The 57,671-nt window shown below is 37.0% G+C and carries 62 protein-coding genes and 1 other annotated feature; of the genes, 43 read left to right on the top strand and 19 right to left on the bottom strand.

Translation table 11 applies throughout. From position 1 onward, the window contains the following. Positions 1 to 32 precede the first annotated feature (32 nt). The 3 genes from AC3G7N_RS13830 (at position 33) to AC3G7N_RS13820 (ending at position 2,451) form a co-directional block, all read left to right on the top strand. Positions 33 to 209 carry a YjzC family protein gene (locus AC3G7N_RS13830; RefSeq protein ID WP_489422752.1) on the top strand — a complete coding sequence of 59 codons (177 nt, stop codon included), beginning with the start codon at positions 33 to 35 and terminating at the stop codon, positions 207 to 209. A gap of 507 nt (positions 210 to 716) precedes the next feature. Beyond that, complete coding sequence (locus AC3G7N_RS13825; protein WP_489422772.1) at positions 717 to 1,700, top strand: ABC transporter ATP-binding protein; 984 nt, start codon at positions 717 to 719, stop codon at positions 1,698 to 1,700. Further along, positions 1,678 to 2,451 (top strand): ABC transporter permease, encoded by a 774-nt coding sequence (locus AC3G7N_RS13820; protein ID WP_489422751.1) that lies wholly within the window; start codon positions 1,678 to 1,680, stop codon positions 2,449 to 2,451. Before AC3G7N_RS13825 ends, AC3G7N_RS13820 begins: the two co-directional genes overlap by 23 nt. A gap of 35 nt (positions 2,452 to 2,486) precedes the next feature. Here AC3G7N_RS13820 and AC3G7N_RS13815 read toward each other — a convergent pair whose 3' ends face one another. Next, positions 2,487 to 3,659 carry an MFS transporter gene (locus AC3G7N_RS13815; protein ID WP_489422750.1) on the bottom strand — a complete coding sequence of 391 codons (1,173 nt, stop codon included), beginning with the start codon at positions 3,657 to 3,659 and terminating at the stop codon, positions 2,487 to 2,489. A gap of 221 nt (positions 3,660 to 3,880) precedes the next feature. Between AC3G7N_RS13815 and AC3G7N_RS13810 the strand changes: the two genes are divergently transcribed. Further along, on the top strand, positions 3,881 to 5,068 hold the full coding sequence (locus tag AC3G7N_RS13810) for a DUF418 domain-containing protein (protein WP_489422749.1): 1,188 nt from the start codon (positions 3,881 to 3,883) through the stop codon (positions 5,066 to 5,068). 52 nt (positions 5,069 to 5,120) lie between these two features. On the opposite strand, the gene AC3G7N_RS13805 is transcribed toward AC3G7N_RS13810, so the two are convergent. Then, positions 5,121 to 6,317 (bottom strand): ornithine--oxo-acid transaminase, encoded by a 1,197-nt coding sequence (locus AC3G7N_RS13805; protein WP_489422748.1) that lies wholly within the window; start codon positions 6,315 to 6,317, stop codon positions 5,121 to 5,123. A gap of 155 nt (positions 6,318 to 6,472) precedes the next feature. On the opposite strand from AC3G7N_RS13805, the gene AC3G7N_RS13800 reads away from it, so the two are divergent. Continuing rightward, entirely contained in the window at positions 6,473 to 6,838 is a 366-nt protein-coding gene (locus tag AC3G7N_RS13800; protein WP_489422747.1) for a YisL family protein, read from the top strand. Positions 6,839 to 7,016: 178 nt separating this feature from the next. On the opposite strand, the gene AC3G7N_RS13795 is transcribed toward AC3G7N_RS13800, so the two are convergent. Then, on the bottom strand, positions 7,017 to 7,976 hold the full coding sequence (locus tag AC3G7N_RS13795; protein WP_489422746.1) for an ABC transporter substrate-binding protein: 960 nt from the start codon (positions 7,974 to 7,976) through the stop codon (positions 7,017 to 7,019). A 205-nt stretch (positions 7,977 to 8,181) separates the two neighbouring features. On the opposite strand from AC3G7N_RS13795, the gene AC3G7N_RS13790 reads away from it, so the two are divergent. From AC3G7N_RS13790 to AC3G7N_RS13775, 4 genes are all read left to right on the top strand, one after another. Next, positions 8,182 to 9,195, top strand: coding sequence for a FecCD family ABC transporter permease (locus AC3G7N_RS13790; protein WP_489422745.1), 1,014 nt, complete (start codon positions 8,182 to 8,184; stop codon positions 9,193 to 9,195). After that, positions 9,195 to 10,217, top strand: coding sequence for a FecCD family ABC transporter permease (locus AC3G7N_RS13785; RefSeq protein WP_489422744.1), 1,023 nt, complete (start codon positions 9,195 to 9,197; stop codon positions 10,215 to 10,217). Before AC3G7N_RS13790 ends, AC3G7N_RS13785 begins: the two co-directional genes overlap by 1 nt. A gap of 20 nt (positions 10,218 to 10,237) precedes the next feature. Further along, positions 10,238 to 11,245 carry an NAD(P)/FAD-dependent oxidoreductase gene (locus AC3G7N_RS13780; RefSeq protein WP_489422743.1) on the top strand — a complete coding sequence of 336 codons (1,008 nt, stop codon included), beginning with the start codon at positions 10,238 to 10,240 and terminating at the stop codon, positions 11,243 to 11,245. 96 nt (positions 11,246 to 11,341) lie between these two features. After that, on the top strand, positions 11,342 to 12,832 hold the full coding sequence (locus AC3G7N_RS13775; RefSeq protein WP_489422742.1) for an alpha-amylase family glycosyl hydrolase: 1,491 nt from the start codon (positions 11,342 to 11,344) through the stop codon (positions 12,830 to 12,832). 221 nt (positions 12,833 to 13,053) lie between these two features. Here AC3G7N_RS13775 and AC3G7N_RS13770 read toward each other — a convergent pair whose 3' ends face one another. After that, positions 13,054 to 13,914 carry a DegV family protein gene (locus AC3G7N_RS13770; protein WP_489422741.1) on the bottom strand — a complete coding sequence of 287 codons (861 nt, stop codon included), beginning with the start codon at positions 13,912 to 13,914 and terminating at the stop codon, positions 13,054 to 13,056. Between the two features lie 139 nt (positions 13,915 to 14,053). Between AC3G7N_RS13770 and AC3G7N_RS13765 the strand changes: the two genes are divergently transcribed. Further along, positions 14,054 to 14,902 (top strand): YitT family protein, encoded by an 849-nt coding sequence (locus AC3G7N_RS13765; RefSeq protein WP_489422740.1) that lies wholly within the window; start codon positions 14,054 to 14,056, stop codon positions 14,900 to 14,902. Between the two features lie 123 nt (positions 14,903 to 15,025). On the opposite strand, the gene AC3G7N_RS13760 is transcribed toward AC3G7N_RS13765, so the two are convergent. The 4 genes from AC3G7N_RS13760 to AC3G7N_RS13745 form a co-directional block, all read right to left on the bottom strand. Beyond that, complete coding sequence (locus AC3G7N_RS13760) at positions 15,026 to 15,289, bottom strand: NifU N-terminal domain-containing protein (RefSeq protein ID WP_489422739.1); 264 nt, start codon at positions 15,287 to 15,289, stop codon at positions 15,026 to 15,028. A 163-nt stretch (positions 15,290 to 15,452) separates the two neighbouring features. Next, positions 15,453 to 15,647 carry a DUF3813 family protein gene (locus AC3G7N_RS13755; protein ID WP_489422738.1) on the bottom strand — a complete coding sequence of 65 codons (195 nt, stop codon included), beginning with the start codon at positions 15,645 to 15,647 and terminating at the stop codon, positions 15,453 to 15,455. Then, positions 15,648 to 15,797, bottom strand: coding sequence for a hypothetical protein (locus tag AC3G7N_RS13750; protein WP_489422737.1), 150 nt, complete (start codon positions 15,795 to 15,797; stop codon positions 15,648 to 15,650). A 103-nt stretch (positions 15,798 to 15,900) separates the two neighbouring features. Next, positions 15,901 to 16,734: a Cof-type HAD-IIB family hydrolase gene (locus AC3G7N_RS13745; protein WP_489422736.1), complete on the bottom strand. Its 834-nt coding sequence runs from the start codon at positions 16,732 to 16,734 to the stop codon at positions 15,901 to 15,903. A 333-nt stretch (positions 16,735 to 17,067) separates the two neighbouring features. Here AC3G7N_RS13745 and yjfP point away from each other — a divergent pair, with 333 nt between their 5' ends. The 5 genes from yjfP (at position 17,068) to moaD (ending at position 19,492) form a co-directional block, all read left to right on the top strand. Continuing rightward, complete coding sequence (yjfP, locus tag AC3G7N_RS13740) at positions 17,068 to 17,829, top strand: esterase (protein ID WP_489422735.1); 762 nt, start codon at positions 17,068 to 17,070, stop codon at positions 17,827 to 17,829. 70 nt (positions 17,830 to 17,899) lie between these two features. After that, the gene (locus AC3G7N_RS13735) at positions 17,900 to 18,211 is read left to right on the top strand and encodes a metal-sulfur cluster assembly factor (RefSeq protein WP_089533532.1); all 312 of its coding nucleotides are present in this window, start codon (positions 17,900 to 17,902) and stop codon (positions 18,209 to 18,211) included. Between the two features lie 79 nt (positions 18,212 to 18,290). Beyond that, a complete protein-coding gene (gene mobB / locus AC3G7N_RS13730; RefSeq protein WP_489422734.1) occupies positions 18,291 to 18,782 on the top strand; it encodes a molybdopterin-guanine dinucleotide biosynthesis protein B in 492 nt (163 codons plus the stop codon). Between the two features lie 10 nt (positions 18,783 to 18,792). Beyond that, complete coding sequence (locus AC3G7N_RS13725) at positions 18,793 to 19,266, top strand: molybdenum cofactor biosynthesis protein MoaE (RefSeq protein WP_489422733.1); 474 nt, start codon at positions 18,793 to 18,795, stop codon at positions 19,264 to 19,266. Continuing rightward, entirely contained in the window at positions 19,259 to 19,492 is a 234-nt protein-coding gene (gene moaD, locus AC3G7N_RS13720) for a molybdopterin converting factor subunit 1 (protein WP_489422732.1), read from the top strand. The genes AC3G7N_RS13725 and moaD overlap by 8 nt, the downstream gene beginning before the upstream one ends. A gap of 129 nt (positions 19,493 to 19,621) precedes the next feature. On the opposite strand, the gene AC3G7N_RS13715 is transcribed toward moaD, so the two are convergent. Further along, positions 19,622 to 19,897: a YrhK family protein gene (locus AC3G7N_RS13715; protein ID WP_489422731.1), complete on the bottom strand. Its 276-nt coding sequence runs from the start codon at positions 19,895 to 19,897 to the stop codon at positions 19,622 to 19,624. A gap of 80 nt (positions 19,898 to 19,977) precedes the next feature. Next, positions 19,978 to 20,799 carry an undecaprenyl-diphosphate phosphatase gene (locus AC3G7N_RS13710; protein ID WP_489422730.1) on the bottom strand — a complete coding sequence of 274 codons (822 nt, stop codon included), beginning with the start codon at positions 20,797 to 20,799 and terminating at the stop codon, positions 19,978 to 19,980. A gap of 94 nt (positions 20,800 to 20,893) precedes the next feature. Here AC3G7N_RS13710 and AC3G7N_RS13705 point away from each other — a divergent pair, with 94 nt between their 5' ends. Beyond that, a complete protein-coding gene (locus AC3G7N_RS13705) occupies positions 20,894 to 21,199 on the top strand; it encodes a hypothetical protein (protein ID WP_489422729.1) in 306 nt (101 codons plus the stop codon). Positions 21,200 to 21,567: 368 nt separating this feature from the next. Here AC3G7N_RS13705 and AC3G7N_RS13700 read toward each other — a convergent pair whose 3' ends face one another. Further along, positions 21,568 to 21,747, bottom strand: coding sequence for a DUF2929 family protein (locus AC3G7N_RS13700; RefSeq protein ID WP_489422728.1), 180 nt, complete (start codon positions 21,745 to 21,747; stop codon positions 21,568 to 21,570). Between the two features lie 103 nt (positions 21,748 to 21,850). Here AC3G7N_RS13700 and AC3G7N_RS13695 point away from each other — a divergent pair, with 103 nt between their 5' ends. From AC3G7N_RS13695 to AC3G7N_RS13670, 6 genes are all read left to right on the top strand, one after another. Then, positions 21,851 to 22,462 carry a hypothetical protein gene (locus AC3G7N_RS13695; protein ID WP_489422727.1) on the top strand — a complete coding sequence of 204 codons (612 nt, stop codon included), beginning with the start codon at positions 21,851 to 21,853 and terminating at the stop codon, positions 22,460 to 22,462. Positions 22,463 to 22,564: 102 nt separating this feature from the next. Beyond that, positions 22,565 to 23,524: a BMP family ABC transporter substrate-binding protein gene (locus AC3G7N_RS13690; protein WP_489422726.1), complete on the top strand. Its 960-nt coding sequence runs from the start codon at positions 22,565 to 22,567 to the stop codon at positions 23,522 to 23,524. 165 nt (positions 23,525 to 23,689) lie between these two features. Next, positions 23,690 to 24,628, top strand: a complete 939-nt coding sequence (locus AC3G7N_RS13685) for a beta-ketoacyl-ACP synthase III (protein WP_489422725.1) — start codon at positions 23,690 to 23,692, stop codon at positions 24,626 to 24,628. Between the two features lie 34 nt (positions 24,629 to 24,662). Then, positions 24,663 to 25,901: a beta-ketoacyl-ACP synthase II gene (gene fabF, locus AC3G7N_RS13680; protein ID WP_489422724.1), complete on the top strand. Its 1,239-nt coding sequence runs from the start codon at positions 24,663 to 24,665 to the stop codon at positions 25,899 to 25,901. 158 nt (positions 25,902 to 26,059) lie between these two features. Beyond that, the gene (locus AC3G7N_RS13675; protein WP_489422723.1) at positions 26,060 to 26,263 is read left to right on the top strand and encodes a YuzI family membrane protein; all 204 of its coding nucleotides are present in this window, start codon (positions 26,060 to 26,062) and stop codon (positions 26,261 to 26,263) included. Between the two features lie 86 nt (positions 26,264 to 26,349). Then, positions 26,350 to 27,111, top strand: coding sequence for a YjbA family protein (locus AC3G7N_RS13670; RefSeq protein ID WP_489422722.1), 762 nt, complete (start codon positions 26,350 to 26,352; stop codon positions 27,109 to 27,111). A 127-nt stretch (positions 27,112 to 27,238) separates the two neighbouring features. On the opposite strand, the gene trpS is transcribed toward AC3G7N_RS13670, so the two are convergent. Next, entirely contained in the window at positions 27,239 to 28,231 is a 993-nt protein-coding gene (trpS, locus tag AC3G7N_RS13665; RefSeq protein WP_489422721.1) for a tryptophan--tRNA ligase, read from the bottom strand. A gap of 71 nt (positions 28,232 to 28,302) precedes the next feature. Continuing rightward, positions 28,303 to 28,478 (bottom strand) — a binding site (T-box leader). Between the two features lie 294 nt (positions 28,479 to 28,772). On the opposite strand from trpS, the gene AC3G7N_RS13660 reads away from it, so the two are divergent. From AC3G7N_RS13660 to pepF, 7 genes are all read left to right on the top strand, one after another. Continuing rightward, positions 28,773 to 30,041 carry a PcsB-like coiled-coil domain-containing protein gene (locus AC3G7N_RS13660; RefSeq protein ID WP_489422720.1) on the top strand — a complete coding sequence of 423 codons (1,269 nt, stop codon included), beginning with the start codon at positions 28,773 to 28,775 and terminating at the stop codon, positions 30,039 to 30,041. A gap of 436 nt (positions 30,042 to 30,477) precedes the next feature. After that, positions 30,478 to 31,695 (top strand): putative glycoside hydrolase, encoded by a 1,218-nt coding sequence (locus AC3G7N_RS13655; RefSeq protein WP_489422719.1) that lies wholly within the window; start codon positions 30,478 to 30,480, stop codon positions 31,693 to 31,695. Positions 31,696 to 31,874: 179 nt separating this feature from the next. Further along, positions 31,875 to 32,468, top strand: a complete 594-nt coding sequence (locus AC3G7N_RS13650) for a GNAT family N-acetyltransferase (protein WP_489422718.1) — start codon at positions 31,875 to 31,877, stop codon at positions 32,466 to 32,468. 280 nt (positions 32,469 to 32,748) lie between these two features. Continuing rightward, on the top strand, positions 32,749 to 33,144 hold the full coding sequence (gene spxA, locus AC3G7N_RS13645; RefSeq protein WP_089060076.1) for a transcriptional regulator SpxA: 396 nt from the start codon (positions 32,749 to 32,751) through the stop codon (positions 33,142 to 33,144). Positions 33,145 to 33,583: 439 nt separating this feature from the next. Beyond that, entirely contained in the window at positions 33,584 to 34,279 is a 696-nt protein-coding gene (mecA, locus tag AC3G7N_RS13640; RefSeq protein WP_489422717.1) for an adaptor protein MecA, read from the top strand. Positions 34,280 to 34,381: 102 nt separating this feature from the next. Beyond that, entirely contained in the window at positions 34,382 to 35,554 is a 1,173-nt protein-coding gene (locus AC3G7N_RS13635) for a competence protein CoiA (RefSeq protein WP_489422716.1), read from the top strand. 109 nt (positions 35,555 to 35,663) lie between these two features. Then, a complete protein-coding gene (gene pepF / locus AC3G7N_RS13630) occupies positions 35,664 to 37,478 on the top strand; it encodes an oligoendopeptidase F (RefSeq protein ID WP_489422715.1) in 1,815 nt (604 codons plus the stop codon). An 88-nt stretch (positions 37,479 to 37,566) separates the two neighbouring features. Here the strand turns inward: pepF and AC3G7N_RS13625 are convergent, their stop codons facing one another. The 4 genes from AC3G7N_RS13625 to AC3G7N_RS13610 form a co-directional block, all read right to left on the bottom strand. Further along, a complete protein-coding gene (locus AC3G7N_RS13625) occupies positions 37,567 to 37,707 on the bottom strand; it encodes a hypothetical protein (protein WP_489422771.1) in 141 nt (46 codons plus the stop codon). Positions 37,708 to 38,893: 1,186 nt separating this feature from the next. After that, entirely contained in the window at positions 38,894 to 39,790 is an 897-nt protein-coding gene (locus AC3G7N_RS13620) for a ClpXP adapter SpxH family protein (RefSeq protein ID WP_489422714.1), read from the bottom strand. A gap of 147 nt (positions 39,791 to 39,937) precedes the next feature. Continuing rightward, positions 39,938 to 40,321, bottom strand: coding sequence for a globin domain-containing protein (locus tag AC3G7N_RS13615; RefSeq protein WP_489422713.1), 384 nt, complete (start codon positions 40,319 to 40,321; stop codon positions 39,938 to 39,940). 67 nt (positions 40,322 to 40,388) lie between these two features. Beyond that, complete coding sequence (locus AC3G7N_RS13610) at positions 40,389 to 40,964, bottom strand: CYTH domain-containing protein (protein ID WP_489422712.1); 576 nt, start codon at positions 40,962 to 40,964, stop codon at positions 40,389 to 40,391. Positions 40,965 to 41,109: 145 nt separating this feature from the next. Here AC3G7N_RS13610 and yjbM point away from each other — a divergent pair, with 145 nt between their 5' ends. From yjbM to AC3G7N_RS13595, 3 genes are all read left to right on the top strand, one after another. Then, positions 41,110 to 41,718, top strand: coding sequence for a GTP diphosphokinase (gene yjbM / locus AC3G7N_RS13605; RefSeq protein WP_489422770.1), 609 nt, complete (start codon positions 41,110 to 41,112; stop codon positions 41,716 to 41,718). A 65-nt stretch (positions 41,719 to 41,783) separates the two neighbouring features. Beyond that, entirely contained in the window at positions 41,784 to 42,593 is an 810-nt protein-coding gene (locus tag AC3G7N_RS13600) for an NAD kinase (protein WP_489422711.1), read from the top strand. 14 nt (positions 42,594 to 42,607) lie between these two features. After that, positions 42,608 to 43,489 carry an RluA family pseudouridine synthase gene (locus tag AC3G7N_RS13595; RefSeq protein WP_489422710.1) on the top strand — a complete coding sequence of 294 codons (882 nt, stop codon included), beginning with the start codon at positions 42,608 to 42,610 and terminating at the stop codon, positions 43,487 to 43,489. On the opposite strand, the gene prpE is transcribed toward AC3G7N_RS13595, so the two are convergent. Next, complete coding sequence (gene prpE, locus AC3G7N_RS13590) at positions 43,476 to 44,213, bottom strand: bis(5'-nucleosyl)-tetraphosphatase PrpE (RefSeq protein ID WP_489422709.1); 738 nt, start codon at positions 44,211 to 44,213, stop codon at positions 43,476 to 43,478. The two genes, AC3G7N_RS13595 and prpE, sit on opposite strands and share 14 nt — an antisense overlap. 470 nt (positions 44,214 to 44,683) lie before the next feature. Here prpE and AC3G7N_RS13585 point away from each other — a divergent pair, with 470 nt between their 5' ends. The 8 genes from AC3G7N_RS13585 (at position 44,684) to AC3G7N_RS13550 (ending at position 54,037) form a co-directional block, all read left to right on the top strand. Then, on the top strand, positions 44,684 to 45,856 hold the full coding sequence (locus tag AC3G7N_RS13585) for an FtsW/RodA/SpoVE family cell cycle protein (protein ID WP_489422708.1): 1,173 nt from the start codon (positions 44,684 to 44,686) through the stop codon (positions 45,854 to 45,856). 73 nt (positions 45,857 to 45,929) lie between these two features. Beyond that, positions 45,930 to 47,288 (top strand): magnesium transporter, encoded by a 1,359-nt coding sequence (gene mgtE, locus AC3G7N_RS13580; protein WP_489422707.1) that lies wholly within the window; start codon positions 45,930 to 45,932, stop codon positions 47,286 to 47,288. 210 nt (positions 47,289 to 47,498) lie between these two features. Further along, on the top strand, positions 47,499 to 48,515 hold the full coding sequence (locus tag AC3G7N_RS13575) for an ABC transporter ATP-binding protein (protein ID WP_489422706.1): 1,017 nt from the start codon (positions 47,499 to 47,501) through the stop codon (positions 48,513 to 48,515). Next, positions 48,502 to 49,434, top strand: coding sequence for an ABC transporter ATP-binding protein (locus AC3G7N_RS13570; protein ID WP_489422705.1), 933 nt, complete (start codon positions 48,502 to 48,504; stop codon positions 49,432 to 49,434). Before AC3G7N_RS13575 ends, AC3G7N_RS13570 begins: the two co-directional genes overlap by 14 nt. A 5-nt stretch (positions 49,435 to 49,439) precedes the next feature. After that, a complete protein-coding gene (gene opp4B / locus AC3G7N_RS13565; RefSeq protein ID WP_489422704.1) occupies positions 49,440 to 50,402 on the top strand; it encodes an oligopeptide ABC transporter permease in 963 nt (320 codons plus the stop codon). A gap of 22 nt (positions 50,403 to 50,424) precedes the next feature. Beyond that, positions 50,425 to 51,330, top strand: a complete 906-nt coding sequence (locus tag AC3G7N_RS13560) for an ABC transporter permease (RefSeq protein ID WP_489422703.1) — start codon at positions 50,425 to 50,427, stop codon at positions 51,328 to 51,330. Between the two features lie 160 nt (positions 51,331 to 51,490). Next, positions 51,491 to 53,350: an oligopeptide ABC transporter substrate-binding protein gene (gene opp4A / locus AC3G7N_RS13555; protein ID WP_489422702.1), complete on the top strand. Its 1,860-nt coding sequence runs from the start codon at positions 51,491 to 51,493 to the stop codon at positions 53,348 to 53,350. Between the two features lie 162 nt (positions 53,351 to 53,512). Continuing rightward, complete coding sequence (locus AC3G7N_RS13550) at positions 53,513 to 54,037, top strand: CotO family spore coat protein (RefSeq protein WP_489422701.1); 525 nt, start codon at positions 53,513 to 53,515, stop codon at positions 54,035 to 54,037. Between the two features lie 167 nt (positions 54,038 to 54,204). On the opposite strand, the gene AC3G7N_RS13545 is transcribed toward AC3G7N_RS13550, so the two are convergent. Continuing rightward, positions 54,205 to 54,732, bottom strand: coding sequence for a CotY/CotZ family spore coat protein (locus tag AC3G7N_RS13545; protein WP_489422700.1), 528 nt, complete (start codon positions 54,730 to 54,732; stop codon positions 54,205 to 54,207). Between the two features lie 193 nt (positions 54,733 to 54,925). Between AC3G7N_RS13545 and AC3G7N_RS13540 the strand changes: the two genes are divergently transcribed. From AC3G7N_RS13540 to AC3G7N_RS13530, 3 genes are all read left to right on the top strand, one after another. Continuing rightward, the gene (locus AC3G7N_RS13540; RefSeq protein ID WP_489422699.1) at positions 54,926 to 55,180 is read left to right on the top strand and encodes a hypothetical protein; all 255 of its coding nucleotides are present in this window, start codon (positions 54,926 to 54,928) and stop codon (positions 55,178 to 55,180) included. Positions 55,181 to 55,355: 175 nt separating this feature from the next. Beyond that, entirely contained in the window at positions 55,356 to 55,631 is a 276-nt protein-coding gene (locus AC3G7N_RS13535; RefSeq protein WP_489422698.1) for a hypothetical protein, read from the top strand. A gap of 65 nt (positions 55,632 to 55,696) precedes the next feature. Continuing rightward, positions 55,697 to 56,599 (top strand): MBL fold metallo-hydrolase, encoded by a 903-nt coding sequence (locus AC3G7N_RS13530; RefSeq protein WP_489422697.1) that lies wholly within the window; start codon positions 55,697 to 55,699, stop codon positions 56,597 to 56,599. Positions 56,600 to 57,124: 525 nt separating this feature from the next. On the opposite strand, the gene tlp is transcribed toward AC3G7N_RS13530, so the two are convergent. Continuing rightward, entirely contained in the window at positions 57,125 to 57,355 is a 231-nt protein-coding gene (tlp, locus tag AC3G7N_RS13525; protein ID WP_489422696.1) for a small acid-soluble spore protein Tlp, read from the bottom strand. Between the last annotated feature and the right edge of the window lie 316 nt (positions 57,356 to 57,671).

Here is a 57,671-nt window from a genome sequence, read left to right as displayed (position 1 = left end):
TAGCAAAAAATAACAGGACAAGGAGTGATAACATGGGTGAATACAGTCATTTTCGTTTTGGACAAAAAGCACCGAATAACGGTGTATATATGGAAATTGGTGAAACAGGAAGTATGGTTAATGATCCAAAAATAGTCAAGCTTAAGTCGGGAGATAAATTCCCGCAAAACTCGAACCATGATCGTGTTTGGACATATGATAAGAACTAATTTAAGAGGATGTTCAAAAAGTCACCAAATGATAAACGGCCAATTTCTTCGTTTCGCAGTCTTTTCGGTCCTCACGTATTAAAAGCATGAGGAACTTCTACGAAAACCGTCCACGTCCTGTGGACAACGTAGAAGTCAGCACATCCTGTGCAAGTCCGGTCCTCAAAATCTCGCGCCTTGAACTTCATTTGCCGACTTTTTGAACAAACACTTTTAGAAGACCATCCAAAATCGGATGGTCTTTTAATTATGCTTTTATTTAGTTAGGAAATTATTTCATACTAGCATAATAAAAAAACTGACAGAAAATTTAGATATGTGGTACCATTTAAATATATTATTTCTTTATGCTGTCAGTTAAAACTAGATTTCATCATGAAGATTGAGAAAGTCTCCAACTACAGACTGATAAATGTTCATTCTCTGGAACGTAGCGGGAATGGGGATTACCATATAACATTCAGAGTAGATAAAAAATTTATTGAAAGTGCAGAAGGGATGAAGCGTGTGGATTCAATTGTAGAAGTCAAAAACTTGAAGAAGTCTTACAAAAAAAGGGGGACAAAGGAACTTGTCCATGCTGTAAACGATATTTCTTTTACAGTAAACAAAGGGGAGATCCTTGGTCTTTTGGGACCGAATGGTGCTGGGAAAACAACTACGATTAAAATGATCTGCGGGCTGTTGGTTCCAGAATCTGGAAAGATTACGATTGCTGGTTTGGATAACAAAGCAAAGCGTCTGGATGCGCTACGACATATTAGTGCAGTTTTGGAAGGCAACAGGAATCTTTATTGGCGTCTGACGGTTAAAGAAAATCTGGACTATTTTGCTGGTAATAGAGGTTTTTCACGTAGGGAGGTCGCTGAGAAGGTAGAAGAACTACTTGTAACATTTAACTTGAAAAAGAAAGAAAAAGAATTGGTTAACCGTTTATCACGAGGAATGCAGCAAAAACTTGCCATAGCAGTATCGATGCTTGCAGATAGCGATGTTATTTTGTTGGATGAACCAACTCTTGGATTAGATGTTGAGACAGGATATGAGGTGCGCGAACTATTAAAGGATATTGTGAAAACGTATAATCGCACAATCATTATCAGTTCGCATGATATGGATGTTATTCAAGATTTATGTGATCGAACAGTAATCATTGATAAGGGAAGGATCATTACAAATAATCGAGTAGAAAATCTGCTTCGTTTGTTTGAAGTGAGATCCTACACAATTACGCTCGGAAGTTTGTTAAGTGACCAACAGCATCAACTCCTGCTTCAAAAGTTTCCAAACCTAGTTTATACATCAGATACGATTCATTCAACATTGGAAGTGGACCTTTTTAAAAGTGAAGAAATCTATGATTTATTTAACGTCTTGAAAATGGAAAATACACCTGTGGAGGCAATCGACAGAGCAACTATCAATTTCGAGCAGATTTTCATGAAAATTGTAAAGGGGGAAAAACAGGATGCGTTGGTTCAATCTTCTTAAAGCAAATACACGAAAAGAATATCTCGAACTGATACGATACATGCCAAATACAATTGCCATGATTATTACCTTTTACGCAATATTTCTCGCGATGTTTGCCGGAATTCAACTGATAGGTGACCCGAGTTCTCAGGATATCAATATCCAATACGCCATTGTAAATTATGTATTCTGGTTTTTGGCAATAGCAGTCATGCAAGATGTGGGCTGGCAAATCACCAATGAGGCAATGCGTGGAACACTTGAGCAGCTTTGCATGTCTCCAATGGGATTGTGGAAGATTTTATCAGCCCGTTTAATTTCGTCAACCTTAATTAACTTTATCATAATTTTTGCTTTGCTTTACTTGTCGATGTTTACTTCTGGCCAATGGCTGAATGTTGATGTCATTACGATTTTTCCAATCATGATTTTAACGCTTATTAGTATGTTTGGAGTTGGTTTTATGATTGCTGGGATTTCGATTATTTGGAAACAGGTTCAATCTTTCCTGCAGATTTTACAATTTATCCTAGCGGGCTTGACGTTTATTCCGTTATCTGTTGCACCATTCATGGCTTATTTTCCGTTTGTAAAGGGTGTTGATCTTGTCCGTAATGTCATGATAGACGGCATTACGCTCAGCCAGATCGGAATGGGGGATTTTATGATTCTTAGTTTTAATGCTGTTTTCTATTTTTTCCTTGGCCTTGGTATTTTTCAGATGTGTGAACGTGTAGCAATGAATAAAGGCTTGCTGGCACATTACTAAAAGAGATTGTACAGAGAATTCAGAAGACATGAGCATCACACTCGTGTCTTGTTGTCTTTATGGGAAGCAGGTTGTCCTTCACGCATGGAAAATAAAGCAGTTCCAAGTGCGATAATAACTAACAATCCACCAACAGTTGCGGTCTGTTCAATCGAAACTTGTTCAATGACAATACCGCCAATTAATGAACCGGCTGCGATACCAAGATGTAATGCGGAATTATTCAAGCTTTGCTGAATGTCTGAAGTTTCGGGGGAAGCTTCAATTAGATAGCTTTGCATAGCTGGTGATATCGCCCAACTCATTATCCCCCAAACGATCATTACAACAAGGAATAACGGCAAGAAAAAGGTTGTATATGGAATTGCAAAAATTGCTAACCCAAACGCAATAATAGCTGTTAGAATTGTGCGTTTTGTGCCCATCAGATCTGAAAGCGTACCGCCAAAACCTCCGCCACTTACGGCAGCTATTCCGAAAATCAGATAGATAATACTTATCCAAGTTCCTTCAATCCCCATGGTTTCTTTTACAAAGGGAGTTAAATAAGCGTATAGGGTTGTATGTCCTGCCAAAAATAGAAATGTTGTGCTTTGTGCAAAAAATATTTTTCGTTCTTTTAAGGTTGAAAGCTGTTTTCCTATCGGGACTGATGGCTTTGGTTCAACCTTGTCCATAAATAAATAGATGGCAATGATAGAAAGCACAGTTAAAAAGCTAATCAGCACAAAAGGAGCTCGCCAGCTAAATGCATTACCCAGCATTAAACCGATTGGAATACCTAATACGAGCGAAGCACTTACACCCATGGAAACAATCCCGATTGCTCGGCCGCGATACTTGGGGTCGACTATACTTGGTGCCATTGTTAAACATAGGATGATCAGCAATGAACCACTTGTAGCGGATATGATGCGTCCGATAAATAGTATGCTATATGTTGGACTGAAAACTGTTACAATGTTTCCCAGCAAAAATATGATTAATGAAATTAATGTTAATTGTTTACGTTCTACTTTTGCGGTTAAAATTAATAAAATCGGTGCTGCAATTGCAAATATTAAAGAAAAAATGGTGATTAAAAAACCTGCCTGACCAAGGCTAACGTGTAAATCTGCTGCTATTAAATCCAATATGCCACCAATAATTAATTCGACCATTCCAACAATAAATGAAATGATTGTTAAAAAGTAAACTCGTTTATCCATAGAAAAAGCTTCCTCTCTGTTGTGTACCATTACCATATTAATTTTTAATGGATCAAAAAACAAGCTATAATCCTATTAGGTCATAAATAATCCTGATATTTTTTATGCTTTCCTAAGTGCAAATAAAGTTAAGAAAGACACCTATATAAACAGGAAGATTTGGAGTTTATACAGAATACTATAGATAGTACGTTTATAGACAAAGGGAAGTAGGATGAAAAATGAGCGCAGAGCCAATAAGGGAGAGCAAGCGATTACTTTGGATAGATGCAGCAAGAGGATTTGCGATTTTTGGAATATTTATGGTCAATGTAGGTGCTTTTTCGGCACCGTATTTTATGCATGGTGGAGAAGCAGGAGCATGGCCAGGGTCAGTTGATCATCTCGTGCAAGGTATCATTGATGTCTTTTTCCAAGCCAGCTTTTATACATTATTTTCGTTGCTATTTGGTTTTGGATTTCAGATGATGATTGATAGTCTAGTTGAAAAAGGCAGCCCGGTGTACAGAGTTTTATTCCGTAGAATGCTTATCTTGATGGGCTTTGGCCTGGTACATGCCTTTTTGATTTGGTATGGTGACATTCTGTTATCCTATGCAATTATAGGGTTGTTTTTATTGCTTTTTGTAGAAGTGAAAAATAAAACGTTGTTAATATGGGCAGTTTTATTAATGGGAGCAAGCGTTACATATTATACCATGTACTTATATGAGTTCCGCCAGTATCTTGGTTTTGTTGATCAAGAGGCAATAAAACAAGCCATCGTTAGTTATCAAAGCAATAGTCTTATTGAAATATGGTCTCAGAATTATGTGGACTGGGAGTATGCAAATGGTGGGATCTCCTATCTATTTTTAACGGGTACATTATTACCGCTGTTTTTGGTGGGAATGTTTATTGCACGGAAAAGATGGCTGCATGATTTAGAGCAATTCCAAAAAGTATTGAAATGGGGATGGTTAGTTAGTTTAGTATTTTTCCTTGCATTGAAGTTAGGGCCATATGCATATGGAAACCCTATTTGGTTTTCCTTTATTCAGGATAATATTGGTGGATCAGCATCAGCGCTATTTTATATTTTCTCCATTGGTTTACTAGCAAGAACAGACCTAGGAATGAGAATAATTAAGCCTTTTGTCCATGTTGGACGTATGTCTTTGACCAATTATCTTTCTCAATCTATTATTATGTTCCTCTTATTTTATGGTGTCGGGTTCGCCTTATATGGAACGGTTCGCCCTTTAGAAGGCGTCATAATTGTTGTGATTGTTTATACGTTGCAGGTGTTTGCAAGTAGATGGTGGTTTAAACACTATCAGTTTGGGCCATTGGAATGGATTTGGAGGGGACTCACCTATAATAAGAAGCAAGCCTTTCGGAAAGAAGTAAATAGGGAAGAGTCTGTATGAACTAAAAAAAGCGAAACTAGCTGATTGAAGCTAGTTTCGCTTTTTTTAGTTATTATCCTTTTAAAACTTCTTTAATGTGATTAATTGCCCAATCCAAATCATCTTTTTCGATAACTAGTGGTGGAGCGAAACGAATGACATTTTCATGTGTTTCTTTGCACAGTAATCCTCTTTCTTTTAGTTCGACACAATAGGAACGTGCTGCTTCTGTAAGTTCAACACCTACGAATAATCCTTTACCACGAACTTCTTTTATCAGTGGATTATCAATTTTTCTTAATTCATCCATCATGTAATTACCAAGTTCGAGTGAACGATCGGCTAGTTGCTCTTCTTCGATAACTTCAAGTGAAGCAACAGAAACAGCACAAGCTAATGGATTTCCACCGAAAGTTGAACCATGTGATCCTGGGTTAAATACACCAAGGATATCTTTATTGGCTACTATACATGAAATTGGGAATACTCCGCCACCAAGCGCTTTTCCTAAGATAAGAATGTCAGGTGTTACATCCTCCCAGTCACATGCAAACATTTTACCACTTCGGCCAAGGCCAGCTTGAATTTCATCAGCAATGTACAATACATTGTTTTCTTTACAAACATCTAGTGCTTCTTTTAAAAATCCTTCAGGCGGGATATTGATTCCAGCTTCACCTTGGATTGGTTCAAATAAGAAACCAGCTGTATTTTCATTGATTGCTGCTTTAAGAGCATCAACATCACCATACGGAATTAATTTAATTCCAGGAAGTAATGGGCCAAACCCGCGTTGATTTTCAGGGTCTGATGATAGAGACACAGCTGCCATCGTGCGGCCATGGAAGTTATCTTCACATGCGATGATTTCAGCTTTGTTTTCTGCAACGCCTTTTACGTCATAAGCCCAACGTCTAGCGGTTTTGATAGCAGTTTCAACAGCCTCAGCACCAGTGTTCATTGGCAATACTGCTTCCTTGTTCGTTAGTTTACAAATTTTTTCATACCATGGACCAAGTTGATCATTATGGAATGCGCGAGATGTCAATGTAACAGCATCAGCTTGTTTTTTTAACGCATCAATGATTTTCGGATGACGATGCCCTTGATTAACAGCAGAATATGCACTTAACATATCCATGTAGCGGTTACCTTCAGGATCTTCTACCCATACACCCTCAGCTTTTGATATTACAACAGGAAGGGGATGATAGTTCTTTGCTCCAAATTCCTGCGTTTGATCGATAATTTCTTGACTAGAATGTGACATAATATCCCTCCGATTTAAAAAAAATACAATACTTTATTAGTATAACAGTTTTTTCTAATAATTACTTCATGGTAATGTTCAAAAAGAATTCATATGAATTTCCATATTTAATCTGTTATATTATAGACAAGGAAATAGAAAGGAATGGAAAAAACATGACTACACATTTACATGTAACAGCGTGGGCTCTAGCATTTATCCTCTTTATCGTTGTTGTGGTATTGAACAAATCAGGTAAAGCTAAAGGCGCAAAAATTACACATATGATTCTAAGACTAGATTATTTATTAATTTTATATTCTGGTGGAACATTACTAGCAAACTATTTCGGAGGAAGCCCAATGATGGGTGAGGCAATTTTTAAAGGTTTGGCTGGAATTTGGGCTATCTTTGCAATGGAAATGGTTGCTGTTAAAATGGCAAGACATGAAGCAACAAAAAGCTTTTGGATTCAACTAGTAATTGCAATAGTCCTTACATTGATTCTAGGTTTTGGACGTTTATCAGGTGGATTTGCATAAAAATAGGAGAAAACGCGTATCTGAGGATGCGCGTTCCTGTTTTTATTGTAAGCTGTTAATAGAGATATCAGCTGTCGTTTTGAGAAAGCAACGCTCATTACAAGATTTCAACCAATAAATCAATATATAAATAAAAACCCGAACAAGAACAAACGCCTCATTCGGACTCTCCACCATATTACTTCGCTAACGTATCGACTAATGCATCAATTGTCTTTTGTGAAGCTATCAAACCTTTATTAGTCCAGAAGCTTGGATCGTTCATTATATAAACTTGATCCTTTTCAGCAGCTGGGATACTTTGCCATACAGCGCTTTTTTCTAATGTTTCAAGTCCCTGTTCACCTTCAAGCGCTAAAAGGAAGACATGATCTGCTTTTAATTCAGAAAGCTTTTCCATCGAAATCGGATTCCACGCTACTTCAGATTTGCCTAAGCTTTCAACAAAAGGTGGTATCTTAATACCTAACTCGGAATATACAACATCAGCGCTGTGGCGATCTTTTTCAAATAAATAAAACTGACCTCCGGCAACCCAAATCATTGCAACGGATTCATCACCAATTGAGTTGGATAGTTTTTCCTTAGCTTCAGCAACTTTTTCCTCATAGGATGCCAACACTTCATCTGCCTTATTTTCTTTTTCTAGCATTTTGCCGAAAACTTCAATTTGTTTGCGCCAATCATTACTAACGGCATCAGGCATAACATAGGTTGTTGCGATTTTTTGATAATCTTCATACGAGCCCTCGTAGCTTGCAAGGTCGCTACCTAGAATAATTAAATCTGGATTGTGCTCTAGAACCTGTTCTTGAGGAAGGTTCCACTCAATTCGTGGTACTTCTTTTAGTTGAGGGTCTAAATAATCCTGTATACTTTTACCAATTGACCATTTTGCAACAGGGGTTACACCAAGTGCTAGTAGCGCATCTTCATGGTAGGGAGCAATAATTTTTTTCACATCGGCTGGAATGGTAACTTCTCCTTTTTTACCATCAATCGTTACCTCTGAACCCTTTGTTTCATCAGAATTCTTTGATGATGTATTATCACTTTCATTGCTACAAGCGGTAATTACAAATAGCAAGATGGCGAGTGAGCAAACTAACAATAGGTTTTTTTTAGAAAAAATTCGCATATGTAATTCTCCTTCTGAGTTAATAATATCTAGTGTAAATGATAATCATTTTCAATTAAAAAGTCAATATACGAAATGTGACAAAAGTAAGAACAGCCAAAACATTGCAGACAGTACTAATAACGTCTATACTTTTTATTGATAATGATTCTTAATCGAAATGGAACGATTACTAATTTAAACATGTTGAAGTCGGGGGACCATCATGATAGCCACAATTACGCATTCACGCTTATTAAAAACGATTATAAATATACTTGCCATCGTCGCATTGATTTTTTCAGTCGGAATTTCCGTATCGTATGGAGCAGTTGACATAAATCTATCAACGGTCTGGCAAGCAATCTTTCAGTTTGACTCAAATTTAACAACTCACCAAGTCATTCAGGAATTACGTCTACCTCGGGCATTTGGTGCAGCTTTGGTCGGTGCGTTTTTAGCTGTGTCTGGTGCTGTCATGCAGGGCATGACACGTAACCCATTAGCCTCACCATCGATTATGGGTGTAACAAATGGTGCAGCATTCACACTTGTGATTATGTTGGCGTTTTTCCCAGGTGTATCCAATATTGGCTTAACACTCGCATCATATGCTGGGGCAGGTATCGCAGTTATCCTAGTATTTATGGTTGGATCTTATTCAAAAAGTGGATTAACACCTGTCAAGCTTGCCCTAGCCGGTGTTGCGATTGGGACACTTTTAAGTTCTATCTCGTCTATCATTTCTCTCCATTTTCAACTAGAAAAACAAATGGCTTTTTGGTTTGCCGGTGGATTAGCTGGAACGAATTGGACATCGATTCAAATCCTTCTTATTTCAGGTGGTATTGGATTATTCTTAGCGCTGGTTATCGCTAGATCGATTACCATTCTAAGCTTAGGGGAAGATATTGCTTCTGGTTTAGGGCAAAACAATATGTTAATAAAAATTTTAGGTATTGTAGCTGTATTGGTTTTGACCGGTGCAGCTGTATCTGTTGCAGGTACGGTAGGGTTTATTGGTCTTATTATTCCACATATCACCAGATTTATTATGGGAACAGATTACCGGTGGATCATCCCATCATCGGCGATCTTTGGTGCGCTTTTATTAGTGTTGGCAGACGTTGTAGCACGATTAATTAATGCACCATATGAAACGCCAGTAGGTGCTATTACTTCGTTAATTGGTGTCCCATTCTTTCTTTATTTAGCTCGTGGTAGTGGAGGTGGAAAATAATGACGCCAGAACAAGGGATGAAACGTAGGAAATTTTATGCAATCATAATTGGACTAGGTGTATTAATAATTGGTATGTTTTTTGTGAGTCTAAGCACTGGGGTTATTCAGCTTTCTCCATTTGATGTAAGTAAAACGTTTTTTGGTCAAGGTACAGAGAGACAGGAATTGGTACTGTTCGACTTCCGGCTACCTGGTATTGTACTAGCATTGTTAATTGGTGCGGGCCTTGCAGTTTCAGGTGCTATACTGCAAGGTGTTACACAAAATGATCTTGCCGATCCGGGAATTTTAGGGATTAATACTGGTGCAGGTCTAGCAGTCGTATTATTTATTTTTTTCTTTCAGGATACGCTTTCCATGACAAGTACTATTTCAGCTTTTATTATGCCGTTGTTTGCCCTTATTGGAGCAGTTTTTGCAGCGTTTTTGATTTACTTTTTGGCATGGAAAGAGGGAGTGAATCCAATCCGGCTAATACTAGTGGGGATTGGTGTGAATGCTGGATTTAGTGCGGCATTAATTATCTTCCAATTGAAAATGGATCCTCAGGATTTCCGCCAAGCAACTGTGTGGCTTGCCGGTGATATATGGAGTGCGAATTGGAGTTTTGTATTAGCGCTTTTACCATGGATTCTAGTTCTAATCCCAATCGCATTACATAAGGCAAACAGCTTAAATGTATTGAATTTAGGTGATGATATTGCTGCTGGGTTAGGAACGAATGTAGAAAGGGAGCGACGACTTTTATTACTAATTGCTGTCGCATTAGCGGGCGCTTGTGTGGCTGCTGGTGGTGGTATTGCTTTCCTTGGTCTTGTCGTTCCACATATTGCCCGGAGAATTGTTGGGCCTACACACCAACGAATTATACCGATCTCAACTTTGATTGGAGCTTTGTTGTTGATGGTTTCAGATGCAATCGGGAAAACTATTTTAGCTCCTACAGAGATTCCAGTCGGCATAATCGTTGCTATTTTAAGTACACCCTATTTCGTCTATTTATTAATGAAAACAAAGTAGAAAGCAGGAGGGAGCAACACATGAGAAAACAGTTTGAGTTATTTGATGTGACTATTATTGGCGGTGGCCCGGTAGGTTTATTTTCTGCTTTTTATAGTGGTATGCGTGAAATGAAAACGAAAATTATTGAATATTTACCTTTTTTAGGTGGCAAGGTCCCCTATTTTTATCCAGATAAAGTAATCCGAGATATTGGTGGAATTCACACAGTAACTGGAGATAAATTAACGGAGCAGCTTATTGAACAGGCTAAAACGTTTGATCCAACCGTTATACTAGAAACACAAGTGGAAGGATTAGAACGGCTTTCCAATGGCTACTTTATACTTAGTGATCATAAAGGGAATGAGCATTATACGAAAACGGTAATTATTGCTACCGGATTTGGAACATTAAAATCAGTTGAACTAGACTTACCGAATGCCCCCCAATACAGAGATGGTAATTTACATTATTTTGTTCGGGAGATGGAAAAGTTTCGAGATAAACGCGTAGTAATTTCAGGTGGTGGGAATTCGGCGATAGATTGGGCAAACGAGTTAGAACCGATTGCCCAAAGTGTGACACTCCTGTACCGCAAGAAGGATTTTGTTGGTCATGAGAGCAATATTACCAAAATGAAAAATTCCTCCATTTCCATTCAGACACCTTACGTCATCGATCAATTGAATGGGGACGAGCAACGTATATCATCTGTCCTGGTAAAGCATACAGAGTCTGAGAAGTATCAATCCATCGAAATGGATGATCTAATTGTTAATCACGGATTTGAAATTGATTTAGGAGCGCTATCTACTTGGGGAATGACCATGAAAGATGGAACTATACAAGTCGATGGTAACATGGAAACGAGTATTCCTGGTATTTTTGCGGTAGGTGATATTGCAAACTTCCCTACAAAACTTCCATTAATTGCGGGTGGCTTTAATGAAGGACCGATTGCAATTAATAATGCGAAACGGCACATTGCGCCAAACAAGGAACTGGAAAAACTATTTTCTACAAATATGGATACGTTTGATAAATAGTATGAAGAATTTTTAACAATCCATCCAACTCCATTGACTAGTGAGCAAAAAGCGTAATAATTAATAGTGGTAAATAAATAGCTGGAGGACGTTTTTATGAAAAAGGGATTATTATCTTCTTTTTTTATCATGTTTTTCATGATTGGAGCTTTTCCTGTTAATGCAACGGAAAAGCCTATTAAAGAAGAAGTTATCTATTCAATTGTGGTAGATCGATTCAATAATGGAAATCAAGGAATTGATGATCAGGTCGATTTAAACGATCAGGATGCCTATCATGGTGGGGATATCAAAGGAATAACGGAGAAATTAGATGAAATCAAGGCATATGGGTTTACGACAATCTCTCTGTCGCCGATTATGGCGAATGCACCAGATAAATTTCATGGTTATTGGATAGAAGATTTTTTTAAAGTGGATGAGCAGTTTGGGACATTGAATGATTTGCAGCAATTGGTAAAAGAAGCACATGATCGAAATATGAAAGTTGTGCTAGAGTTTGTAACGAACTATGTTGCGCCAACTCATCCTTTGGTGGATGATCCATCTAAAGCTGATTGGACAAATCAAACCACGGTCAATGATACGCTCTGGTTAGACGATGCGATAACGCTAAACCAAGCTAATCCAGAAGTAAAAGAAATGCTTTTTGATGCCGCTGCTTTTTGGCTGGAAGAAGCTAATATTGATGGATACAAGCTCCATGCGATGGATCAATCATCACCAGCGTTTTTAACTGATTTTGTTAATCATGTTAAATCCGTAAAACCCGACATCTTTTTGCTGGGCGATGTTTTAAGTGAAACACCGTTAAATGAAGAATACCTGGATCTAGGTATACCATTGATTGAGTATGCACCAATTCAGGAATCTATTGTAAATGTCTTTACGAATGTTGGTACGCCTGTAACGGACATTTATGATACGTGGAAAGAAACGGGAAAACGCGAGGGCCTTGTATATGTGGACAATGCGTATACAGAGAGATTCACACGAAAAATTGTGGAAGGAAATTTAAATCCACAAACTACATGGAAACTTGCTTTAGCTTATCTGTATACAAGTCCTGGTGTACCAATTATTTTCCAAGGGTCTGAAGTTCCAATGGATGGAAATACGACAGAAGAAGTTTTAGAGATGGTTCAATTTAATAGTGGGGATGAGAAGATAAGGGATTTCCTAGAAAAAATTTCAGCAATCCGCACACAATTCCCAGTGCTCTCATATGGAGATTTTAGCCTAGTAGATACGAATGGCGCGCTAAGTGTGTTTAAACGTACGTATAAAGATGAAACGATGTTTATTGCATTTAATAATGATACAGAAACGAAGACAGTTTCTGTAAAAGATGTACCAGAAGGCATGCAATTAAGTGGACTTCTTGGTGATAATATCGTTCGTGAAAATGAGCAGGATGAATATAAAATTGCTTTGGATCGTGAAACAGTTGAAATTTATATTTTAGAGGATAATCAGGGACTCAACTGGCTATTTATTGGTATGGTAGTTGGTATATTTGTGATTTTCGTAACCGCAATCATGATCTTAAGCTATAGGCAACGAAAAAGAGAGAGGGAGAGCCGGTAACTGGGCTACTTCTCTCTCTTCTTTTGTAGTGTGACCGGGGTTGAACGTTGATAAATCAGAACAAGTGTTGATATCTGGGGTTGAGCGTTGATAAATTAGAACGAGTGTTGATATCTGGGGTTGAGCGTTGATAAATCAGAACAAGTGTTGATATCCCTAGAGCAAACGTTGATAAATCATTTAAAAAAGCTGGAACATCACAGATGATCCAGCTTTACAACCTATTTTGTTTTATTATTTAAAAAGAATACGGCGATTGTTCCAGGTCCGGCATGAGCGCCTATTGCTGAACCAACCATTTCAATTTGAATATCTTTTGGATTAAACTTTTCTTTTAGCATTTCGGCAAGTTTTTCGGCAGTTTCCATGTCATCCCCATGACTTATCCCCATAACTTGATCAGAAAGGTTAGTTCCACGTTCCTCCGTGATTTCCAGAATGCGGTTCAACAGCTTTTTGGATCCGCGAATTTTTTCCAAGGGAATTAATTTGCCGCCATCTACATGTAAAATCGGTTTAATTTTCAATAATGTACCAACAAAAGCAGCGGTTTTACTAACTCGTCCACCTCGGTATAAGTACTCCAAATCATCAACGGTAAAGATATGTTCCATATGATCAGCCTGATACTTAGCAGTTTCCAGTATTTCTTCAACGGAAGCACCATTTTGCGCGAGCTGTGCGGCACGAATCACAACTAGACCAATACCAAGTGATGCACACTTCGTATCAATTAAATAAATAGGAGCATCAGGATAATCTTCTTTAACCTCTTGTTCCACGATTTTAGCTGCTTGAAATGTGCCTGAAAGCTCGGATGATAAGCCAATATAAATTAAAGGTTGATTTTTCTCTGCATAAGATGTAAAAATAGCTTTAAACGATTGTTGAGAAGCCTGTGCTGTTTTTGGGCTCTCGCCACTGCGCATGGCATCATAAATCGTTTTTGGTGTAATGGTTTTTCCATCTTCGTATTCTTTTTCATCTAATTGAACAGTTAATGGTACCATTTCGATATCAAATTCGTTATAATGAGATTTTGACAAATCACATCCTGAATCAGCTAGTATTTTTACAGTCATTTGACTCACCCTCACTTCTATAGTCTTCATTTCTTTCAGTTTAAGGCTAGCGTGGAGGATAGTCAAAGTATATTTACAAAATATTTCTACTAATATCCATGTAAATAAATACCGCAAGAACTGCAGTAGGAGGTAACACATGTTTTTATTTGAAGCAAAACGTATACTAATTGTTATATTTGGTTCACTATTAAATGCTATTTCATTAAACTTCTTTCTAATTGGAGCAAATGTATATGCAAGTGGATTTACAGGTGCCGCGCAGCTCATGTCCAGTGTGTTTAGAGACGTGCTTGGAATTGGAGTAGGTACTGGTGTGCTTTTATTCATTCTTAATATCCCAGTTGCTGTTTTCGGCTGGTTTAAAGTAGGAAAGGGCTTTACCGTTTATAGTATTATTTCTGTTATTTTTACAACTTTATTTCTAACGATTCTTCCAGTTATTGAATTATCACAAGACATTATATTGAACGCTGTATTTGGTGGTGTAATCGGAGGAATAGGTGTAGGTATTACATTAAAGCTTGGTGCATCGACAGGTGGTATGGATATCGTAGCAATGGTGCTATCACGAATGAAGGATAAACCAATTGGAACTTATTTTTTACTATTAAACGCAGTGATCATTGCGATGGCTGGTATCCTTTATGAGCCTGAAAATGCGTTGTATACCATGCTAACCTTGTATGTTACAACATATGTAATTGACGCGATTCATACACGTCACGAAAAAGTTACAGCCATGATAATTACGCACAAAGCGGATGAATTACAACGTGCCATTCATAATAAGATGGTGCGCGGTATAACAATTATTCCTGCGAAAGGTGCTTATACAAAAGAGGATAAAAACATGATGTATCTTGTCATAACAAGATATGAGTTGTATGATTTAGAAAAAATAATTAGTGAAATTGACCCAAATGCCTTTACAAACATTGTTCAAACAACAGGCATATTCGGATTCTTTAGACGAGATAGTAATTAGTAATTAGCCGCTTCCGAACGAGGCGGTTTTTTCATGAAGTTTTTTAGTACAGCGGACCCCCAAACTAAACCAAATAAAAAAGACAGCAATAACATGCTGTCCTATGCACACAAAAATATGTACTTAATAGCCGCGTTTTTCAAACACTTCTTGAACGCGAGGGGATAGGTTGTCCCATTCTGCATCGAACTGTTTATTCACGGTAATGAAGTTCTGATAACCAAAAACATTATCAACACCTTCAAGTTGCATTAAATCATTTAATATTTCGTGTTCACTTGTGTCACCAGGCATAACAGAGATACTATTGCTTCCTTCAAAAATCAGCTTGTCTGTTGTGAATTTCAATGCATTTGGATTTGGTGTAGCTTCTGCTCTTACTCCCATTATTAAACCTCCTATATATCTTTACTTAGGTCTATTTTAGCATAAAAACCTCCACCCCGAAAAGGTGGAGGTACGTTTGCATTAATTTCTGAAATAATATAATCAATTAAGGAGAAATCGTATACAACCGTTTACACGGATTGGATTGCAAAAATCCTGGTGATTAGCTTGATTGGTTTTTCGTTTTAAGCTGCTGTTCTAATTGTTGCAGTTGCTGTTTTTCTTCAGGTGAACAATCAGCATATGCGGATTGAACAGCATTGTGTGCTGCTTGCTTTTCTTGTGTGCTAGCAGTACCTTGCATGTTGGTAAAGCTTGAGACGGCTTTTTTAGCTTGCTGAAAAAGATTGTTTTCCATCTAAAACCCTCCTACTGTGTGGTCGTCCGCTTCCTCTTTTTTTCGGTCTGCGTCACTAAACCGTGATTTATAAGGAAAACGTTCGGCATGCTGTTTAACGGAAGTTGCACCCTGGTGAGTAAAACGTTTTGATTTGCTTTGTTTGCTCAAAGTAAATCCCCCCAACAAAATAAGAAAGTGAACGCTTGGTTGCGCTCACTAACTAGTATGGACCGTTTTCTTTTTTATATTGATGGAAAATAACAGAAAAAAGTTATTGTGTTTTAACTTGCAACTTCAAATAATTTTCGAGAAAAATTCCAATGCCATCTTCTTCATTTGATTGTGCGACATGCTTGGCAACAGCTTTCAATTCATCAATTGCATTTCCCATCGCTACACCAACACCTGCATAATCAATCATTTCCAAATCATTATCTTCATCCCCAAATGCAATAATTCGTTCTTGAGGGATATCATAATAATGAGATAATTTTTGCAGACCAACAGCTTTATTCATGCCCTTTTTAACGATTTCAATGATATTCCATGGTGCGCCCCATTTACGGTGCTCGATTAACTCGGCATGATAATCATCTAGATGAGCACGAATTTCTTTTATGTTATCTTCTTTTGGGTGGATAAGCAATGATGTCGGGTCTTCTTTTAATTCATTTTTCAGACTACCAATTTTAAAGGGTGGGTCATTTTGTGTCGATTGAAAAATATCGATGATTTGTTCATTGTACTGATCAAGGAATACTTCATCTTTTACTTCAGCTAATATGTTGTGTACATTAAGCTCATAACAAGCTTCAATAATTTTATGTGCGGTTCGGATAGGCATAGGGTTATGTAATGCATCCCATTTATCATCTGTTGGATGATGAATCAACGCGCCGTTAAAGTTAACCATTGGTGTATCTAAACCTAAGCTGTGATAGTAATTAATACTTGCGCGGTGTGGTCGTCCTGTCGCAATTACGACAACATGTCCAGCCTCTATTGCTTTATGAACTGTTTTCTTTGTCCGTTCACTTATTTCTTTTTTGTCGGTTAATAGCGTTCCATCTAGATCCAATGCTATTAAATGTCGTTTATTTTCCATAAGCTTCACCTCGTATTACATTAGTTTATAAGGGATGCGATGTTATGTAAAGCATTATATTGTGTGATGCTTGCAAATTATACTATATAAGGACTATGATGAAATAAATATATGAAAAAGGTTGTTCAAAAAGTAATCAAAAGATAAACGGTGAATTTCTTCATTCCTTGAAGCTGCGTGCGAAATAAAGCTTCGATGGTAATTCTATTGCTCAGTTTTTCCGGTCCGCAAAATCTTCACGCCTTGAACTTGACGCACAGGACGTGCTAATGTTGACTTTGTTTCTAATTTGCCGACTTTTTGAACATGCACTTAAATGAGGAGAATTGTAAGATGATTGGGGTCAGTAATAGAAAGTTTAACACTATTCCAGCATTAGTTATAGTTGAATCAAGTAAAGAAAATAAAGCATTACCAGTTGTTTTATATCATCATGGGTTTACAAGTGCAAAGGAACATAATTTACCACTTGCATATTTATTAGCGGAGAAAGGGTTCCGCGTTGTTTTACCGGATAGTGAATATCATGGTGAGCGTGAACTTGACATTTCAGCAAAGAAAAAACAAATCTCGTTTTGGGATATCGTCATGCAAAATGTTCATGAAACAAAGGAAATTCATGATATCCTAAAACAAGAAAAGCTGGTCCTGGATGATCGCTTTGGTATTGCTGGTACCAGTATGGGCGGAATAACGACATCAGCAGCTTTAACACAATATCCATGGATTAAGGTAGCAGCGGTTCTAATGGGATCCCCAAAAATTACAACGTATGCCAAAACATTAGTTAGCAGTTTTAAGCGGATGGGGGATTTACCTGTCACCGATGAAATGATCAATTATCTATTTGAGTCGTTAAAACAATACGATTTGTCTGAGCAAATGGATAAATTGAATAACCGGCCATTGTTGTTTTGGCATGGTGAAGATGACGCCGTTGTACCATTTGATCATTCGTATACATTTTATGAAAAAGCACGTGAACTTTATCAAAATAAGGATGACATTCAATTTGTAAACCAATCAAATCAAGGTCATAAAGTAAGTAGAACTGCTATTTTAAAAACAGTGGAATGGTTTGAGAATTATTTATAGGCTATTCCATTTAAAAAAACGTTAAAATATGTTTAAATAAAATATAGGAATAGTGAGGGAGGTTTGAGTCATGGAAGAAGCTTTAAAAGACAATATGATTGGTGCACTCGAAAACGTAATTGACCCTGAGCTTGGGATTGACATTGTGAATCTCGGCTTAATATATAATGTAGATATGGACGATAACGGTCTTTGCACTGTTCAGATGACACTAACATCAATGGGTTGTCCACTTGCTGCACATATTGAACAGGATATACGTCATGCATTGGAGGACATTCCAGAAATAAAAGAACTCAATGTTGAGATTGTATGGGATCCACCATGGGGCAAAGATAAAATGTCTCGCTATGCAAAGATTGCGCTTGGAATTCCTGATTGATCGGTTGTTAAATAAGGGTTGATTCATGTAACATGGATCGACCCTTTTCTTATTTATGGAAAAATGAGGGAATCAACATATGGTAAATATTGTACAAATCGTGGGCTATAAAAATTCAGGTAAAACAACACTTATGAAACAACTTGTTCATTATTTATCTGAAACAAAGATGAAGGTTGGAACATTGAAACATCACGGTCATGGTGGGGATATTAATCTACCTGAAGGTACAGACAGTACTTCACAATTTGAAGCAGGGTCATTAATTAGTGGAGTGCAAGGCGAGTCAATAACCCAGCTTACGTTTCATAATCTTCACTTTGATGAATTAATCAACATGTACACAATGCTCCCAATCGATCTATTGCTTGTAGAAGGCTACAAACGGGCAGATTATCCAAAGATTGTTTTAATGGAAAATAGTGAACATTTATCGCTTTTACATGAACTTTCCAATATAATTGCGGTAGGAACATACGATATTTCTTTAATAAATAATGTTCCTGCTTTTGATTTAAGGAAGATTGAAGAGCACATCCCTCAAATAGCATCATACATAACAAACAAGTGAAGGTGTTAGAATGGACAAGCAATTCTGGATTACTGACCAAGTAATAGAAGTGAATAAATGTATAACAAAGGTTATCCGTGCTGATGCTGGAGCTGTTAATACGTTCATCGGTACAGTACGTGAGTTTACAAAAGGAAAACGTACCGTATATTTAGAATATCAGTCTTACGTTCCAATGGCAGAAAAAAAACTAGCACAAATTGGTGCGGAAATTGAAAATAAATGGGAAAACACCAAGACATCAATCGCTCACAGGGTTGGTTGCTTAGAAATATCCGATATCGCGGTAGTAATTGCTGTATCAACCCCTCATCGAAATGATGCTTTTGAAGCTAGCAGGTATGCAATCGAACGGATTAAAGAAATCGTTCCTATTTGGAAGAAAGAACATTGGGAGAACGGGACCCTTTGGATTGGTGATCAAAAGGAGAACAGTTCCTATGAGAATGACATACCGACAGAGGAGGATATGCATCATGATTGATGTGTTATTTTTTGCAGAGTTACAAGAAGTGGTAGGTAAGGAAAAAGTAACGATTGAAGCAAATGAGATCACAGTGAAGGATTTGAAAACAAATTTTTTGAGTGACTTTAATTTGGAAAACATCGACCATGCAATGATTGCGATTAATGAAGAATACGCTGAAGAAGATACCATCATTAAAAGTGGAGATATTATCGCTTTTATCCCACCAGTTAGCGGAGGTTAATAAAGAAAAATTTCTAGCGTTAATCATCGCTAGAAATTTTTTTGGCAGTTAAGAAAGTATAACTACTTTCTTACTGCATGAGTGCAACTAGGGCATCCGCCATTAAAGGCTTGGCGGATGCCAAGTTTTCTAATCTATTGTTTTATTAGAAACGCGGGAAAAGAAAATGGCGTGCGTTATTTTAATGATAGGTCGTGCAACTAATTGTGCGCTTCCAATGATAAATAGAATGGTGCCAGCTGTTTGGGTTGATTCAAATAAAAATAATACACTACCAATTAAAAATTCTAATCCTAAAGTAAAGTCATTCATCAACGCAATGAACCGATATCTTTTATTAAAGGAAACCTCATATGTCCCCATTTGAACATCAAGGAAATTCTTTTCATCTTTAATACTTGGCATTCGAATACCTCCACTGATAGGCTGTTATACCTTTCCCATCTATTGTCTTAAATTAAACATAATCGAGGTTCTGTATGCATCTACAAAAAGAGAATAACAAGTATACCTATGATAAAACAGTAAAATGAAAAATACTTTAAGTTGCCGTGCGCCATAATATTCATGAACCACTTTAAGGAAAAGTAGGTGGCAATGAGAGCCGCTGCAAACGCCAATACATAGGGAATAGCTAGTGCATTAATATTTTTATCTCCTAAAATGTCCCCAATTGACATAACTGTGATTCCCAGACTTACTGGAATATAAAGCAAGAAAGAAAACCGTAATGCAGTTTCTACTTTCATCCCAACAAGCATTGCTGCGACAATCGTAGCTCCGGAACGGCTTATGCCTGGAATCAAAGCGACAGATTGTGCTAGTCCAACAATAATTGCATCTTTTACCTTTAAATCACCATCGTTCTTTCTGCCTCTTAAATTTCGAATTATCCAAAGTGCAAGACCAGTTATTAATAAGGTCACTCCAACAACTGCTACTGTGCTTAGCTTCGAACTAATATAATCCTCAAATAAAAGGCCCAGAATTCCAGTTGGTATGGTTGCAACAATTAGAAAAAGGATGAATTGAAAATCACCTTTTGAATCCGGATCCTTAGTCATCATATAATCTAAACTGTTTCGAACTAACCGCATAATGTCTTTCCAGTAAATAATCAAGACTGCAATTAATGAGCCGAAGTTTACTAAAATCTCAAAAGATAATCCCTCAATTTCTATCCCAAATAGCTCCTGCAAAATGACTAAATGACCACTTGAAGAAATCGGAATCGGTTCTGTAAATCCTTGTACTAAACCTAATAGTAGATATTTTATTAATAGCCAAAGTTCTGTAACGCCTTCCAAGATGAATCCCTCCACTTTATATGTATATTGTTCACTAAACTTTTATCACGTATAGGTAACTAATTGAATAGTCTAGATGGTGAGGAGGATGAAAATGAATAGAAATTACGGTCACCAACATATATACGATTTATGCAAAAAACATATGCATGCTTATGTGCTTGCTGAAACGAACGACGGAAAAAAACTTGACGGTATCATTACTGGGCTTGACGATGAATACGTATATATTGCAGTACCAGTTGATCAACTGGATAAACAGCAATCACGTGATGAAGAACGTCTTTTTAATTATGGGTACGGATACCCTGGATACGGATATGGAAGGCCAAGAAGGTTCAACAGACTTGTCCTTCCACTAGCAGCACTAACAGCACTAAGCATTTTACCCTGGTATTAATAAGAAAAGCGCAAGCGCCCGTTAATTGCCGTATGTCCTGGAAGGCTCCGTATGAGATAAAGGAACCACGAAGAGCGTAAGCGATTCGATGTTGACCTTATCGTAAGGAGGCGCCTGAAGGGCACTAGGCAATGGGCGCTGGACCGAGACAAAGAAAAGCGCAAGCGCCCGTTAATTGCCGTATGCCCTGGAAGGCTCCGTATGAGATAAAGGAACCACGAAGAGCGTAAGCGATTCGATGTTGACCTTATCGTAAGGCGCTAGGAGCCATAGCTCTAGACAGACAAGTAATTAAACAACAAAACCCTTGCCAATTCCTTGTAGGCAAGGGTTTATGTAAAAATGAAATTATATTTGGATAACAGCACTTATGCTTCACTATCGCCTTTAAGTACTCCTTCAGACAAAATGAATACTCCTACTGATAGGATAATGGCAAGTACTAGTGTGTGCATAAGATTAAATGTAGTTCCGCCCATACTAGTTAAGATATAGGAAAGAACACCACTTAGGAGTAACGACCAAATAAATGTCCAGATGAACCGCATAGATAACACCTCATTTTTTTCTGCATTCCTTATATAGTTTACCAAATACTAGATCAAATGAAAAGTATTATTATTATAAAATTGATTGCAAAGGATGGTATATATGACAGTATGTGTGACGAATTGTTTGCACTGGATTGGGTTTCATATTGTTAATCGATTAATCGAAAATGATTATGTAGTAGATGGTTTAGCGGATTTGGCTTCAGAGAGGGAGGAAGAGTTATCCTTCATGTTAGGAAGAAATAGTTCATTTTCCCTGTTCAATAACGAGGATGAAATCAAAGATAAAAAATACACAGATACCGTCCTGTTAACCGAAAATAAAACTTATTCTATTCAAACATTAAAAACGTATAACTTTGGAAAAGATATAGATAAGCCTAATTTTATTAATATTGAATTACCATTACTTTTTGGTGAATGGATGCCTATGGATGAAAAGGGCATATACGTTGATAATCAGCACATATCATTTGATTCCACCCGATTTCAAGAAGAGGCGGTATATATTGATGATTTTGTGGATTGTTTTATGCAGTGGATAAAAGTTTCGGAGTTACCTAATCAGATTTCATTAACAAAAAATAGAAACTTGCAAGTAAAGAAAGATTCACTTGAAAAACATCTGTTCATAAGGGAAGATAGACCTATAGGTAATCAAGTATCAAATCTTATCAAACATTACGAAAAAATAAGAAATTATAAAATATGATAAATCGTAAAGATAGAATTCGTTTACTGCAAGTAATTTAAGCGATACAATTAGGATAAGAGTAAACTTTTGTAGCAATTAGTTATACGGATTGGAGTGCAAATGTTGAAGAAATTATACGCCATATTCTTTGTTATATCAATCTTTCTAGTACTATTGGGGTGTAACAATAATATCGACACTGGACAAATTCAAAATGTAGGCATGTTGGTAGAAGGATCGATTGAAGACCAAGTATGGGGACAACAAGGTTATGATGGCTTGCAGGATATAAAGGGAAAATATGATGTCAATGTCTACTACAAAGAGGGTATAAAGACCCAGCAAGAAGTTACGGAAGCTGTTGATGAATTTGTAAGTAATGGCGTGAATTTAATTTTCGGCCACAGTAACATCTACGGAAAGTACTTTGTAAACATCTCCAAATCCTTTCCTAATGTACAGTTTGTCTATTTTAATGGTGGTTATTATGCTGAAAATGTTACGAGTTTAAATTTTAATTCACATGCTATGGGTTTCTTTGGTGGTATGGTAGCGGGAAAAATGACTGAGACAGATCATATCGGAATTGTTGCTGCATTCGAATGGCAACCTGAAATAGAGGGGTTCTATGAAGGTGTAAAATATGAGAACCCTGAAGCTAGAGTACATATAGATTATGTTAAGGATTGGGCGGACAAGGATACTGCGCTTAAGATGTATGAAAGAATGAAGAAACAGAATGTCGATGTTTTTTACCCAACGGGTGATTCGTACAGTATTGATGTGATTAAACAGGCAAGTGAGGATGGACTGTATGCAATCGGATATGTTTCTGATCAATCCTATATTGATGAAGGAACTGTTTTAACTAGTACTGTTCAACAGGTAGACAAGCTTTATATGTTAGCAGCAAAAAAGTTTAATAGAGACGAACTTAATGGTGAAATTTTGGTTTTTGATTTTCAAGATGATGTAATCTCGCTTGGTAAATTTAGTCCAGTCGTACCAGAAGACTACCAGGAAAAGATAGAAGATATTATAAAAGAATATAAGAAAACTGCCCTGTTACCGAATGAATAGCCGTTAGGGGTTTAACTCTGATGGTTTTTCTGTGTCAACCTCCCTGTTTCAACAATATAACGGTCTCCCCTTTAGTTTTTGTGCTTGCAACTCAACTTGTTATGCATTAAAATTAGTACCAAGTCATAATAATTGATAATAAAACTTTTATAAGGGGATGGCAAGATGAATGTTGGCATATTAGGTACAGGTCATTATGTTCCAACTAATGTCGTTACAAATAAAGATATGGAAAAGATAGTCGATACAAGTGATGAATGGATTAGATCAAGGACAGGAATTGAAGAAAGACGTATTGCTGGAGACGATATAGAAACTTCTGATATGGCTTTTTTTGCAGCGCAACAAGCTATTGAAGAAGCAAATTTTAATCCAGAGGACATTGATTTAATAATAGTAGCGACTGTAACTCCAGATTCCCCTTTTCCTTCCGTAGCGAATCGCCTGCAGGATAGACTAGGGGTAGGGACTGCAGCTTCAATGGATATTGGTGCAGCTTGTTCTGGTTTTATGTATGGATTAATAACTGCAAAACAATTTCTTGAAACAAAAACATACAAAAATGCGTTGGTGGTTGGTGTAGAAAAGCTATCAAAAATTACCAATTGGGAAGACAGAAATACATGTGTCCTATTTGGCGACGGCGCAGGAGCAGTAATTGTAGGGGAAGTTTCAGAAGGCAAAGGTATTTTATCGTTTGAACTCGGGACTGATGGATCTGGTGGGAAACATTTATATCAAGATGAGAATGATCACCTTGTTATGAATGGCCGTGAAGTATTCAAGTTTGCAGTAAGGCAAATGCCAGAATCGTCTATAAATGTGATAGAGAAAATAGGTTATACTAAAGAGGACGTTGATTACCTTATTCCACATCAAGCAAATATTCGTATAATGAATGCTGCTCGTGAACGGTTAGGTATTTCAGAGGATAAAATGGCAACATCAGTAAAAAAATATGGTAATACATCTTCAGCTTCCATACCGATTGCGTTATCAGAAGAAATTAAGGCTGGTAAGATAAAAGATAATGATCTAATCGTAATGGTTGGATTCGGTGGAGGCTTAACATGGGGTGCGGTTGCATTACGCTATGGAAAATAACTTAGAATGTGTGTTGTAATAGGAGGAGTATGTAATGGAGCAAAGAAGAGTAGTAATAACCGGATTAGGTGCAATCAGCCCAGTTGGTAATGATGTATCTAGCATGTGGAATAGTGTTGTAGAAGGTAAATCAGGTATTGATACAGTTACTCGAGTAAACAAGGATGACTTTCCAGCCAAAGTAGCAGCGGAATTAAAGGACTTTGATCCAACTTTATTTATGGATAAAAAAGATGCACGTAAAATGGATCGGTTCACGCAATATGCAGTTGCTGCATCCCGAATGGCTGTTGAAGATGCAAAACTTGAGATAACCGATTCAATTGCTGAACGAGTAGGAGTATGGATTGGTTCAGGTATTGGTGGAATGGATACCTATGAAGAACAGCATAGTAAATTTTTGGAACGCGGCTATAAGCGTGTAAGTCCATTTTTTGTTCCTATGTTAATCCCTGACATGGCAGCTGGTCAAGTTTCAATTCAGTTAGGTGCGAAAGGGATTAATTCCTGTACGGTAACCGCTTGTGCATCAGGAGCAAACTCAATTGGTGATGCCTTCAAGGTTATTCAACGTGGTGGTGCTGACTATATGATTACTGGTGGAACAGAAGCGCCAATTACAAATATGGCGTTTGCAGGATTTTCTTCCATGAAAGCATTATCATCGAATCCAGATCCAAAAACAGCAAGCCGTCCATTTGATAAAAATCGTGATGGATTTGTCATGGGTGAAGGAGCAGGAATTTTAATTCTTGAATCATTAGAATCCGCGTTAGAACGCGGTGCGCATATTTACGGCGAAATTGTTGGGTATGGTTCTACTGGTGATGCACATCATATAACTGCACCAGCACCTGCTGGTGATGGAGCGGCACGTGCGATGCAACAAGCAATCAATGACGCTGGTATTGAGTCGACTGATGTAGATTATATTAATGCTCATGGTACTAGTACAGATTTAAACGATAAATTTGAAACGATGGCAATTAAAGATGTATTTGGAAATCATGCAAATAAACTTGCAATCTCATCAACAAAATCGATGACGGGTCATTTACTAGGAGCAGCGGGGGGAATAGAATCTGTAATAGCTGTTAAATCAATTACAGATAATATAATTCCACCAACGACAAACTATGAAACACCTGACGAAGAATGTGATTTGGATTATGTTCCAAATGAAGCAAGAAAACAAGAAGTAAACGTCGTGATGAGTAATTCACTTGGGTTTGGCGGACACAATGCAGCCCTTATTTTCAAAAAGTACGAATAGAAACTAGTAAAAAAAGATGTTCAAAAAGGCTAGCCTTAAATGGATGGCCTTTTTTTACGTTCATAAGAATGCCTCTATCTTGTTCTATTAATCATTTTTTAAAGTAGTTTCACATACATTATAGAAAAAATGGACAAGTATAGGTGGGGGAAAAGATGATGCTTAGAATCTTTTTATTTTTAATGGGATTTGGACTAGCTGTCGCAGGTGGGGTTGTCCTCATTACATATATGAATTTTATACCGGCAGGATTAGCCTGGACAGATTTCTTTCGTTACATCAAAGGAAGACCTGAATGTTACTTTCTACCAATTGGTTTTATTTTAATGGTAATTGCTTTATATCGCTATCCTTACAAATAGGGAAAATGTGTGGAACAATCGAATATTTTTCCAGCATCCTGGTCATAATGTATTTTAAAAGGTAGCATACAAAGTGAGGTTTTTAAATGTTATATCTACATGATGTTTGGGTTAACTGGTTCGAGGGCGAAGAGAATGGTTATAGTGTTTGCTTTTTCCATGAATGGCGTAAAGAAGACGGGATTGAATTGCTAGATCAAGTGCCATTACTATACATAAATACAGATCTATTCAGGTACATTGAGAATAATATGCATGATCTACCGAAAGCTTTACTAGACCTTATATGTAAACGTGCGTATATTCGAAAAGGACAAGAACGTATCGTGTTAGATTATGCATGTATTGTAACAGATGGAAATGACATCATTGCCTTTGATACAGTTGGATATGAAATACCAATTCGAAAAAGCAGGTTAATCCCGAGACAAGAACAACAAGTATTTGACATGATTGCAGGTGTAAAACCGCAAAACTTTAAGTTAGATGAGAAAATGAAAGAAAAAGAATATCATATTCTGTCTATGGAACCAGACTTGATCCATGGATTAACACGTAGAGAACGACAGCTAAAGCAATTGTTAATGATGGGACTGGATCAATTGCGAACTACGAATAACCATGAAGAGTTGCGCTATTGGCTGACAGAATGGGATCCAAAAAAGTATGGATATATTCGCTTTATGGATCCTAGGAAAATATGGCAGGTTCTCTATGATGGCGTAAAGCAAGGCTGGACTACAGAACATGAGAATTTATGTAGAAAGTTAATCAAGGGCCAGCCATTTCTTGAAAGACTATGGGAGCTAGAACAAGTACAAGAAGGAAAACCGTCGAAACAGAATTAGCTTTATGCAGTGGTGATTGATTTTGGAATGAGCGTTAATATCCACAATATCCATATCCATCCTTTCAGAACGAACAAAAACAATCAAAAAAGCCAGTACGGAAGATAAAATTCCGCATTGGCTTTTTTTACTTTTTCCTAACACGACCAAGACCAACAGCCTTCTTAGCTTTTGCTAAGTTTTTATTTGCGACACTTGCTGCACGGTCTGCCCCTTTATCTAATATGTCATCTAGTTTTTCCGAATTAAGAAGTTCATGGTAGCGTTCCTGAATTGGTGCCAATACGTCAATGACTGCCTCAGCAACCGCTATTTTAAAATCACCGTAACCTTTGCCATCAAATTCCGCTTCAATATCTTTGATTGTTTGATCTGTACAACTAGCTAGTATGGTTATCAGGTTCGAGATACCTGGTTTGTGCTCTTTGTCGAATTTTACAATACCTTCTGAATCCGTCACGGCACTTTTAACCTTTTTTTCAATTTTCTTTGGTTCATCTAACATTGAAATAAATGATTTTTCATTTTCGTCCGATTTACTCATTTTCTTTGTGGGCTCTTGTAAAGACATAATACGCGCTCCAACTTCAGGCATACTAATGTCTGGAACGGTGAATATGTCGTTAAATCGATTATTAAATCGTTGAGCCAAATTTCTAGAAAGCTCGAGATGTTGTTTTTGATCATCACCAACAGGCACTATATCCGTATTGTATAATAAAATATCAGCCGCCATTAACGGTGGGTATGTCAAAAGAGCTGCTGATACTGCATCTTTTCCTTTTGACTTATCTTTAAATTGCGTCATTCTTTCTAACTCACCGGTATAGCTGATTGATTGCAAAATCCAGCCTAACTGTGTATGTGCTGGTACTTCAGATTGAATGAACAGTGTTGCCTTCTCTTGATCAATCCCTGCAGCAAGATACAGTGCTGCAAGTGAGCGGATATTGCTACGAAGCTTTAGCCGATCCTGTGGCACTGTGATTGCATGCTCATCAACAATACAGAAGTAGCAATTGTGCTCATTCTGCAATTGCACAAAGTGTTTCATTGCGCCAATGTAATTACCAATTGTTAACGTTCCACTTGGTTGAATGCCTGAAAAAATTGTCTTCATGTTGTTTCCTCCATCAATTCAAATGTTTGAGGAGTAGTTGAGCAATAAAAATAAGCCCACCAATCCCCTTAGCAAGGGACGAATGAACCGCGGTGCCACCCTAATTATCCTACAAGTGTAAGATCACTTTAAATGTTAAATAAGCTCCAAAGTCCAATTCCAATTTACCATGATGCTTGTTTTCACCAACCACAAGCTCTCTAAAAATCAGTGGGCAATTGTACTATAACTTTTTCATTGCAACTATTAATTTAGTATTATTATATACGATTCATAAAAAAGAAATCAAGTATCAGTGGGAGTTATTACTCTTACCAGACCAATTTGTACACCCATTTTCATTTAGCCATTGGTTAAGTATATTAGCAGTTAGATTTTCCTGAACTGTAATGGGTATTTAAAAATGAAACGAATGGTCAAGCAGGGAACCTCTGTGAAATATAGTTGTAACATTATCTTAACTTTGGTGTAATTTTGAGGTGATATACTATGGAATTAAAATGCTGGATATTTTAATAGAAATAGGAAGCGGGGGAAAATCTTGACAAGAAGATTAACTGCAATTACCTTAGTCGCTATAATTGTTTTAAGCCTATCTTTTGGTATTAACAGCTATGCGGAAACCAAACAAGACTTAGAAAACGTTCAGGAACAACGCAAGAATGTTAAAGAAGATCTATCCGAAGCGGATAAACAAGTTACTAACTTTATGTCCGAAATAGAAGAATTGAATAAAGAAATTGAACGTGTAAATCTATCATTAAAAGAAAAGCAAGGTATGATAGAAAAAATTGAACAAAATAGTACAAGGACAATAGAAGAAATTAGAATTCTTCAAGATGAAATTAAAAAGTTAGAGACTGATATTGAAAAACGCCAAGAACTAATAAAGAATCGAATTGCCTCTTATCAAAAGGCTGGTGGTTCAGTAAGTTATTTAGAAGTTATATTTGGTGCGCAAAGTTTTAGTGATTTTATAAGCCGGGTTTCCATGGTTAACAAAATTACTGAGTCTGATGCGTCCCTATTAGAAAATCTAAAAAATGACATACATAAAGTAGCCGAAAAGAGAAAGCTTGCATTAGTGAAGCTCGACGAATTAAACACCATGAAAATTGAACAAGAGGAAACTTTGGCGGAAATTAATGAAGAAAAGTTGCAAAATGAAAAACAGAGAGAATCATTAGAAAAAAAACAGCAAAAGCTGATTGGATTAGTAGAGGAATTGCAAATCGAAGACAAAGAGCTTGCTTCGCTTGAAACTGACGTAAAACAAAATATTGCATCGGCAGCAAGAAAAGCTTCACAAGCTGAAGAAGTGAAAGAAAGAAAAAATAAAGCGGTGGCTGTTGCTGAAGAAGAAAGTGGAAATAAAGCAAAAGCTATTCCTGAGGAAGAAAGAGAAAACAAAGCGAAAGCTGTTCCTGAAGAAGAAAGAGAAAATAAAACGAAGGCTGTTACGGAGGAAGAAGTGGTAGCAAAAGTAGATGAACCTGAAAAGGAACAACAAGAAAACACAGACAAAAAAACATTTACCGTTACTGCAACAGCGTATACAGTGGAAAGTGCTGGAGGCTCTGGAGTAACTTATACCGGAATTGACCTTAGGGAAAATCCTAATGCAAAAGTAATTGCGGTCGATCCAAGCACTATTCCCTTAGGTTCAGTCGTTCATGTAGAAGGTTATGGTTATGCGATAGCGGGTGATATTGGCAGTGCAATCAATGGTCACAAAATTGATGTTTATGTTCCGACCCAACAAGCTGCAGTTGAATGGGGAGTACGTACTGTTGAAGTGACGGTTCAGTAAAAACAAAACATGAGAAATCACATCTAAAATTTCAGCTGTTTTTCTCGATGATTTTTACCTGTGTTTTTATGAACTGATTTTCTTTTTTCATTGCTTTCTGTTCCGATTTAGTTGATTGAATAAAAAAGCAATCATTATTCCAATGGTAAAATCGAGGTTTATGACTAAAACGTCCTAACTTTTTATAACAAATTTTGATAGCCTGAGTGTGAAAGTAAACAAGAACGCTACGAAGTCATGAGCGTTCTTGTTTATTTTCATTTGTAATTGTCTAGTATAGGTGTGGGCTATATGCTATACATTTTTATTGTGAAAAAGCAACAGAAAACGCAAACAAAAATATGCTATATTTCGACATTAATTACACGATTTGCGTTCATTTTTTTGTTTTTTTCCTATATAATAGAATGAAACAAAGATTAGGAGATTGATATTAATGGGGAAAACACATCTTGGAATATTGGCGTTTGTAGGCATTCTCCTGTTCGCTATCGGATTGCCGCCCAATGTATCTGCAAGTGATGAAAAAGAAATACATACTGCACACAGTCACATGAAAAAACAAATAAGTCTAAAGCCTATAGATATAAGTAAAAAAATGCAACGTTTTACATATGATGCAGGACTCGATTTCGAATATCCAGACGCTGTTCGGGGAATTTATGTAACTGGACCTTCAGCAGGGGGGAAACGTTTTGATACGTTGTTGAACTTAGTAGACGAGACAGAGTTGAATGCAATGGTTATTGACATAAAAGAGGACCACGGTAACTTAACATTTAAACCAAAAGAAGGCTCTCCATATGAAGATATCGCTATAAATTTTATAAATGAACCACGCAAGATGCTTGAAGTGCTTGAAGAAAAAGGGATTTATCCAATTGCAAGAATTGTGGTATTTAAAGATACTGTCCTTGCAGAAGAACATCCAGAATGGTCATTTAAGGAAAATGGTGAAGTATGGACAAATGGGAAAGGGGAAGCTTTTGTTAATCCATTTCAAAAAGAAGTATGGGAGTACAATATAGAAATTGCAAAAATGGCCGCTGAACTTGGGTTCCAGGAGATCCAATTTGACTACGTTCGATTCCCAGAGGGCTTTGAAGATTATGATGAAGTTCTTGACTACAATGTAGGGGAATATAATAATCCAGATGTGGAAAATGTTCAACGCCGTGTTAGTGCTGTAACCGATTTTGTATCCTTTGCAAAAGAAGAGTTGGACTATTATGGTGTAGATGTAGCCGTTGATATATTTGGCTATGCGGCAACAATTCCTGAAGCACCAGGAATTGGTCAAAACTTTACAAAGATCTCCAAAAACGTTGACGTTATTTCTTCTATGATTTACCCAAGTCATTGGACATCTTATTTTGGAATAGAAAAACCGGATACCGAACCATATAAATTGGTTAGTGAGTACGCTAAAGTAGAGAATGAAGTATTAGGTAAATTGGAAGATCCACCAACATCAAGACCATGGATTCAAGATTTTGAAGCTCCTTGGTTATACAGTGGGGCGACTAAGCAATACGGAAAAGCAGAAGTAGAGGCACAAATTAAAGCATTGAAGGAACATGGAATAAATGAATTTCTACTTTGGAATGCTGGAAATGATTATACGAATAATGTGGATTACACACCACTTGATTAAGAACAAAAGCAGATCTCCATTTCGGGGTCTGCTTTTCGAATTTGAATGAAAATGTTGTTTAAAAAGTTGTTATTAGGGTAAACAAATAATAGTGCCTAACGTATAAGGTCATTTAACAAAACACGATTTATTCGTTATACTATAAAAAGACTACTATAAAATATTAAAGGAGTAGATGAATGAATTGGTATGAAAAGTTAAACAAATATTTCCCAGTAGAGGAAATGAAATCCAAGGAACATATGGACACGCTTTTGAAGGAAAAAGGCGACGTTTATTATAAAGATGAAAGCGCTGATCATGTGTTAATGTTTGCCGAGTTTGACACATTTATTTTTATCGACTATGTATGGGTATCTACTGATACAAGGGGTCAGGGTACCGGCCACAAAATAATGGAAAAACTAAAAGAAAAAGGAAAGCCGATTATTTTGGAAGTAGAGCCTGTTGATTATGACGATACAGATACAGAGAAGCGACTTCGTTTTTACCAAAGAGAAGGTTTCAACCACGCACAATCCATTGGATACAATCGCCGTTCACTTGCTACAAATGAAGAGACTTCTATGGAAATTTTATACTGGTCTCCAAGTGCCGATTCGGAAGATGTTATTTATGAAAAGATGAAGCATATGTATGACCATATTCATACGTATAAAGATGAAGAAATATATGGAAAGTCGTATCAGCCCGTTGAGGAAGTTTTAAGTTATGATACGGACCGTGATTCTGAGGACATTTTAAAGAGTTTAAAAAAGCCTGAAAAAGCTTAATACGATAGCAACCTCATCTTATTTCTTGGGGTTGCTATCGTATTATCATAAATATTTTCGGGGATTTGGTTTAATTAAAATTGATTTGGGGTATGTTATATATAATTGACAACATTTCATGAACATTTACCAAAAACATAACTTTTTTCGCATACACTCTACCTTTCACTTGACAAATGTAGTATACTTATACATATAGGTTATTTAAACTTATTTTAATCTAATAAGTTATACAAAGTTCATGGAATAACCAATATATTAGAATGAGGAGTGAAGTTTTATGGTAACACTTTATACCTCACCAAGTTGTACTTCGTGCAGAAAAGCAAAAGCATGGTTAGAAGAACATGATATACCGTTCACTGAACGAAATATATTTTCCGAACCATTATCATTAGACGAAATCAAGGAAATCTTACGCATGACAGAGGATGGAACTGATGAGATAATTTCAACTCGTTCTAAGGTTTTCCAAAAGTTGGACGTGAATATAGATCAATTGCCTTTGAAAGATTTATTTCACTTGATTCAAAAAAATCCAGGGCTGTTAAGAAGACCAATTATACTTGATGAAAAACGTCTACAGGTTGGTTATAATGAAGATGAAATAAGACGATTTTTACCTAGAACGGTACGTACATTTCAACTACGCGAGGCTCAACGTATGGTAAACTAATTTCATGCGAAATTAGTAGGAAAATGATAAAAGAAAAAACGCAGACCTATTAAGAAGGTTCTGCGTTTTTGTTTTCTTTTTCACACACACTACATGTAAGTTGAACCAACTCTAGCTTGTACAAGCAGTTTCCCTGCTGTCTTACCTTGACTTTTCTGGTGTGATTTTTACTGTAATTCAATTTGCGTAAAAAAATCCGTGGACAAATTTTCATTTATCATCTAAAATATGAAATTAATTGTATATATATAGGCATTTTAATTTTCAAAAGGTATCGTTGTAGCATACAATGAAACTATAGAAATTAATACACTAATGAATGGTTGAAAAAGCAAGAATACGGGTAATTAATAGTAAAGAAGGCTTATTCTAAGTATAGATAGACACGGGTGAGATAGTCTCTTCCACCTAACTATTTAATAGAAGGGAGAGAAATACCATGGAAATAGAACGAATTAATGATAATACCGTTAAATTTTATATATCCTACGTAGATATTGAGGATCGTGGATTTGAACGCGAGGAAATTTGGTACAACCGCGAACGCAGTGAACAATTATTCTGGCAAATGATGGATGAAGTAAACTATAAAGAAGACTTTAATGTAGATGGACCACTATGGATACAAGTGCAGGCATTAGAAAAAGGATTAGAAATTATTGTGACAAAAGCACAAGTTTCCAAAGACGGTGAGAATATTGAACTGTCCACTGAGAATGGAAAAACGATAGATCTATCTGTAGATGAGGATATTGAAAATATGTTGGAAAATAAATTTGGCAAATCAGGTGACAAAAAAGCAGACGAAAAAACAGAAGAAGAAGAAGAGGGTAATTTATCACTCGTCGTAAGTTTCAATGACTTTGAAGAAGTAATTCAGTTGAGCCATTACTTTCAGGATAAAACTGATTCTTTCCAAGATAGTCTATACAACTATAATGACAATTATTATTTTTATCTGGAATTTATAGATGAATCGTTGGATGATGACAAACAAGAAGATGTCATTAGTAAGATTTTCGAGTTTGGTAAGGATACGGATGTAACCATTCATTATCTAGAAGAATACGGGAAAAAGTTGTTCACCGATGACACATTTGAACAAGTAAGAAATTATTTCCCTGCACAACTATAAGGCACTCCAACCATGGGTGTCTTTTTTTTAATGAAAAAAGCAGGAATTAGTCTGTTTCTGTCGAATTAATTAATGAATTAATGATGGAGGTGATAGTGACCTATGCTTCAAGCAAAATCAAAAAGTGGTAGAATGACAACACTTTTCAGCCTATCAAAGAATGAGATTGTAAAGGCTAGGGAAGATGAATTTTTTTGTCCAACCTGTAATGAGCCCGTTTTAGTGAAGGCTGGTATAAAAACAATTGCCCATTTTGCACATCGCTCAAAATTGGAATGTGTTGCAGGAGATTACGGTGAGGGCCATTATCACGAGCAGGGAAAACTTTTATTGTATAAGTGGTTTAAGGCTCAGGGAATTGAAGTGGAGCTAGAAAAATATTTACCTGAAATTAGCCAGCGCCCCGATCTTTTTGTAACAATTAAGAATCGAAAAATCGCAATTGAATATCAATGTGCGCGGATCCCAATAGAAATAGTAAACCAACGAAACACAGGGTATAAGGAGGCAGGAATTACACCCATATGGATTCTTGGTGCTAAGCATTTCCATCGATTACGTCAGTATCACTTTAAGGTAGATTCATTCACTCTTTCGTTTATGCATCGATTTTCACCCAGCCTCCCCTTAACGCTTTACTTCTTTTGTCCGCAAACCCTTCAATTTATCATTATTCAACACATTCATTTAACATCAGCACGTCTCGCCATAGGTTCATTTAATTTTAACTCATTAAAAGATATGAAACTTTCCAATATGTTTTTCCAGCAAAAGTTACACGATAAGTGGCTACTTGAACTGTGGAAGAATGAAAAGAAAGCATTTCGATTACGTCAGAACAATCGATTGTACGGTTCAGAATTAGCATGGTTTAACTGGTTATATGAAAAAGGCACACATAAAGAAAAGTTACCGTCCATCGTTTATTTACCTGTCCGTGGACAGCACCTCATGGAAACATCGCTTGGTATTTGGCAAAGTAGATTGTGTCTAGATTTGTTAAACCCATTACCAATTGGCGCCACCTTCACCTTAGAAAGAGCTCATCGAATTCTTCGTTATCACCCACAACACTATTTTTCTTTAATCAAAGGGACGGATAATCCCATCTATGAATATTTAGTTCTATTGAACAATCTTCAAGTAATCGAGGAAGTCGATGTTCATCTTTTTAAAAAAATAAAAGAAATACACTTTCACAAAAATATAGAACGTTCGCTTATGGAAGATACACGATTAATGAATCAGTTAATTCATTGTAGTACAATAGAATAGTGCATGATTATAGTGGAAATTAACATACTAAAGATGTCATTATTATTTAAAGGAATTTAGTAAATCTTACCGAATAAGTATAAGAGTGGAAAAAAAGGAGGAAATTCAATTGGCTAAAGCAACAAAGGAATTACCAAAAAGAAGTGAATTACCTAAAGAACTAACATGGGATCTTGAAGACATTTTTCCAACAGATGAGAAGTGGGAACAAGAGTTAAAAAGCTTAAAGCAAGACATCCCTGAGATTGAAGCATATGCTGGGAAGTTATCCGATTCAGCACAAGCGTTGTATGACGTATTAAAGCTCCAGGACGATTTATCGCAGCGTTTAGGAAAACTTTTTACATATGCACATATGCGTAATGATGAAGATACTACAAACTCATTTTACCAAGAAATGAATGCGAAGGCAGAAAATGTGCTTACCATTGCATCAAGTTCAATGAGTTTTCTAGTACCTGAAATTTTAACAATTGAGGAATCGAAGCTTAAGGAATTTCTGGCACAAAAAGAAGAATTAGTATCATATAAGCAAACATTGGACGAAATTACGCGTCAACGTGCACATGTATTGAGTCAAAAAGAAGAAGCATTGCTTGCAGAAGCTTCGGAACCGATGGAAAATGCATCTCAAACATTTGGTATGTTAAACAATGCAGATCTTACTTTTCCCAGCATTAAAAATGAGGACGGGGAAGAAATAGATTTAACACATGGACGTTACCTCGGTTTTTTAGAATCAAAAGACCGTAAAGTACGCGAAAATGCATTTAAGGCGATGTATGGCACATATGGTAGCTTTAAAAACACGTTCTCGTCTACCTTAACTGGGACGATTAAGAAGGACAACTTTAATGCAAAGGTACGTAATTACGATTCAGCAAGGCATGCTGCGCTGGACGGAAACAATATTCCTGAGCAGGTATATGAAAATTTAGTTGAAGCGGTGAATGATAAAATTCATTTACTCCACCGATACTCTGCGTTGCGCAAGAAGGTATTGGAACTAGATGAACTGCATATGTATGATATGTACACGCCACTAGTGAAAGATGTGGAAATGAAAATTCCATATGAAAAAGCACAGGAACATGTAGTGAAAAGCCTTGCACCACTTGGGGAAGAGTATGTCAATATCGTCAAAGAAGGCTATAAAAATCGCTGGATTGATGTGGAAGAAAATAAAGGAAAACGCAGTGGAGCCTATTCATCGGGTGCCTATGGTACAAATCCATATATCCTATTGAACTGGCAGGATAATGTGAATGATTTATTCACACTAGCACATGAACTTGGCCATTCCGTTCACAGCTATTACACAAGAAAATCCCAACCATTCCGTTATGGAAACTATTCTATTTTTGTAGCAGAAGTTGCGTCAACCTGTAATGAGGCATTGTTAAATGAGTACATGTTGAATCATTTGGAAGATGAAAAAGAAAAATTATACTTGTTAAACCATTTCTTAGAAGGTTTCCGTGGAACCGTATTCCGCCAAACCATGTTTGCAGAATTCGAACATGATATTCATAAGCGGATGCAAGATGGCGAGGCACTAACTGCCGATAAATTGACGGAAATCTATTACGCATTGAACAAAAAATACTTTGGTGATGAAGTTGTTTCAGATGAAGAAATCGGCACAGAATGGTCGCGTATTCCACACTTTTACATGAACTATTATGTTTTCCAATATGCAACAGGCTACTCAGCTGCAACCGCTTTAGCAAACCAAATCTTAACGGATGAGGACGGCACAGCTGTTGAGCGCTATTTGAACTTCTTGAAAGCTGGAAGTAGTGACTTTCCTATCGAAGTATTGAAAAAAGCGGGTGTTGACATGACGTCAAAACAACCAATTCTTGAGGCACTCGATGTTTTTGAAGAGAAATTAGAAGAAATGGAAAAGCTGTTGTTGAAGTAAATTATTGAAAAGAGGATGTTCCAATGGGGGAACATCCTCTTTCTATTTGGAAGGGGATGGAGGATAGGAGTTCACCTGTTAACATTCGCTATCGTAACCTTCTAAAAACCTTTCTGTGGGTGAAAGAAAAAATGGTCAAATAAATTGATATAAAAAGTAATGGAAGTGTGATATAAAGCGGGATTAGTTGCATAAATCCTAAGATATTTAAAAAGAACGCAAAGACCATTAGTATTAAAAATAAATATGGCATAATCCCTTGCATTACAAAACCTCCTAAAATCTTTTTTTCTGTCTAGCTCCAGCGCCTAGCCCGCCTGAGGTCTTAGATATAGCCGAATAAGTGTTGATATCCTGGATCGAACGTTGATATATCGGAATCAGTGTTGATATCCTGTATATGTTGATATATCGGAATGAGTGTTGATATCTTGTATTGAACGTTGATATATCGGAATCAGTGTTGATATCTCGTATTGACCGTTGATATATCGGAATGAGTGTTGATATCCTGGATTGACCGTTGATATATCGGGATGAGTGTTGATATCTCGTATCGAACGTTGATATATCGGGATGAGTGTTGATATCCTGTATTGAACGTTGATATATCGGAATGAGTGTTGATATCCTGGATTGACCGTTGATATATCGGGATGAGTGTTGATATCTCGTATCGAACGTTGATATATCGGGATGAGTGTTGATATCCTGTATTGAACGTTGATATATCGGAATGAGTGTTGATATCCTGTATTGAACGTTGATATCTCGTATTGAACGTTGATATATCGGGATGAGTGTTGATATCTCGTATTGACCGTTGATATATCGGAATAAGTGTTGATATCTTGGATCGAACGTTGATATATCGAAATAAACGTTGATATCTCGTATTTGAACGTTAAGACAATTCTCTTTTTGATAACAACTTCACTAAGAGATTCGTCTTAAACTTGCCTGAGGTACCACTAAGGAAAGTTTCTGCGAATAATCACAGCAGGAATAATCTGTACTGTGATTGTTTCGAAGGCACTCGCGCTTTTTTTAAAGTATATGCTGTATGAACAATAAGTAGAAGTATGACATTTTTGTGAAATGATGAACGAAGATATTGAACACTAGCTGAGAACTTGGTATATTAAGTTTGTGAGATAAAAAAGCAAACAAACCCCTTTGTTTGAACTTAAAACTTTCTCCATCCCCTTTGTTTGATACAAAGATAGAAAAGACCTGAAGGATATACGCTGCCCCGTATATCCTTCTTTGTGTGCTGAAATTTAAGTGGCGATCTGAAATATAAGGAATTTATCATAATAAGGTTCGTTTATAGTGCGTCAGATATCCGCCATTTACAACTGTCACTCACGGCTAACAAACAAAAAGCGGCCACTCCAAGGCAGCCGCTCCACATTTCAATCTTTTATATATTTCCAAAAGGATCCGTATTTAACTGGGATCTTTTCAACGGTTTGTTTTAACTGTAACTTTTTCATTTCTTTATCTGTTTGAGTAAGTGTCCAATCATATACCACAGATATTTCTTTATTACCAACCACGCCATAATAAGCCATAAATTCGTGTAGTTCTGGTGTTTCAGCGGGTATTGGATCTTGTTGGAGCATCTGTTTGAGGACTTTCACATAAATATCATATGGATAAAGGCCGGAAATTTTAATGCCTTGCTCTTCGGCAACTTGATTGAAAAAAACAATAGTTGGAATATAATCGACTTCCATCTCCTGTGTCAGCTTTAAGTCACATTGAAATGCCTTTTTGGCTGATGGGGAATATAAGTCATTCTTAAATTCTTGCAGGTCAACATTTGCCTCTTTTGCTATATCAAACAATACTTCTTCATCTGATATATTTCGCTTTTGTAAAAACAGATTTTCCTGTACCTTGCGTAAAAAGATTTTACCAGCTTTTTTGCCTTGTAATTCAGCAGCTTTGATTGCTAGCGACGCGATCCACGGGGATGAAATTGGATTATCAATCCATAAATCTCCGTCACAGCTCATTCCTGTTCGTTTTGCCGTTTTGTCCCAAATTTCTTTGAGCTTTTTTGGTTTATCGAATTTATCTTTGTTTAATGTATTTAAATGTCCACTAATAATAGGTCGAATGGTTAAAAAGCGTCCATACTCAATGGAAAGCTTTTTGAGATAGGGCTCTAAAGACCAACACTCAGGACAAAGAGGATCTACAAAAACATAAATTTCTATCGGTTTTTGTACAAAATCAACAAAGCCAGATTTCGCCGATGTGTTAGTTTGATTAAAGCTTTCTAGCTCAGCATTTTGCCAACTCACATCGATTCTCCTTTCTATTAACGTCGAGCTCCAGCACCTAGCGACAGGTGTTTCACTTTTGTTCCATTGATAAGAAAATATAAATTGTTAAGTGGATATCAGTATAAGTGCAACTAATGTTTAAAGCTTGGCTATAAGCCAAGTTTTCTAATACTCTGGTGTGTTCATCATATGATTTGCTGTCATGGTAAGTTTTTCAAAAATTGCAGTGCAATAGGGTTCCTCGATTTCGGCCTCCACAAGCGCTTCCTTCATGCATGTAAGCCATGCTTCTTTTCTAGTTGGAGTTATCTCAAATGGGAGATGTCTACGCCTTAGCATTGGGTTACCTCTTTCTTCAGAATAAATCATTGGACCACCAAAAAATTGTGTTAGAAATAAACGTTGCTTTCTGGTAGTTTCCGTTAAATCATCTGGAAAAATGGGTGTAAGTTCTGGATGTTCTCCTACTCGCTTGTAAAAAGCAGTTACTATTTTATCTATGGAATCAAAGCCGCCAATCGCTTCGAACATTGTGCCAGGTCTTGTCATTGCTTTCTCTCCTAATATGTTTGTCTATATTGTAGCAACGTAACAATCCTTCGGCAAATCATCTGATTTAATCAAGCGTCAATGATGTGAAAAATCGTTTAATTTTATTTGGCGTTTCTTTTTCAGTTATCCCATACTTATCAACGATTGAGTGGAGCATGTTCAGCCCATCTTCCTTCGATTGCGCTTCGATTTCCAATTCATAATCGGACGTTCCATTATAGGTGCTGTAATCTAATACTAAAAGTGTTCCCTGATAGTTTACTTCGTATCTCTCGGTTTGTAATTTCCCATAATACACCAGATCGTGTAGACGGATACCAAGTAATTCAAGCTGTTTACTCACCTGACTTTTTCCAATTGGATTTCCATTCATCCACCTTATAACCTCATTCCTTGTCAGGTCATCATGGGACTCCAGTAATCCATCTGTATGCGGTTCTTTTAATGTTAAAACATGCTTCCCGGCTTTTTCGCGAATTCGAAGGGCAGCACCTTTTGCTTTTAACGAAAAATCTTTTGTTTCAAAATAATAATTGGTTTGCCATATCCCTGAATCAGGAAAAGGTAAACGCTGCAATAGTTGTTTGAACTCTTTTGCCGTTAACAAATTTTTATATTCGATCTCAATTTCCTGTGCCATTTATTGACCCCCATTTAAATAGGATGGTTTACCATTGATTATCGCGAAATATCAGTGGTAATGCAAAGATTTCCCATTGAATTGTGTTATGATAGGATGGAAAAGGTTAATTATTGAACATCCTCTTAAAGGTGGTACATATACAATGAATTGGAAAGCATTACTCGCCCCGTATTCACAGGTGGTCGAGGAGTTAAAGGTAAAACTTAAAGGAATGCGAACGCAATTTGAATATGAATCAAGACATTCACCAATTGAATTTATTACTGGTCGAGTTAAACCTGTTACAAGTATTTTGGATAAAGCAGAAACGAGACAGATTTCGCTAGAACGAATCGAAAAAGAATTGCAGGATATCGCAGGTGTACGTGTTGTATGTCAGTTCGTCGATGATATCTATAAGATTGTAAACATGCTTCGTTCGCGTAATGATTTTACGATAATTGAGGAAAAAGATTATATATCCCAAAAAAAAGATAGCGGATATCGTTCGTTTCACATTATAATTGAATATCCAGTGGAAACGATTCATGGTGAGAAGAAAATAATTGCTGAAATTCAAATTCGCACACTTGCCATGAACTTTTGGGCAACCAATGAACACTCACTAAATTATAAATATAAGGGAAGCATACCAAGTGATATTAAAACAAGACTACAACGAGCAGCAGAGGCCGCGTTTAAATTAGATGAAGAAATGTCTAATATAAAGAATGAAGTGCAAGAGGCACAACGTATTTTTCATCGAAAGTAATAGCGATGCCAGACACCGACCCAAAATTTGTCGGAAAATACGTATTTCGAAGGAGATGACGACTAGTGAAATTTGCAATCGTATCAAAAGGCGACGATCGTTCAAATAATATTATGGCAACAATGAGACAATATTTAACTGAATTTGATTTAGAGTATGATAAGGAAAATCCCGAGCTTGTCATCTCCGTTGGTGGGGATGGCACACTACTGGAAGCATTTCATCGTTACATCCATCGCCTTAATGAAACAGCTTTTATTGGGGTTCATACAGGACATCTCGGTTTCTATGCAGACTGGGTTCCAGAAGAAGTGGAAAAATTGATTATCGAAATAGCAAAAACGCCATTTCAGGTTGTGGAATACCCACTTCTAGAAGTAAATATTCGCGCGAAATCTGGGGGGAATGAAGATACATTCCTAGCCCTAAATGAAGCGACCATTAAAACACCTGATGGCTCCGTTGTATTTGATGTGGAAATAAAAGGAGAACACTTTGAAACATTCCGTGGCGATGGATTGTGTTTATCAACTCCTTCAGGCAGCACTGCCTATAACAAAGCACTTGGTGGTGGGATATTGCACCCATCCCTTGAAGCATTTCAGTTAACCGAAATGGCATCAATCAACAATCGGGTTTTCCGTACAATTGGATCTCCATTAATTTTGCCAAAACATCATACTTGCCTATTAAAGCCTCTTGCTGATCGTAGCTTTTTGATTACAATTGATCATTTTACAGAAACCTATACCAATGTAAAATCAATCCAATGTAGGGTAGCAAAAGAAAAAGTACGATTTGCTCGGTTTAGACCATTCCCATTTTGGAATCGAGTACGGGATTCATTTGTTTCAGAAGGCGAGAAAAAAGTTTAGAGAAGGTGAACGTATTGAAATGGATCATTACACAGGAACAAGACGGTATGTCAATTCATGATTATCTTCGTACCGTTCAATCCTTTTCAAGACGATTAGTTAAAAGTGTAAAAGACAGTAAAGGGCATATACAAGTTAATGGAACAAACCAAACAGTGAGGTATCTCCTGTCCTTTAGTGATGAACTTAAGGTCGCCTTCCCACAAGAGACTATTGGAAAAGGACTATCTCCAGAAGATCTGCCATTATCAATTGTCTATGAGGACACGGCTGTATTGGTAATTGACAAAGCGGCTGGGATGGCGACCATTCCTTCCTTCAAACATTTAAATGGAACGATTGCAAATGCTGTTCTTGGACATTACCAAAAACACCAGATTCCTTATACCGTTCATGTTGTAACGAGATTGGATCGTGATACATCAGGTCTACTATTAATCGCCAAGCATCAATATAGTCATTCCTTGCTTTCAAAAGAACAAAAAGCTGGAAACGTAAATCGGAATTATTGTGCAGTAATAGAAGGAAACCTTTCGGAGCTGGAAGGTACGATTGATGCGAATATTGGCCGTAAAGAAGGTTCCATCATCGAGCGAATGGTTATAGATTCCGGAAAAAGAGCAATTACACATTACCAAGTAAAAGGGCAGTCAGCTAACTATTCTTTGGTTGAGGTCAGGCTTGAAACTGGAAGAACTCATCAAATTAGAGTCCATTTTGCACATATTGGTCATAGTTTAGCAGGGGACGATTTGTATGGTGGATCAACTAAAGATATCAATCGTCAAGCATTACATTGTAAAGAATTAACGTTTCGTCATCCTTTTACAAAAGAGGTGCTGCATTTTCAATCTGCACCACCATCTGAACTACTCCATTTGATTAATAGATCTTAAATTTTTCAGAGATAAAAGGCTGTCTCGACTGAACAGAAACTATTTCTTTTTCTGGCATGCGAAAGGCAGTTAATTTATTGCCAAAAACACATCCAGTATCAATGTTTACTGTGTTGTTGATCATATGCGGTTCTAATACTGGTGTATGACCATAGATGATCCATGGCTTACCGTGATAATCCTGCGCCCAATCGCGGCGTATTGGGCGGCCATCCGCGTGCGTGGCACCAGTGATATCACCATATAACACAAATGTCCGAACCTTTTTATCTGTACGCCCAATATATTCTTCTTTAATTCCTGCATGAGCTACAATCATATTACGATCGGTCAAATGTAAGTATAACGGTGCTTCCTCATACAAGGTCATAAATTGATGCCTGATTTTTTTCCGGTCTCGTTGACTTAGCGCAAGATATTCTTCTACTGTTGTTTCGAGACCATAGCGTATTTGTATATCATTTCCTGAAAAATATCGATAAAGCTTGTTACAATGATTACCTGGTACATACCGTCCTAAGTGATGTTCTATGACCATGTTATACACTAGCTCAATAACCGCAAGCGAATTTGGCCCACGATCCGTTATATCCCCAACAAAAACCGGAATACGATCATGTGGATGAACGAATATCTCCTTATTTTTTCGGTAGCCCAGTTGATGGAGTAGTTCAATTAACTCATCTATACAACCGTGAACGTCACCAATTACATCTATTTTCATATTATTTTCCACCTTGATCAACAAAATTTTAAAGAGGTTGTTCAAAAAGTTATCAAATGATAAACGGCGAATTTCTTCGTTTATCAGTTTTTTTCCGGTCCTCACGTATTAAAAGCATGAGGAACTTCTACTAAAACCGTCCACGTCCTGTGGACAACGTAGAAGTCAACACATCGCGCGCAAGTCCGGTACTCCAAATCTTCGCGCCTTGAACTTCTTGTTTCTAATTACTTATTGGACACACACTTAAAGGATATTTAATATGGAAGCACAAAATGATTTGTGGTAAAATTGTTTAATGGTAACTAAGCTACAAATACCACTACGTGTTGATATTAAATCAAAACTTCGACAAATTGTGTCGTTGCTATTTCCGTGCTTTTAAAATTAATCTTACACTACATAGTTTAATCAACTGATTCAGCTCACATCGACAAGTATAAACAACCAAAGGACAAAGGTGATTTTTAATGGAAAAAGAAAACTCAGGAGGATTACAATTTGATTTAATTATTATTTTCTTGTTGTTTATGGCTTCCAGTTTAACAGCTCTTTATAATATGCAAGAATTTTCTCCTGTAGATGACGATTTCATGCTTAAACAAGTCGTCTGGTATGCAATAGGGGCAGTCTTTATTTTATTGATCAGAATGATTGATTTAAATCAAATGTATCTTATTAGCTTTTACGTTTACATTTTTGGTGTTGTCATATTGGCTATATTATTAGTAAGTCCTGAGAGTATTGCCCATGAAATAAATGGTACTAAAAGTTGGTTCACATTACCAGGACTAACGATACAACCTGCAGAATTTACTAAGATCACAACGATTATGTGTTTGGCTGCCACGATTTCCAAGCATAAAGAGAAGTATGTAAACAAAGATTTTCAGAGTGATTTTTTTCTTTTAATTAAATTGATTGTGATCGTGGCAATACCTGTATCCTTAATTATGATGCAGCCTGACTTTGGTACATCGATGGTATACCTTATTATTCTCAGCTTTATGGTCCTTCTGTCAGGAATTAACTGGAAATTACTATTCATTGTCATCGCTTCTCTCGCAATTATCGGTGGAGGAGCTTTGGCATTAGTCATTAAGTATCCTGAATTAGCACAAGAAATATTACCAATAAAACAATATCAAATTGATCGAATTGAAACATGGTTTGGACCGAGTGAGGAGGTGGATGCTGAAAGCTTTCAGGTAAGTAGATCATTTTCAGCAATTGGCTCTGGACAATTATTCGGAAAAGGAATCGGCGAGCTTCAAGTATATATACCTGAAGCACAGACAGACTTTATATTTTCCATTATTGGAGAAAGCTTTGGATTTGTTGGAAGCAGCTTAGTAATATTCCTGTACTTCTTTTTTATTTATAAATTGGTCAGTATCGGATTAAAAATATATAGTACCAGCGTATTTGGTGCAATGTTTTGCTTTGGATTTATGGCTTTAATCGCTGTTCACACATTCCAGAATATCGGAATGTCTATCGGTATAATGCCTATAACAGGAATTCCGCTTCTATTAATAAGCTATGGTGGTAGTTCGGTTCTGGCAACTTTAATTGGCTATGGAATTATTTACCGGGTAAGTGAGGAAATTACAAACAGCGAAGGATATATGTTTGGGAAATAGTTAATAACCCCGTGGCCTTTTTTGGCTGTGGGGTTTATTTCTCTTATTATTTTTTTGAAAGGAAGTGTTCCATATGGAAAAAACAGTTGAAAATGAACGCCAATGGGATATGTTACTCGTTCTATTAGAAAAAAAGGATATTTTCAATTTCCGAACAGAATTTATAGATATGCATCCATATGATCAAGCACAATTTTTCTTGGGTCAAAAAGAAGATGTGCGCCTGTTAATTTACACCTATTTATCTCCTGAGGAAACTGCGGAAATCATGGAAAATATTGAGCTAGAAGATACAGAAGCCTTTTTTACGGAGATGGATCCACGCTATGCTGCGATGGTTTTTTCAGAAATGTCCACAGATGATGCTGTAGATATTCTAAATGAGTTAAGCAAAGATAAGGTAGCAAGCTTTCTCACGATTATGGATAACGATGCTTCTGATGAAATAAAACAGCTGCTCCATTACGAGGAAAAAACCGCAGGAAGTATTATGACGACTGAGTATATAGCTATTTTTAAAACGCAATCTGTTAAGGATACGATGGTCCAATTGAAAAAAGAGGGTCCAGGTGCCGAGACTATTTATTATTTGTATGTAGTTGACGAAGATAAGCGTTTAGTCGGCGTACTTTCTTTAAGAGACCTGATCATATCAGAAAACGATACATTGATAAAGGATATCATGAGCGGAAAGATTGTTTCCGTATCTGTTGCAAAAGACCAGGAAGATGTCGCACAAATGATGCGGGATTATGACTTTTTAGCTGTACCGGTTGTAGACTTTCAAGATCACTTACTGGGAATTATAACAGTCGATGATATTTTAGATGTAATGGAGGAAGAGGCAAGCGATGATTACTCCAAATTTGCTGCAATTTCTGATGTAGATCGACCAAACGAGAATGCATTTGTTTCCGCAAAAAAGCGTCTTCCATGGCTGATTATTTTATTATTCTTAGGTATGTTAACTGCTAGCCTGATTGGGCGATTTGAAAATACGCTTGATAAAGTTGCGGTACTTGCCATATTTATTCCACTGATTGCGGGCATGGCAGGGAATACAGGGACACAAGCTTTAGCAGTTGCCGTTCGTGGTTTAGCAACAGGTGATTATGGCAAACAAGGAAAAGCTAAGCTGATCATGCGCGAAGCTGCTACGGGTTTAATAACTGGAACCGTTTGTGGCATTGCAATTACGTTGGTTATTTACTTATGGCAAGGCGATATTTTCCTTGGACTTCTTGTTGGAATCTCAATCATGGCAACACTAGTAGTTGCCACTTTAGCAGGTTCGCTCGTTCCACTTATTATGGATCGGTTTAACATAGATCCAGCAGTTGCATCCGGCCCATTTATCACAACTATAAATGATATTATATCTATTTTAATATACTTTGGCATGGCAACAGCGTTCATGGGATTTTTAATTTAAGATCTTACTGAACAAAAAACACAAAATTTGAAAATGAAAGAAAACTATTTGAAAAAGGCTTGTTAAATATCAGAAAATAATATATAATTTTAAAAAATCCAGTTATATTACAAAACCATTACAATGTAATATTAACTGTATTTTTTTGTTATTATTTTTTGTAATTTTGTTATTTTTTAAAAAGAGACTTCTTAAGATAGGGGGATTAAATTGAATAAAGCGTTGTTAGAGATTAAGAATTTAAAAACATCCTTTCGAATAAAAGATGATTATTATGCAGCGGTAGACGATGTTTCATTATCTGTCCACAAAAATGAAGTACTAGCTATTGTTGGTGAATCAGGGTGTGGAAAAAGTGCCCTAGCTTTTTCAATAATGGGATTACATAACCAAGCTAAAATTGAAGGGAATATATTATATAAAGAGCACGACATCGCGAATAGTAAGCCAGGCAATCTTAATAAGCTGCGCGGAAATGAAATGGCGATGATTTTTCAAGATCCTCTCACAGCTTTGAATCCGTTAATGGTAGTTGGCGATCAAATTGGTGAAACATTATTATTGCATAATAAGAAACTTTCAAAATCTAAACGGAAAGAAAAGGTAATTGAATTGTTAAACAAAGTGGGAATTCCACACCCTAAACGAACATATAATCAATTCCCACATGAACTGTCTGGTGGAATGAGGCAGCGAATAGTGATCGCGACAGCAATTGCCAATGAACCAGAAATATTGATTGCTGATGAACCTACGACTGCACTTGACGTGACAATTCAATCACAAATTCTTGATCTGATAAATGATTTGAAGGAGGATATGCAGGCTGGCATCATCCTAATCACTCATGATTTAGGTGTTGTTGCTGAGACCGCAGATAGAATAGCAGTCATGTATGCAGGGCAAATTGTCGAAATTGCTGATGTAGACACACTATTTGGAAACCCTTTACATCCTTATACAAGATCCTTATTAAATTCTGTGCCTAATTCTGCAACAAAGCAGTCAAAACTTCATGTTATTCAAGGAATTGTTCCATCTTTACAAAAACTACCGAGACAAGGCTGCCGGTTTAGCCCGCGAATTCCATGGGTGAATAGCTCAGCACATGAGGATCATCCAGACTTGCATGAAGTAGACCCTGGTCACTTTGTACGATGTACGTGTTACAGGCATTTCAATTTCCCAGAGGTAAGTAAGGAGGATCATAGTCATGTCGTTTCTTGAAATTGAGGATTTAAAAGTTCACTTTCCGGTTAAAGGCGGACTATTTGGGCGGACTGTAGATCATATAAAAGCAGTAGACGGAGTTTCCCTTAAAGTTGAGAAAGGCAAGACATATGGACTTGTTGGTGAATCAGGATCAGGTAAAACGACAACTGGTCGAGCAGTAATTGGCTTAAATAATATTACCTCAGGGAAAGTATTCTTTGATGGTCATGATATTACCGATTTACGTCATACGAACTTAGATGTGCGCAGGGAAATTCAGATGATTTTTCAAGATCCTTACTCTTCGTTGAACCCTAAAAAGCGCGTATTGGATATCGTTGCTGAACCACTTCGCAATTACGAAAAACTATCAAAACAGGAAGAAAAAAAACGAGTTCAGGGCTTACTGGAAATGGTTGGATTAAACCCGGAAAGTATTGTGAAATATCCACATCAATTCTCTGGTGGACAACGTCAACGAATTGGGGTTGCAAGAGCGATTGCTTTAAAACCAAAGCTTATCATTGCTGATGAACCTGTATCAGCGCTTGATGTTTCTGTTCAAGCACAAGTGTTGAACTTTATGCAGGACATACAGAAAGAATTAGATTTAACGTATATCTTCATAGGTCATGATCTAGGGGTTATCAGACATATGAGTGATCACATTGGAATAATGTATAAAGGTCGTTATGTTGAACAAGGAACATCGGAAGATATCTTTAATGACCCACAGCATATCTATACGAAACGACTCGTTGCAGCAATTCCGGATATTGACCCTGCCAAACGTAAACAACAAGCCCATTTCCGTCAAAAGGTGAAATTGGAATACGAGCATTCGTACAACGATTATTTCAATGACGAAGGCTTGGCTTATAACTTACTGCCAGTATCTAATACACATTCAGTGGCTTTACCCGGGAAAGGTTGAATGATATGTGGAAATTTTCTGTACGCCGAATTTTAATAATGATCCCACAAGTAATATTGCTAAGTATTTTAATATTTTTAATGGCTCAGGCAATGCCAGGTGACGCTTTATCAGGTTTAATCGATCCAAATTTAGACCCGAAGGAAATTGCGGATAGAAGAGAAGAACTTGGCTTAAACGACAAATGGTACGTTCAATATTTTGACTGGGCAAAAGGTGCGGTTCAGGGAGATTTTGGACAATCTTTTCGTTTTAAAATGCCAGTTTCAGAACTAATTAACCAAAGAATTATGAATACCGCTTGGCTTTCATTAGCAACCTTAATTTTTACCTATATAATTGCGGTTCCACTTGGAATCACTAGTGGACGTTTTAATGATACATTAAGTGATCGAATGATTACTAGTTACACGTATATCGGATTTGCAACACCACTGTTTATTTTTGCACTGGTTACGCTTTGGATATTCGGTTTTCAACTTGGCTGGTTTCCTACCAGTGGTAGTGTATCCCCGGGGTTGGAACCAGGTACGTTCGATTATGTAATGAGTAAAATATATCATTTATTACTACCGGCCTTATCTGGCGCATTAATCACGACGGTTTCAACAGTTCAGTATTTGCGAAGTGAAATTATTGATACAAAACAAAAAGATTTTATTGTTACAGCAAGAGCAAAAGGAGCTTCTGAATCGCGAGTCTACAACAGACATATCTTAAGAAATTCACTATTGCCGATTGCTGCATTTTTTGGTTTTGAAATTACTGGATTAATAGGGGGATCTATTTTTATTGAAAGTATCTTTGCTTATCCAGGTATGGGACAACTCTTTTTAGAATCAATTAGTCTACGTGATTATACGGTCGTAACTTCAGTTGTCTTATTATTCGGGATAGCGTCCATATTAGGTGCATTAATTTCAGATATTATTCTTAGTCTCATAGATCCGCGCATTCGTATAAAATAGAACGACTCTGAGGTGATTATAAATGGAAATGAATAATGTTTTACCTGACCTTGATGAAGAAGTTGACAAGAGTCCATCAGGCTGGCGCATTATCTGGCGTGAAATTGTTCGTGATAAAGTAGCGCTGATATCGTTGATTTTTCTTGTACTAATAATATTGTTTGTATATGGAATTTCGCTTATTTTGAACCAGGAAGAAATTGTTAAAGTTGATTTGTTTTCTATCCACCAAGCACCTAACGATGAATTCATTTTAGGAACCGATTATGGTGGTCGGGATATATTTGGTCAGTTGATTATTGGTACACGTAATTCGCTTTCAATTGGGCTTCTGGTTACATTAATGACGGGCATTATTGGTGTACTGTTTGGTCTGATATCTGGCTATTATGGTGGAACACTCGACAATATATTTATGCGAATTCTAGATTTCTTTCTCATTTTACCGTTTCTCATGATTGTTATTGTTTTTGTTGCTATTGTTCCGAAGTACACCATTCTGGGATTCTCATTGATTATGACAGCATTTTTATGGATGGGAATTGCCCGTCTGATCCGCTCAAAAGCATTACAAGAGAAGGAACTCGATTATGTTCAAGCTTCTAAGACACTCGGTTCCTCTAATTTAAAGATTATGTTCACACAGGTTTTGCCAAATCTAAGTTCTCTCATCATTGTAACAATGACACTAAACTTAGCTGCAAATATAGGTTTAGAATCAGGGCTTTCGTTTTTAGGATTTGGTTTCCCTGAAAGCACACCAAGTCTGGGTACTCTTTTAAGTTATGCAACAAACCCACAAACGCTTGAAAACAGATGGTGGATTTGGATACCTGCATCAATACTCATTCTGGTACTGATGTTAAGTATAAATAACGTTGGTCAAGCATTGAAACGTGCGACTGATGCAAGGCAAAGAAGAGGATAATCAAGGAGGTGAAAAGATCGGTATACAGGGAGGTTTAATCCAGTTACCTACACCACTACCTATTCTTAGTACTGGTGTTGAGTATAAATAATGTCGGTCAAACCTTAATCGTTTGATCTAAGCAAGACAAGTAGAAGCATAAAAAAGGGAGGGTTCAAGTATGAAAAAGATTGGTTTGACTAGGGCATTATTTGCACTAATGCTTATCCTGATGTTAGCGTTGGTGGCTTGTAGCAATGAGACAGGTGGCGAAGAACCACAGGATTCCGATAAGGGAACAGAGGAAGGTTCCGATTCTGATGAAGGTGGGGAAGAAGCTGAAGAGGAAAAGAAAGATGGTTTGTATTCCATTGAAGATTTTAGCCCCGATAAAACAAGTGAAGGCGAAGCAATTGAAGGTGGGACACTGAACTTTGGTTTAGTATCGGATACGGCATTTGAAGGTACCTTAAACTGGAACTTCTATGGAGGCGATCCTGACGCACAAATTCTTCAATGGTTTGACGAAGCGTTGGTACAATTTGATAAAGATTATGTGATGTCAAACGAAGGTGCAGCAACCTATGAAGTAAGTGAGGATGGAAAGACGTTCACATTTACTATTCGTGATAACGTAAACTGGCATGATGGTGAGCCTGTTACCGCTGAAGATTGGGAATTTGCCCATGAGGTCATTGGTCATCCTGACTATGATGGACCTCGGTATGGTTCAGACTTTACAAACATCGTAGGGATGGACGAATATCACGCTGGGGAAGCTGATAAAATTTCTGGCCTCGAAGTAGTTGATGATAAAACGTTGAAAATCACATTTAAAGAGGCAACTCCATCACTTCTAACTGGAAGTATATGGACATATCCTTTAGCAAAACATATCTTTGAAGATATACCAGTTGCAAAAATATCTGCTTCACCAGAAGTACGTGAAAACCCAGTTGGTTTTGGTCCATTTAAAGTAGATAGTATCGTTCCCGGTGAGTCTGTAGTGATGACTGCGAACGAAGACTACTGGCAGGGTGAACCAACGCTTGATGAGGTAATTGTTCAGGTAGTTAACCCAAATACGGTTGTTCAAGCATTAGAAACCGGTAAAGTTGATATGGTTAGTGCCTTCCCGACTGATCAATATCCTGCTAATGCTGAGATGTCAAATGTTGAATATCTTGGTATGATTGATCTTGCTTATACGTATATTGGATTTAAACTAGGTACCTGGGATAAAGAAGCCGGTCAAGTAGATCCGAATCCCGATGCAAAAATGGCAAACAAAAATTTACGTCAGGCAATGTGGCACGCTGTAGATAATAACGCTGTAGGTGAAAAGTTCTATCATGGACTTCGTTGGAATGCGACAACGTTGATTCCACCTTCTCATCCACAATACCACGATGAAGAAAATCCGGGTAAAACATACGACCCAGAAAAAGCGAAACAACTTTTAGATGAAGCGGGTTATGTTGATACTAATGATGATGGAATTCGTGAAGATCCTGAAGGCGAAGAATTGGTAATAAACTTTGCATCCATGTCAGGTGGCGATACAGCTGAACCGCTCGCTAGATATTATATTCAAGCATGGGAAGCTGTTGGTCTTAAAGTTGAACTTCTAAATGGTCGTTTATTAGAATTCAACACGTTCTATGACAAGGTTGGAAATGGCGGGAATGATGATCCAGATGTTGATATCTTCCAAGGTGCTTGGGGTGTAGGTTATGATGTTAACCCTGCTGGTCTTTATGGTCGCGATGCAATGTTTAACTTCTCTCGTTACGCCAGCGAGGAAAATGATCGTTTGTTAGCAGCAGGCGTATCTGAAGAAGCTTTCGATGTTGAAAAACGTCAGGAAATCTATGATGAATGGCAAGCATTAATGGTTGAAGATGTACCTGTATTCCCAACACTTTACCGTGCGTTGGTAGTACCTGTTAACAACCGTGTGCAAAACTATTCACTTTCTATCGATTACAATGATGCTTATAAAATTGCTGTAACACAGGACGAACCAATTACAGCTGAATAATTAGCTTAAACAAAATGACTATCAAATTTTGAAAGTAAAATTTGATAGTCATTTTTTATTAGGGCTGTTAAATGGAATGGAAACTATAGGCTAAAGTCACGTTTATTAATTCGTATTCATATAATGTCGTGAAAATGGCAAACGAAAGGAGCCCAACATTATATGACTAAACAAAAGAATTTTGCTAAATCACCACTTTTATATATACATCAACCAGAAATTTCGAAACCAAAGGCACCGATGCAGTCGAATTATGCAACACCGAAAAAATCAAAAGAACCAGAGCCTCTAAAAGCACAAGACCCTCCAAAAACACAAAAAACATATAATCGACCGCCGAAACGCAATGACTTTTCAAAAATGCTTAAAGCAAAGTCCGAAAATAAAGCGGAAGAAAAAACCAAAAAGCCAAAAGATTCAAGCAATGAAGATGAAGAGAAAGCAAAAATCGAGCAATCAAACAAAAAGTTTAATGAAATGACAATCCAGGAAAAAATTGATTATTTTATTACCAAACCTAAGCATTTACCAACAATGAAATGCGATGTAAAAACCGAAGAACGATCGTTTCGTGGAACAATTCAAGGTGTAGAAAAGGATTACGTTTTGATGCGTGTAGGCAGACGTTCAAGTACCACTGAAATCGCAATTGAATCAATCAAAAGTATAAAATTAGTAGGATTTTAATCGTAGAGTTTTGACGAGTTGGCTTGAGTGTTTATATTCTAATAACAAATAAAAAGCACAGAAGCGGAAAATCACCCCGTTCTTCTGTGCCTTTTTATAATCAAATTAAAAGAAAAACCCATCATTCGCGATTGACGGGTTTTTCTAGCAGTTGTTCGTTAACTGAATTAGCGATTAAATGCATCAATAGCTGGCAAGCAAGTTACATGACAGAAGCAATCTAAATTAACAGTTATACAAATTCCTGAAGCCTCTAAATCTTTAACGCACTGACCTTCTGGACTATCTTTTTTATAATGTTTACGTTTATTACTATGACCATTACGACGACCATTTTCATCATCGTCTTCATCGTCTTCATCGTCATAATACCTATCTTCGACTAATAATTCTAACGTTGCACAGCAATCCTTATCTACACGCTTGACTCTAAAGAAGAAACTATCCTCAACTTTATAATCATCATGATTAGCACCAAAGCCTTTGAATGGTTTACAGCCATCCTTGCAATATAGAATTACTGGTACAGTATTAAGTCCATTTCCGTTATCGCTATCTCCAAGTAAATCATTAATGGAACGCTCACAGCTGGTATCACAGCAATTTTCTACTACGTCATTTTGTGCTTCAGCAATTTCTCTTAAAATATCGCATACACAGTTACCTGTTTCATAATCTTTTCCACAACAACCCATGAATGAATCCCCTTCCTAAAATTTATTGACTTATTGTCTATACTAGAATATGTACAATCGACCACATGGTGTGGGCGAGTATGGGAAAATACAATTTTAATTATAAGACGCTTAGAAAAGGGCGAATGACTACACCCAATTCGATCCCTTTACATAGTCTATTAACGATAAAGTATATAAGGGAGTGAACAGGGTGTCTGAAAAAAAACGAGTTTATCACGTTAAAGATTTAATTATTAAGGCAGATAATGTATATATAGAAAGTGAAGAACGTGACGAGAAGCATCACCGTCGCGATCCATTCTTTGGCGGAAAACATGAACGCGATGAAGAAGAAGGCGAGCGGGACTACCACAAAGAGAGAAAACATGAGCATGATGAAAAAAAACATGAGCACGAGGAAGAGAAACACGATAGACGAAGAAACCGCGGACCTTTCTGGTTTTAGCTAAGACCTGTAGACAGCCTAAACAGCTGTCTTTCTACATATAAAGATGCATATTTCACGAACTAATAGGGTATTAGTATAGTAGAAACGTAACAAGAGGATCATAAAAAGGATCAGTTCTTCGTATTTTATAGGAGCAGATTAACTAGAACGAATCTAAGGGGAGGCCTTAACGATGGGATATATACTTCCGATCACACATTTTCAGTATCAGGATTATCAAAATCGTGTTATCAAAAATGACCTTGATCCATTTTATATCGAACATCCGTATAAAGTCATTCTGGACACCAAATCACGGGAAATGGAAGATAGAGAAGATACCCTGACAAAAGGCAATCCTTCTAAAACAAAGTCTGATTACGAAACGATACTACCGAAAGAACCCACAAGTGAAAAACTATATGCAAAATTAACAGGAAAAGGTCGACACTTTAACGAAAGTATATAGACAAGCGAAGGCAGCTTCTAGGAGCCGTAGCTAGAAAGTAAAGAACAAGATAGGAGTCGATTTGCTTGAAGTTCACCACCTTAAACGAGACCTGCTATTATTTTGACGCTGTTGTAAATATTGGCTATATTCACCGTGGCGATAGAGGAATGTTAGTTGACACTGGAATCGATGACTCGACGATGCGAAAGGTTTTAAAGCAATTAAAATCAAATGAACTACCAGTTACACATCTATTCATTACCCATGCTCATGCCGACCATTATGGTGGTGCACATTTTTTACAACAAAGACATGACATCACGACGATTGCCCCCAAGTTTGAAGCGGCCATTTTGCAAAATCCTTCACTAGAACCGCTTTATTTATTTCAAGGTAACGATCCTATCCCAGAACTTCATAATAAATTTCTAGAAGGCAAAGCCATTCGAGTAGATCACGAAATCGTTGATGGAACACACGAAATTAACGGGATTTCATTTACCGCACACCTTTTACCAGGTCACAGCTACCATCAGTTAGCAATGAAAATTGACGGTATTTTGTTCGCAGGGGACAGTTATTTTAGTGAAGAACAATTAGACAAGCACAAAATTCCTTATATTACCGATGCCGATCTAACACTGGAAAGTTTACATCAATTAAATGATATAACGTGCGATGGAGCAGTGCCTGGTCATGGTGTTTTTGAAGAGGACTTCAGTCAAACGGTGAAACAAAACATCGAATGCCACGAGGGCCTTTTGGATTGGTTGGAGGATTATATAACGGATTTTGAAGCGGGAATATCCCATGAATCCATTGTGTCAGATATGTGCGAGCACTTTGGCGTGGAAAACTCCATGTTATCGTCATGGTTATTATATCGAACAGCTGTCACGGCCTACCTGGTTGGGTTAATCAATCGGGGAAAGATTGATCACTATATTGAGAAAAATACATGGAAGTTTAAAAAAGTGCAGTCATAATTGAAACTGTGCTTTTTAATTTGGTTCTATTTAAATAGTGTATGGTATTTCGGAATACCTCTTAAATTCAACTAGATAGGACTTGCTATTTCAGATAATGAAGGTATAGAGTTTCATCTAAGTCGAATGTGCAGGATGAAACATACAATTTCGAAAACAATAAAGATAAATAGGTAAAATTAAAATTAAGTAAAGCTGAGAATTACAGTGATGGGATCCAAAATGATAAGGCACAGAAGATTGGAGATTTTTCAAAGTAAAGCAAAATAAAAAAACGTAAAACGAAGATATAACTATTTTTTTCTGAACACTAATCTTTTTATTGAAAGTAGGCAAACTAATGTAAAGGAGGTTTTTAAAATGAGAGACAAGGCTAAAATTAAAAACAAAAGTAAGGAAGAGCTTAATGCTTTAAAAAATGAGTCGCTGAGAAAAGGTGACAAAAAATTAAATGGACCAAATCGTCCATCCACATAAAAACAGACATGGAAACGTTGATCAACGTTTCCATGTCTGTTTCTTTCTTTATTGATTATGTTTCTGATCATTTACTTCATCTTTTAACTCATCACGTAGGCCGTCAACGCTTTCTTCACGACGCTCGTTTTTCTCTTTAATTTCTTGTTTTTGTTCAGCACTCATTTCTTCTGCGTGCGCATTTGCATAATCTCGGGCCTCGTCCATGTTTTGCAATGTATGGCCGATGGTATTTTCAATTCTTTCAGGGTTGTTGGAACGGTCATCCGGTTTTGGCATCCGTCATTCCTCCTTTGCATTTTGATTTTAGTATGCAACCATTCGCGCAAAGGTATGTATAGCGGTGGACTATAAATTGAACTTTTTTTTATTTTTGGCCGTTTTCTAAAAGGTTGTTGTTTTAACACAAAATATTTAAACTGCGACGTAACATACCATGTTTGGTGGTTGGACAACCGTTCCGGAAATCCACTACGCTTTCCGCGGGCGAGTGTCGATCCTCCTCGGACTGCCGTCCTGCGGGGTCTCGCCGTTCTCTTACTTCCCGCAGGAGTCTCCGTGGATTTCCTTCACTAGGGTTCTGCTTAACAATTTC

Source organism: Virgibacillus carmonensis (assembly GCF_057836705.1).
Note: the sequence above shows the minus strand (reverse complement) of the source record. Positions and strands in the feature narration are given on the sequence as shown.

Coding starts and splice junctions, on each gene's coding strand:
- AC3G7N_RS13830 (WP_489422752.1), top strand. CDS start 33: ATGGGTGAATACAGTCATTTTCGTTTTGGACAAAAAGCACCGAATAAC.
- AC3G7N_RS13820 (WP_489422751.1), top strand. CDS start 1,678: ATGCGTTGGTTCAATCTTCTTAAAGCAAATACACGAAAAGAATATCTC.
- AC3G7N_RS13815 (WP_489422750.1), bottom strand. CDS start 3,659: ATGGATAAACGAGTTTACTTTTTAACAATCATTTCATTTATTGTTGGA.
- AC3G7N_RS13810 (WP_489422749.1), top strand. CDS start 3,881: ATGAGCGCAGAGCCAATAAGGGAGAGCAAGCGATTACTTTGGATAGAT.
- AC3G7N_RS13805 (WP_489422748.1), bottom strand. CDS start 6,317: ATGTCACATTCTAGTCAAGAAATTATCGATCAAACGCAGGAATTTGGA.
- AC3G7N_RS13800 (WP_489422747.1), top strand. CDS start 6,473: ATGACTACACATTTACATGTAACAGCGTGGGCTCTAGCATTTATCCTC.
- AC3G7N_RS13795 (WP_489422746.1), bottom strand. CDS start 7,976: ATGCGAATTTTTTCTAAAAAAAACCTATTGTTAGTTTGCTCACTCGCC.
- AC3G7N_RS13790 (WP_489422745.1), top strand. CDS start 8,182: ATGATAGCCACAATTACGCATTCACGCTTATTAAAAACGATTATAAAT.
- AC3G7N_RS13785 (WP_489422744.1), top strand. CDS start 9,195: ATGACGCCAGAACAAGGGATGAAACGTAGGAAATTTTATGCAATCATA.
- AC3G7N_RS13780 (WP_489422743.1), top strand. CDS start 10,238: ATGAGAAAACAGTTTGAGTTATTTGATGTGACTATTATTGGCGGTGGC.
- AC3G7N_RS13775 (WP_489422742.1), top strand. CDS start 11,342: ATGAAAAAGGGATTATTATCTTCTTTTTTTATCATGTTTTTCATGATT.
- AC3G7N_RS13770 (WP_489422741.1), bottom strand. CDS start 13,914: ATGACTGTAAAAATACTAGCTGATTCAGGATGTGATTTGTCAAAATCT.
- AC3G7N_RS13765 (WP_489422740.1), top strand. CDS start 14,054: ATGTTTTTATTTGAAGCAAAACGTATACTAATTGTTATATTTGGTTCA.
- AC3G7N_RS13760 (WP_489422739.1), bottom strand. CDS start 15,289: ATGGGAGTAAGAGCAGAAGCTACACCAAATCCAAATGCATTGAAATTC.
- AC3G7N_RS13755 (WP_489422738.1), bottom strand. CDS start 15,647: ATGGAAAACAATCTTTTTCAGCAAGCTAAAAAAGCCGTCTCAAGCTTT.
- AC3G7N_RS13745 (WP_489422736.1), bottom strand. CDS start 16,734: ATGGAAAATAAACGACATTTAATAGCATTGGATCTAGATGGAACGCTA.
- yjfP (WP_489422735.1), top strand. CDS start 17,068: ATGATTGGGGTCAGTAATAGAAAGTTTAACACTATTCCAGCATTAGTT.
- AC3G7N_RS13735 (WP_089533532.1), top strand. CDS start 17,900: ATGGAAGAAGCTTTAAAAGACAATATGATTGGTGCACTCGAAAACGTA.
- mobB (WP_489422734.1), top strand. CDS start 18,291: ATGGTAAATATTGTACAAATCGTGGGCTATAAAAATTCAGGTAAAACA.
- AC3G7N_RS13725 (WP_489422733.1), top strand. CDS start 18,793: ATGGACAAGCAATTCTGGATTACTGACCAAGTAATAGAAGTGAATAAA.
- moaD (WP_489422732.1), top strand. CDS start 19,259: ATGATTGATGTGTTATTTTTTGCAGAGTTACAAGAAGTGGTAGGTAAG.
- AC3G7N_RS13715 (WP_489422731.1), bottom strand. CDS start 19,897: ATGCCAAGTATTAAAGATGAAAAGAATTTCCTTGATGTTCAAATGGGG.
- AC3G7N_RS13705 (WP_489422729.1), top strand. CDS start 20,894: ATGAATAGAAATTACGGTCACCAACATATATACGATTTATGCAAAAAA.
- AC3G7N_RS13700 (WP_489422728.1), bottom strand. CDS start 21,747: ATGCGGTTCATCTGGACATTTATTTGGTCGTTACTCCTAAGTGGTGTT.
- AC3G7N_RS13695 (WP_489422727.1), top strand. CDS start 21,851: ATGACAGTATGTGTGACGAATTGTTTGCACTGGATTGGGTTTCATATT.
- AC3G7N_RS13690 (WP_489422726.1), top strand. CDS start 22,565: ATGTTGAAGAAATTATACGCCATATTCTTTGTTATATCAATCTTTCTA.
- AC3G7N_RS13685 (WP_489422725.1), top strand. CDS start 23,690: ATGAATGTTGGCATATTAGGTACAGGTCATTATGTTCCAACTAATGTC.
- fabF (WP_489422724.1), top strand. CDS start 24,663: ATGGAGCAAAGAAGAGTAGTAATAACCGGATTAGGTGCAATCAGCCCA.
- AC3G7N_RS13675 (WP_489422723.1), top strand. CDS start 26,060: ATGCTTAGAATCTTTTTATTTTTAATGGGATTTGGACTAGCTGTCGCA.
- AC3G7N_RS13670 (WP_489422722.1), top strand. CDS start 26,350: ATGTTATATCTACATGATGTTTGGGTTAACTGGTTCGAGGGCGAAGAG.
- trpS (WP_489422721.1), bottom strand. CDS start 28,231: ATGAAGACAATTTTTTCAGGCATTCAACCAAGTGGAACGTTAACAATT.
- AC3G7N_RS13655 (WP_489422719.1), top strand. CDS start 30,478: ATGGGGAAAACACATCTTGGAATATTGGCGTTTGTAGGCATTCTCCTG.
- AC3G7N_RS13650 (WP_489422718.1), top strand. CDS start 31,875: ATGAATTGGTATGAAAAGTTAAACAAATATTTCCCAGTAGAGGAAATG.
- spxA (WP_089060076.1), top strand. CDS start 32,749: ATGGTAACACTTTATACCTCACCAAGTTGTACTTCGTGCAGAAAAGCA.
- mecA (WP_489422717.1), top strand. CDS start 33,584: ATGGAAATAGAACGAATTAATGATAATACCGTTAAATTTTATATATCC.
- AC3G7N_RS13635 (WP_489422716.1), top strand. CDS start 34,382: ATGCTTCAAGCAAAATCAAAAAGTGGTAGAATGACAACACTTTTCAGC.
- AC3G7N_RS13625 (WP_489422771.1), bottom strand. CDS start 37,707: ATGGTCTTTGCGTTCTTTTTAAATATCTTAGGATTTATGCAACTAATC.
- AC3G7N_RS13615 (WP_489422713.1), bottom strand. CDS start 40,321: ATGACAAGACCTGGCACAATGTTCGAAGCGATTGGCGGCTTTGATTCC.
- AC3G7N_RS13610 (WP_489422712.1), bottom strand. CDS start 40,964: ATGGCACAGGAAATTGAGATCGAATATAAAAATTTGTTAACGGCAAAA.
- yjbM (WP_489422770.1), top strand. CDS start 41,110: ATGAATTGGAAAGCATTACTCGCCCCGTATTCACAGGTGGTCGAGGAG.
- prpE (WP_489422709.1), bottom strand. CDS start 44,213: ATGAAAATAGATGTAATTGGTGACGTTCACGGTTGTATAGATGAGTTA.
- AC3G7N_RS13585 (WP_489422708.1), top strand. CDS start 44,684: ATGGAAAAAGAAAACTCAGGAGGATTACAATTTGATTTAATTATTATT.
- mgtE (WP_489422707.1), top strand. CDS start 45,930: ATGGAAAAAACAGTTGAAAATGAACGCCAATGGGATATGTTACTCGTT.
- AC3G7N_RS13570 (WP_489422705.1), top strand. CDS start 48,502: ATGTCGTTTCTTGAAATTGAGGATTTAAAAGTTCACTTTCCGGTTAAA.
- opp4B (WP_489422704.1), top strand. CDS start 49,440: ATGTGGAAATTTTCTGTACGCCGAATTTTAATAATGATCCCACAAGTA.
- AC3G7N_RS13560 (WP_489422703.1), top strand. CDS start 50,425: ATGGAAATGAATAATGTTTTACCTGACCTTGATGAAGAAGTTGACAAG.
- opp4A (WP_489422702.1), top strand. CDS start 51,491: ATGAAAAAGATTGGTTTGACTAGGGCATTATTTGCACTAATGCTTATC.
- AC3G7N_RS13550 (WP_489422701.1), top strand. CDS start 53,513: ATGACTAAACAAAAGAATTTTGCTAAATCACCACTTTTATATATACAT.
- AC3G7N_RS13545 (WP_489422700.1), bottom strand. CDS start 54,732: ATGGGTTGTTGTGGAAAAGATTATGAAACAGGTAACTGTGTATGCGAT.
- AC3G7N_RS13535 (WP_489422698.1), top strand. CDS start 55,356: ATGGGATATATACTTCCGATCACACATTTTCAGTATCAGGATTATCAA.
- tlp (WP_489422696.1), bottom strand. CDS start 57,355: ATGCCAAAACCGGATGACCGTTCCAACAACCCTGAAAGAATTGAAAAT.